We start from the raw sequence: 55,397 nt of genomic DNA, 5'->3' as shown, positions 1-55,397 counted from the left end.
AGTCGTGCGCGGTCTCCACGATCAGCAGCCGGTACGCCGGCGGAACGCCCCGGTCGGTGCGCAGCTCGGCGGCGCCGTAGGAGGCGGCGGCGACGGCCGGGGTGCCGGCGGAGGAGCCGCCCGCCCCGGGGCCGCCCCCGCCGTGCCGGTCCGGGCCCGCGCCGGTGGGGCCGGCGACGCCGTACGCCAGTGCCGCGACGGCGGCGGTGGCGGCCGCGGCGGCGAGGACCCGGTGTCCTTTGCCGCGGCGCGCGCGGAGGAACGCGGCGGGCCGCCACCACAACCGCCGGCCGTCCACCGGGGCGGCCGTGACCTGCGCGACCCGGCGCAGCAGCGCCTCGGTGCCGATCCGGCCGGTGTGCGTCCGGGTCAGACAGGCGCGGACGATCTCCCGCCACTCCTCGGGCAGTTCCGGTGACAGCCGCAGCTCGTCGGTGCCGCGGGCGTAGGCGACGGCGGCGTCGCGGCGGGCGGCCGGGGTGCCGCCGGGCAGCGGGAGGGAACCGGCGAGCACCAGGTGGGCGAGGATGCCGAAGGCCCAGACGTCGGCGGACGGGCGGGTCTGCCGGCCCCGCTCGCCGATCTCGGACCAGAGCAGCTCCGGCGGGGTGTAGTCCGGGGTGGAGAAGGCGGGCGTGTAGGCGTGGGTGCCCTCCAGCTCCGCGGCCATGTTGAAGTCGGCGAGGCGCGCCGAACCGTCCGCCATCAGCAGTACGTTGCCCGGTTTCAGGTCGCCGTGGACCCAGCCGGCGCGGTGCAGCTGGGCCAGGCCCTCGCAGACCTGGGCGAGGAGGACGGGACCGGACGCCGGCCGCGGGTCGGCGGCGAGCAGGCCGGACAGGGAGCCCGCGGCCCGTTCCAGTACGAGGACGGTGGCGCCGTCGAGGCGGGGCTCGCCGGGGTCGTCCACGGTGAGGGTCTCGTACATGCGCACCAGCCGGGGCCTGCGCAGCCGGCGCAGCAACCGCACTTCACGCTCGGCCAGTTCGCGCAGGTGGGCGAGGTACCGGGGCGTCCCCGTGCCGGTCGGCAGGAACTTGAGGGCGACGGAGGCCGGCGCGTCCGCCCCGTCCGTGGCGCCCGCGGGGGACGCGCCGCCCGCGTCGCCGGCCCGGCGGGCGGCGTAGACGCTGCCGAAGGCGCCGGTCGCGATCGGTTCGCGTACCTCCCAGTCGCCCACCCGGTACCCGCGCGGCACCGGCACGGCGTACGGCTCGTTCACCGCAGCGCCCGCCGGGACGGCTCCGCGAGGACCAGCAGGTCGTCCTCGCGGACCAGGTCGAAGCGGAGCGCCAGCGACACCAGCGACTCCTTCTTGCCGTTCAGCCGGGGGCCGGGATCGGCCGTCTCCGGGCCGGGCTTGAGGCGGAGCTTGACGGCGAGGTAGTCGATGTTCCACTGCACCGACGTACGGGACGCGGCCGGCCAGGCGGGGCGCAGCCGCTCGACGACCTGGTCGACGGTGGGCAGCGGGGCGTGCGGCGCGCCCCGCAGCCGGGGCTCGCACAGGGCGGCCAGGACCGCGAAGTAGCGCTTGGTGCGGTCCAGGGAGAAGGCCGGTGCGGTCGGCTCGCCGTCGCGGCGGCCCGCAGCGCCGTCCCCGTCCGCACCCTCGTCTCCGTCCCCGGTGCGGAGGTAGTCGTGGCGCGGCGCCCACACCTCGACCGGCAGCAGCTCGCCCGCCGCGGGCAGCACGATCCGCGAGAACTCGAACGGCACCGGCGCGTCCAGCCGGCCCGGCGCCACCTTGATGTGCTCGCCCGCCCCTTCCGGGTTCTCCACCACGTACGTCTGCCGGCGGGAGAGGTTGCTCAGGGTCCAGAAGGCTCCGTGGGCGGTGATCTCACCGGCCCGGCGGGACACCCCCTCGTGCGGGACGGTCAGCCCGCCCGCGGGGACCGAGCGCCCGAAGGCGAGCCGCTCACCGGGGGCGAGCCGGAGCTGGGGGCGGTGGTCCGGTCCGTCCTCCGTGGTCGGCGGAGGTACCACGATGATGCTGTACAAGGTGCGTCTCCCCGTGCCTGACGGCTGCACCGGCAAGCCTAGGGGGACGCGTCGGGGCCGCGCTCCCCTCGAAAGGGTGAGACACGGCCCCGGGACGTGAATGGCCGGAAGTGCTCAGTACCGCGGGCGGTTGAACCAGTGGCCGCCGTTCTTGTTGGCGCAGAACACGATGATCAGGATGCCGAGGACCACGCTGACCAGCGCGAAGACATTGGCGCCGACGAGGCTGACCAGGCTGAACAGCAGGACCACCGAGGCGTAGACGATCGCGGAGACGCGGACGCCGCCGCGGCCGGTGGCGAACTTCACGCCGGTGAGGATCGCCCAGGCCGCGAAGGCCAGGACGATCACCCCGAGGACGATCATGACGCCCGCGCCGACGCTGGCGGCGGTGTCCGCGTCCTCGGCGGAGAAGGCCGGGTCGGAGGAGACGGCGTCCTCGAACTGGTCGGCGAACCAGGCGCTGGCCACCATCATCAGGATGCCGCCGAGCACCTGGAAGCCGCCGAGTACGAACAGCATGATCCGCGCGGCCTTGACCGTGCCGGGCATCTCGGCGGGCGGGGCGGGGTAGCCGCCGTAACCGCCCTGGACCGGCGGGGCCGCCGGGTAGCCGTAGGCGGGCTGGCCGGGCTGCTGCTGGTACTGCGGGTAGCCGTAGTCACCCTGGCCGGACTGCTGCTGCGGGTATCCCTGACCGGGCTGCTGCCCGCTGTCCTTGGGGGAGCCGTAGGGGTTGTTCGCATCGCCGAAACTCATGGCGGTTCTTCCTCCGTCTGTCGCGTGCGGGGACGACGCGCGGCATGGTGCGGAGGAAGGTCTGGTGAGCGGTTCGTCCCCCCGGTACTGCCCCGCGGCACTGTGCCCGTCAATCGTTCGTGACCGGGCTCTCGCTTGTCCAGCCTTGTCCGGGCGTATTCGCCAGGTGTTGTGCAAGTGCAACATCCTTGATCAATACGGGACACGGCGGGACCCGTCCGGTGCGGTGCGGGCGGCGGTGGCGGGGTGGCCGGATTGGAACAGGAGGCCGGTCATCCGCGAGGATGGGGGTATGACCGCCCAGATTCTCGATGGCAAGGCCACCGCAGCCGCGATCAAGTCCGAACTGACCGCCCGCGTGGCGGCCCTGAAGGAGAAGGGCGTCACGCCCGGCCTCGGCACGATCCTCGTCGGGGAAGACCCCGGCAGCCAGAAGTACGTCGCCGGCAAGCACCGCGACTGCGCGCAGGTCGGCATCGCCTCCATCCAGCGCGAGCTGCCCGCCACGGCGACGCAGGAGGAGATCGAGGCGGTCGTCCGCGAGCTGAACGAGGACCCGGCCTGCACCGGCTACATCGTCCAGCTGCCGCTGCCCCGGGGCATCGACGAGAACCGGATCCTGGAGCTGATGGACCCGGAGAAGGACGCGGACGGCCTGCACCCGATGAACCTCGGCCGCCTCGTCCTCAACGAGCCGGCGCCGCTGCCCTGCACCCCCAACGGCATCCTCACCCTGCTCCGCCGCCACGGCGTGGAGATCAAGGGCGCCGAGGTGGTGGTCGTCGGACGGGGGGTCACCATCGGCCGGCCGATGCCGCTGCTGCTCACCCGGCGCAGCGAGAACGCGACCGTGACCCAGTGCCACACCGGCACCCGCGACCTCTCCGCCCACCTCAAGCGCGCCGACATCATCGTCGCCGCGGCGGGCTCCCCGCACCTGGTCCGGGGCGAGGACGTCAAGCCGGGCGCGGCCGTCCTCGACGTCGGCGTCTCGCGCAACGCCGAGGGCAAGATCGTCGGCGATGTCCACCCGGACGTCGCCGAGGTCGCCGCCTGGATCTCCCCGAACCCCGGCGGCGTCGGACCGATGACCCGGGCCCAGCTGCTCGTCAACGTGGTCGAGGCGGCGGAGCGCAGTGCCGGCCGATGAGAAGGCCGCGGACACGGCCGAGGAACGGGACACGCGGGACGTGCGGGACGAGCAGGACGGGCGCGAGGTGACGCGGGGCGCGGGCGTCGACGCCGAAACCCGGGCCGGTGCCGAGGACCGGGGCGGTGCCGACGACCCCGACGGCATCACCGTCCGGGACGCCGTCAGTGCCCCCGACGCCCAGGGCCGGCCGCGCCGGGTCACCCGCCGGTTCCCGCTGTTCACCCGGGACACCGCGCGCCCCGAGGGCGGTGGACGGGCGGCTCCCCGGGACGCCCCGGCGCCCGCCCGGCAGTGGCCGGTGCTCACCGTCGTCGGCCTGGTCGGGCTCGGCCTGCTGCTGACCGCGCTGGACGCGTTCCGCGCCGGGACGCTGCTCATCGGCCTCGCGCTGCTGGGCGGCGCGGTGCTGCGCTGGTTCCTGCCGGACGTCGGCATGCTCGCCGTACGGTCCCGCTTCACGGACATCGCCACCTACGCCGTGCTCGGGACAGCCATCGCGCTGCTGGCGATGATGGCCCAGCCCAAGCCCTGGCTGGAGATCCCGTTCCTGAAGGACACGCTGCACTTCACCGTGAGCAACGAGTAGCTGCGGGCGCCCTGTCAGGGGCGAGACCGGGGCCTCCCTGAGACGGACCACGGGGGTCCCGGTGGGAGACTGGACCGCGAGCCAGGGGCGTGCGACGGTGCATGTTCGCTGCCGCTCTGCTTCTGTGCGCCCTCGCCCCGGGAAACCGAGCCCTTGCCGGGCGCATCCCTGTGGGTATCCAGAACGGGACTCGGCGGAGCGCACCCGCACGGGGGACGACCAGCACGACATCCGGGGGAAGAGGGGAAGCAATGCCTCGTTGGAAGGCCTTGCCCGACGAACTGGACCCGCAGATCAAGGAGTTCGCCGGCCAGCTGCGCAGGCTCGTCGACCGCAGTGAACTGAGCATCGCGGCGCTGGCCGACGCCACGGGTTACAGCAAGTCGTCCTGGGAGAAGTACCTCAACGGCCGGCTGCTCGCCCCCAAGGGCGCCATCGTGGCACTCGCCGAGGTCACGCGGACCAACCCGGTGCATCTGACCACCCTGTGGGAGCTGGCCGAGCGCGCGTGGAGCCGCTCGGAGATGCGGCACGACATGACCATGGAGGCCATCCGCATCTCCCAGGCGCGAGCGGCACTGGGCGACCTGACAGCACCGCAGTCCGAGGTCAGGAGCGGCAAGGGCCTCCGGGCGGAGAACCGGACCGAGAGCCGGGGCGAGCACCGGGCCGACAAGCGGGGCGAACACCGGGCGGAGAAGCGGGGCGAGAAGAGCGGTGCGGCCGGCCGGGGGGCCGGGGGCGCCGTCCTCCGGCCCGGTGTCGCCGGTCCGGCCGGAGTGGCACCGACGGTGCCGCCGGTGCCGGCCCAGCCGACGCCCGCGGACAGCCAGGACCGGGCCGGCGGCCGCAGCGGCGACGGCTCCGGCGGGGGCAACTCATGGAACATCGCCGGCTACCGGGGCCCGGCGCCGGCCGGTCCGCGGGCGGCCGGAGCCGCGTCGTACGGCGCCCATGTGCCCGGACCCGGCGGACCGGGCGGTCCCGGCGGACCCGCGCGCCCCGCGCGGGACGCCACCGTCGCGCTGGGCGTCGCCGGGGAGCCGGGGACCGCCCCGGTCGCCCGGCCGCGGGGCGGACCGCCGCCGGACGGCCGCGCGCCGGGCCGGAGGGCCGGGAGCGGCGGCCGGCGGCTGACCACGTTCGTCGTGAGCGCGGTCGGCGTCCTGGTCGTGGCCGCCGGGGCGTTCTTCCTGCTCGACGGCGGCGACGACGAGAAGGCCGCGGGCACCCGGCCGTCCCCGTCGCCCACCGCGACCACCGGCCCGGCCCTCCCGGCCGGGGTGAAGTGCGGCGGCGACCAGTGCGCCGGGAAGGACGCCGAGGCCATGGGCTGCGGCGGGGACCTGGTCACCACCGAGCGGACGGCGACCGTCGGCACCGCCCTCGTCGAGGTCCGGTACAGCAAGATCTGCGGTACCGCCTGGGGCCGCGTCACCCAGGCCGGAGAGGGCGACGAGGTCACGATCAGCGCGGGCGGGGACGAGCAGACCGGGTCGGTCACGGTGGCCGGCGACACGATCGCGTACACGCCGATGGTGGCCGTCGGGGCCCCGGCCGACGCCAAGGCGTGCGTGCTGCTGGCCTCCGGCGAACAGGGCTGCACCGAGTGACCGGGCAGCCGACGGCACGGGCGGCAAGGGCCGCGTGGGACGGGCGCGGAACCGCCCCCGCGAGGCCCCTGGAAGCGGGCGTGCCGCGGGCGCCGGAAAAAGTGCCGCCGCAAGAGGCATGACCGCCGCGAACCCGGGCACGCGAACAGTACCCCCACGGGAGTCCGGCAACGGGTGTCCCTCACGGCGGTCGCCTCCGTCCCCCCTCTCCCGGACGGGCGGCCGCCTTTTCCGTGCGCGGACGCTCCCCGCCCGCCGCCCCGCCCCGGGACCCGCCCCCCCCGTGCGACAGCGCCCACCACGCGCCCGTGCCGCGGCGTTCGGCCAGGTCGGCGCCTTGTGGGACGGGCCACACGGACCCGGAGGTCCGGGATGCCGGATGCGCGATAGCCTGACCGCTGGGTCGATCTCTTGACGCCGAGAGATCGATCAAACGTAGCGGGGCAGGGACGCCGCCCCACCGCCAGCTGTCATACGGAGAACGCCATGACCCGCACTCCCGTGAACGTCACCGTCACCGGCGCGGCCGGCCAGATCGGTTACGCCCTCCTCTTCCGCATCGCCTCCGGCCAGCTGCTCGGCGCGGACGTGCCGGTCAAGCTGCGCCTGCTGGAGATCAGCCCGGCGCTGAAGGCCGCCGAGGGCACGGCGATGGAGCTGGACGACTGCGCGTTCCCGCTGCTCCAGGGCATCGACATCACCGACGACCCGAACGTCGCCTTCGACGGCGCCAACGTCGCCCTCCTCGTCGGCGCCCGCCCGCGCACCAAGGGCATGGAGCGCGGTGACCTCCTGGAGGCCAACGGCGGCATCTTCAAGCCGCAGGGCAAGGCCATCAACGACCACGCGGCGGACGACATCAAGGTCCTCGTCGTCGGCAACCCGGCCAACACCAACGCGCTCATCGCGCAGGCCGCCGCGCCCGACGTACCGGCCGAGCGGTTCACCGCGATGACCCGCCTGGACCACAACCGCGCGCTGACCCAGCTCGCGAAGAAGACGGGCTCGTCGGTCTCCGACATCAAGCGGCTCACCATCTGGGGCAACCACTCCGCCACCCAGTACCCGGACATCTTCCACGCCACCATCGCCGGCAAGAACGCCGCCGAGGTCGTGAACGACGAGCAGTGGCTGGCCGACGACTTCATCCCGACCGTCGCCAAGCGCGGCGCCGCGATCATCGAGGCCCGGGGCGCGTCCTCCGCCGCCTCCGCCGCCAACGCGGCCATCGACCACGTCCACACCTGGGTCAACGGCACCGCCGAGGGCGACTGGGTCTCCATGGGCATCCCGTCGGACGGCTCCTACGGCGTCCCCGAGGGCCTCATCTCCTCCTTCCCGGTGACCACCAAGGACGGCGTGTACGAGATCGTCCAGGGCCTGGAGATCAACGAGTTCTCCCGCACCCGCATCGACGCCTCCGTCCAGGAGCTGGCGGACGAGCGCGAGGCGGTCCGCGGTCTCGGCCTCATCTGAGCCACCCCCGCACACCCCTTACGGGACCCCTGACGGGCCTCCCCCCGGTCACTTCCGGAGGGAGGCCCGTCGGCGTCGACGCCGAGGTGCCGTACGACCCGGACGCCGGGTCCCCGTACGACCCCGGACGGGGAGTCAGCCGTGCTGCCCCGGCCGGTAGTGCCCCGGCGTCATCCGACAGGTCACGCCGAACCTGTTCCAGGCGTTGATCACCGTGATCGCGGCGATGAGCTGGGCCAGCTCCGCCTCGTCGGGGAAGTGCTTCGCGGCCCGCTCGTACACCTCGTCCGGCACGAATCCGTCCGTGAGCACGGTGACCGCCTCGGTCAGCTCCATCGCCGCCAGCTCCTTCTCCGTGTAGAAGTGCCTCGACTCCTCCCAGGCGCTGAGCTGCACGATCCGCTCCACGCTCTCGCCCGCCGCGAGCGCGTCCTTGGAGTGCATGTCGAGGCAGAGGGCGCAGTGGTTGAGCTGCGAGGCACGGATCTTCACCAGCTCGTACAGCTTGGCGTCCAGGCCCTTCCGGGCGGCGGCGTCGAGCCGGATCATCGCCTTGTACACGTCCGGGGCGTGCTCGGCCCACTGGAGGCGGGGCGGCTGCTCGGCGGCGTACGGCTCGGTGGTCTCGTTCTGTGTCATGCCTCGACCCTAGGGACGAAGCAGCCCACGGGTATGGTCCACTTCCGTGACGGAAACACGGGCCAATCCTGGCCTCGACCTGCACCTGGAACCGGCCGGTCCGGGTCTGCGCCGCGGCCTGACCGAGGCACTGCGCGCGGCCGTCCGCACCGGCCGCCTCGCCCCCGGCACCCGCCTGCCGTCCTCCCGCGTCCTCGCCGCCGACCTCGGCATCGCCCGCAACACCGTCGCCGACGCCTACGCCGACCTCGTCGCCGAGGGCTGGCTGACCGCCCGGCAGGGTTCCGGTACCCGCGTCGCCGACCGCCCCGTCACCACCCCGCCCGCCGCCCCCGCGCCCCCGGCCCGCACCCCGGCCCGCCCCGCCTACGACCTGCGCCCCGGCACCCCCGACCTCGCCTCCTTCCCGCGTACCGAGTGGCTGCGGGCCGCCCGCCGCGCCCTGCACGCCGCCCCCGACGAGGCCCTCGGCTACGGCGACCCGCGCGGCCACGCCGCTCTGCGCGCCGCGCTCGCCGGTTACGTCTCCCGGGCCCGGGGCGTGCACGCCGACCCGGGCCGCGTCCTCGTCTGCAACGGCTTCGTGCACGCGCTGGACCTGCTCGGCACGGTGCTGCGGGCGCGCGGCGTCCACACGGTCGCCGTGGAGTCCTACGGCCTGCACATCCACCGCGACCTGCTGGCCGCCGCCGGCCTGCGCACGGTCCCGCTGCCCCTCGACGACCAGGGCACCGACCCCCGCGCCGTCCCCGAGGGCGCCGGGGCCGTCCTGCTCACCCCCGCCCACCAGTTCCCCCTGGGCATGCCCCTGCGCCCCGACCGGCGCGCGGCCGTCGTGGAGTGGGCGCGCCGCACCGGCGGTCTGGTCCTGGAGGACGACTACGACGGCGAGTTCCGCTACGACCGCCAGCCGGTCGGCGCCCTCCAGGCCCTCGGCCCCGACCACGTGATCCACCTCGGCACCGCCAGCAAGGCCCTCGCCCCCGGCCTCCGCCTGGCCTGGGCCGTGCTCCCGCCGCCGCTGGTCGAGGAGGCGCTGGCGGCCAAGAACCACCTCGCCACCTGCTCAGTGCTGGAACAGCTCACCCTCGCCGAGTTCCTCACCTCCGGCGCCTACGACCGGCACGTCCGCGCCGCCCGGCTGCGCTACCGCCGCCGCCGCGACACCCTGGTCGCCGCCCTCGCCGCCCGCGCCCCGGGCGTCCACGCCACCGGCATCGCCGCCGGACTGCACGCCGTACTGCTGCTGCCGCCCGGCACCGAGCAGTCCGTCGTCCAGGCCGCGACCTGGCAGCACCTCGCCCTCCACGGCCTCTCCCTGTTCCGCCACCCCGACGCGGTCACCGACCCCGTCGACGCCGTCGTGGTCGGCTACGGCACCCCACCGGACCACGCGTGGACCGGGGCACTGGATGCCCTGTGCAGGGTCCTGCCGTAGCATCCACCTCCGAACGGCGGCCGGACATCCGATCGACCGGCCAACTGCCGTTCCGCACACGGACGAACAGGGGGAGACGGACATGGCGGAGAAGCGGCGACGGCTGCGGTCGAGCACGGTGGTGCTCGGCGGCATGGGAGTGCTCGCGGCGGCCCTGACCTCGTGCGGCTCGGAACCCGACCGGCGCTGCGTCAACCGCGACGACTACACCACCGCCGACGGCTACAGGATCGTCGCCGACCGCAACTGCAAGTCGTCCACCGGCACGGCGCGCGCCGACTGGTACTACGACTCGGACGCCAAGCGGGGCCGGGCCGACTACGGCACCTTCGACTACGACGACGCCGTCGACCGCGGCGGCTTCGGCTGCTCCTCCGGCAGCGGCGGCGGCTGACCGGCCGTGGAACGCCGCACCACGACCCCCCGCCCCGGCTGGCAGCGGACCGTCGAGGACCAGGGCCTCGTCTACCCCCTCACCCGCCATCCCGACGGCTCCCTGCGCCCCTACTGGGACGAGAGCGCCTACTACGTCTTCTCCCTGCCGGAGATCGAGGCGCTGGAGGAGACCGTCGAGGAACTCCACCGCATGTGCCTGGCCGCCGCCGGACACATCGTCACCGCCGGCCGCTTCGCCGACCTCGGCATCACCGACCCGCGCGTGGTCCGCGCCGTCACGGAGGCCTGGCACCGCCGCGCCGAACTCCCCTCCGTCTACGCCCGCTTCGACCTGCGCTACGACGGCACCGGACCGGCGAAACTCCTGGAGTACAACGCGGACACCCCGACCTCCCTCGTGGAGGCGGCCTCCCCGCAGTGGTTCTGGATGGAGGAGCGCTTCCCCGGCGCCGACCAGTGGAACTCCCTGCACGAGCGGCTGATCGACGCCTGGAAGAAGCAGGCCGCGCTGCTCCCGCCCGGCAGCCCCCTGTACTTCGCGCACTCCACCGCCGACGAACTCGGCGAGGACCTCATGACCGTCGCCTACCTCAAGGAGACCGCCGAGCAGGCCGGCCTGGAGACCGCGTCGATCGCCATGGAGGACATCGGCTGGGACCGCATCTCCGGCCGCTTCGTCGACACCCGGCTGCGCTTCATCCGCAGCTGCTTCAAGCTCTACCCCTGGGAGTGGCTCACCACCGACCGCTTCGCCGACCACGTCCTGGCCACCCTGGACAACGGCGGCGGCACCGGCACCACCCTGTGGATCGAGCCCGCCTGGAAGATGCTGCTCAGCAACAAGGCGCTGCTGGCGGTCCTCTGGGAGCTGTACCCGGACCACCCGAACCTGCTCCCCGCCCACCTCGACGGCCCCCGCGACCTGGCCACCACCACCGGCTGGGTCGCCAAGCCCCTCCTCGGCCGCGAGGGCGCGGGCGTCACGGTCCACGAGCCCGGCGACGACCCCGCCCCCCGCGACGAACCCTGCTGCTACCAGCAGCTCGCCCCCCTCCCCGCCTTCGACGGCAACCACGTCGTCCTCGGCGCCTGGGTGGTCGAGGACGAGTCGGCGGGCCTCGGCATCCGCGAGTCCGCGGGCCTCGTGACGGACGGGTACGCCCGCTTCCTGCCCCACGTGATCCTGTGACGGACCGCCCCTTCCCGGCCCCGGGGGAGGGCGCGGGCGGGCCCGCATGATGGACGCCGTCCGTCCCCGCCCCGGCACCTTGGGTACCCTGGCTGCGGGCCGTGACTGGCGCGCTGGGATGGGACCGACCATCGGGAAGCGGCCCGTACGGGAACATGTGCCGTGCGCCTGGGCCGAACCGTGTACGCCGAACGCCCACGTCCGGAGGTAGCCCATGTCCGCCGAGCAGCCCCTGTCCACCGCGTCCACCGCCTACCGCGCCGCCCTCGACGTGATCCGCGCCGTCGAGCCGCGCGTCGCCGACGCCATCGGCCAGGAGGTCGCCGACCAGCGCGAGATGCTCAAGCTGATCGCGTCCGAGAACTACGCCTCCCCGGCGACGCTGCTGGCGATGGGCAACTGGTTCAGCGACAAGTACGCCGAGGGCACCGTCGGCCGCCGCTTCTACGCCGGCTGCCGCAACGTCGACACGGTGGAGTCCCTCGCCGCCGAGCACGCCAGGGAACTCTTCGGCGCCCGGCACGCCTACGTCCAGCCGCACTCCGGCATCGACGCCAACCTCGTCGCCTTCTGGGCCGTCCTCGGCGCCCGCGTCGAGGTCCCCTTCCTGGAGAAGACCGGCGTCCGCCAGATCAACGACCTCAGCGACGCCGACTGGGCCGAGCTGCGCCAGGCGTTCGGCAACCAGCGCATGCTCGGCATGTCCCTGGACGCCGGCGGCCACCTCACCCACGGCTTCCGCCCGAACATCTCCGGCAAGATGTTCGACCAGCGCTCCTACGGCACCGACCCCGCCACCGGCCTCATCGACTACGAGGCCCTGCGCGCCTCCGCCCGCGAGTTCAAGCCGCTGATCATCGTCGCCGGGTACTCCGCCTACCCGCGCCTGGTGAACTTCCGGGTCATGCGCGAGATCGCCGACGAGGTCGGCGCGACGCTCATGGTCGACATGGCGCACTTCGCGGGCCTGGTCGCGGGCAAGGTGCTCACCGGCGACTTCGACCCGGTCCCGCACGCCCAGATCGTCACCACCACCACCCACAAGTCGCTGCGCGGCCCGCGCGGCGGCATGGTCCTGTGCGACGACTCCCTCAAGGACCAGGTCGACCGCGGCTGCCCGATGGTCCTCGGCGGCCCGCTCCCGCACGTCATGGCCGCCAAGGCCGTCGCCCTCGCCGAGGCCCGGCAGCCCGCCTTCCAGGACTACGCCCAGCGCATCGTGGACAACGCCCGCACGCTCGCCGAGGGCCTGATGAAGCGCGGCGCCACCCTGGTCACCGGCGGCACCGACAACCACCTCAACCTGATCGACGTGGCGTCCTCCTACGGCCTCACCGGCCGCCAGGCCGAGGCCGCCCTCCTCGACTCCGGCATCGTCACCAACCGCAACGCCATCCCCGCCGACCCCAACGGTGCCTGGTACACCTCCGGTATCCGCGTCGGCACCCCGGCGCTGACCACCCGGGGCCTGGGCACCGCCGAGATGGACGAGGTGGCCGGCCTCATCGACCGCGTCCTGACGGCCGCCGAGCCCGGCACCACCAAGTCCGGCGCCCCCTCCAAGGCGTCCCACGTCCTGGACGCGAAGACCGCCGACGAGATCTCCCGCCGGGCGACGGACCTGGTGGCCGGCTTCCCGCTGTACCCGGAGATCGACCTCGGCTGATCCCCTACGGGAGGTGTGCCACGCCCGCGGGGCGGCGTTCCCCACGGCCGACGCGGAGCCGTCCGCCGGGTCCGGGCCGAAGGCGAACCGCCCGTAGGCGGGACGCATCACGACCGGGCCGGCGGCGTCCGGCACCACGCCGTCCCCGCAGCCGGGGGCCGCTGGAGCCGACGTCGCCGAACCAGGCCGGACCCGCGCCGAGGCGACGGTCACCGTGGAGGTGAAGCCCTCCGGGGACGTGAGCACGCCGCCGGACGAGGTGCCGGCCGTCGCGCCGGCCGGCACACGGTCCTCCGGCCACGTGATGTCGACCACACCCGCGAGCCCGGTGGCGCCGAGGGCCGGCCCGCCGTCGCGCAGTGCGACGCCGGCGTCGCCGTGGCAGGGCCCGAGGCGGACCGTGCGCCGGCGAGGCCGGGCCGCCACTGGGCGCCGGGCTCGGCTCCCACGGCGACCGGACGCACGGCGCGCCCCCGGGCCGCCGCGCTGTGCGCCCCCCGTGCCCCCCCACGCGACTGTCGTGCACCTGACCCCGACCCATGAGAAACACCTGAGACAATGAGAGGCATGGCCTCTGATCGTCCCCGCGTGCTCTCCGGGATCCAGCCCACCGCAGGTTCGTTCCACCTCGGCAACTACCTCGGTGCCGTCCGCCAGTGGGTGGCGCTGCAGGAGACCCATGACGCGTTCTACATGGTCGTCGACCTGCACGCGATCACGGTCCCGCAGGACCCGAAGGAGCTGCGCGCCAACACCCGGCTGGCCGCCGCGCAGCTCCTCGCCGCCGGACTCGACCCGGACCGCTGCACCCTGTTCGTCCAGAGCCACGTCCCCGAGCACGCCCAGCTCGCCTGGGTCATGAACTGCCTCACCGGCTTCGGCGAGGCCTCCCGCATGACCCAGTTCAAGGACAAGTCCGCCAGACAGGGTGCCGACCGCGCCTCCGTCGGCCTGTTCACCTACCCGGTCCTCCAGGTCGCCGACATCCTCCTGTACCAGGCGCACGAGGTCCCGGTCGGCGAGGACCAGCGCCAGCACATCGAGCTGACCCGCGACCTCGCCGAGCGCTTCAACGGCCGCTACGGCGACACCTTCACCGTCCCGAAGCCGTACATCCTCAAGGAGACGGCGAAGATCTACGACCTCCAGGACCCCACGGTCAAGATGAGCAAGTCGGCCTCCACGCCGAAGGGCCTGGTCAACCTGCTGGACGAGCCGAGGACCACCGCCAAGAAGGTCAAGAGCGCGGTCACCGACACCGACACGGTCATCGTCTACGACGCGGAGAACAAGCCCGGCGTCAGCAACCTCCTCACCATCTACGCGACCCTCACCGGGACCGGGATCGGCGAACTGGAGGAGAAGTACGCGGGCAAGGGCTACGGTGCGCTGAAGACGGACCTCGCCGAGATCATGGTCGACTTCGTGACGCCGTTCCGGGAGCGCACCCAGCAGTACCTGGACGACCCCGAGACGCTCGACTCGGTCCTGGCCAAGGGCGCGGAGAAGGCCCGCGCCGTCGCCGCCGAGACCCTCGCGCAGGCGTACGACCGCGTGGGCTTCCTGCCCGCCAAGCACTGAGCGGAGCACGGACCGTGCCCCGGGCGCCGCACATCACCACCGTTGCGCCTGCCCGGAGCCCGGCCGTGGCCGTACAGTCGATTGACAGGCGGCCGCAGCGGCGGCCGCTTCCGCCGACGGAACGACAGGAGACGACGTGGGGACCGTAACGATCGGCGTGTCGATCGCGGTCCCGGAGCCTCACGGCAGCCGGCTTCAGCAGCTGCGCGCGGGCTTCGGCGACGCCGCGGCGCACGGAATCCCCACGCATGTCACCCTGCTGCCGCCGACCGAGGTCGACGCCGCGGCGCTGCCCGCGATCGAGGCCCACCTCGCGGAGGTCGCCGCCGCCGGGCGCTCCTTCCCGATGCGGCTCTCCGGCACCGGCACCTTCCGCCCGCTCTCCCCGGTGGTCTACGTCCAGGTGGTGGAGGGCGCCGAGGCCTGCACCTGGCTCCAGAAGCAGGTCCGGGACGCCTCCGGCCCGGTCGCCCGCGACCTCCAGTTCCCGTACCACCCGCACGTCACGGTGGCGCACGGCATCGAGGAGGCGGCGATGGACCGCGCCTTCACCGAGCTGTCCGGCTACGAGGCCGACTGGCCCTGCACCGGCTTCGCCCTGTACGAGCAGGGGCCGGACGGCGTCTGGCGCAAGCTCCGCGAGTTCCCCTTCGGCTCCACGGTGGTCCCGCCCCAGGCCGGCCCCGCGGAGCGGGGCTCGCTGCCCACCGGCTAGCGCCTGTCGTTCGGATCACGCCGCGGACGCGGGGCCTGGCACGCGCACTGGCCGCGTTGTCGTCACTCGCCGACGCTCCGCGTCGACTCCCTCCTCCGCCTCGCATCCGCACGCACCAGGCCCCGCTCACCGGCGCGAGGAAGGCACAGCCGATCCCCCGCGACCTGATCCGAACGACAGGCCCTGGATCGCGGCCACCGCCCGGCGCTCAGCCCGGCAGCCGCCGGAACACCGGGCGGGGCAGGTGGCGCACCGCCGCCATCACGGCCCGCAGCGCGCCCGGCACCCACACCGTCTCCGAGCGGCGGCGCAGCCCCAGTTCGATGGCGGACGCCACGGCCTCGGGGGTGGTGGCCAGCGGCGCCTCCGCCAGGCCGGCGGTCATCCTGGACCGTACGAACCCGGGGCGCACGACCATGACGTGCACGCCGGTGCCGTACAGCGCGTCGCCGAGGCCCTGCGCGAAGGCGTCCAGACCGGCCTTGCTGGAGCCGTAGATGAAGTTGGCGCGGCGGGCCCGTTCCCCGGCGACCGAGGAGAGCACGACCAGCGAGCCGTGCCCCTGGTTCTGCAGCGCGGCGGCGCTGACCAGGCCGGCCGAGACCGCCCCGGTGTAATTGGTCTGCGCGACCCGCACGGCGCTCACCGGGTCCTGCTCGTCGTGGGCCTGGTCGCCGAGGATGCCGAAGGCGAGCAGCACCAGGTCGATGTCGCCCTCCGCGAAGACCTTGCCCAGGGCGGCCTCGTGGGACTCGGGGGCGAGGGCGTCGAAGGCGACGGTGCGGACGTCCGCGCCGAGCGCCCGCAGCCCTTCGGCGGCCTCGTCGAGCGCGGGGGAGGGGCGGCCGGCCAGCCAGACGGTACGGGTGCGGCGGGCGATCAGGCGCCGCGCGGTGGCCAGGGCGATCTCGGACGTACCGCCGAGGACGAGGAGGGACTGGGGGAGGCCGAAGGCGTCCTTCACGGGGGTTCTCCTAGAGGTCGAGCCGGCGGGACAGGTCGGACACGAACACCCCGTCCGGGTCCAGCTCCGCGCGCAGGGCGCGGAAGTCGGCGAGCCGCGGGTACATCGCGGCGAGCAGCTCGGGCCGCAGCCGGGAGTCCTTGGCGAGGTAGACCCGGCCGCCGGCCCCCGCGACCTCCTCGTCCAGCTCGTCCAGGAAGGCGCCGAGCCCCGGCAGGTTCGCCGGGATGTCCAGGGCGAGGGTCCAGCCGGGCACCGGGAAGGACAGCCAGCCCGGGTCGGCGTCCCCGAACCGTTTGAGGACGGCCAGGAAGGACGGGCAGCGGCGGGCGGAGATCCGGCCGACGATGCCGCGCAGGGCCTCCTCCTGGCCGTGGCCGACGGCGAACTGGTACTGGACGAAGCCGCCGGGGCCGTAGATCCGGTTCCAGTGCGGGACGCCGTCCAGGGGGTGGAAGAAGGACGGGATGCGCTGGAGCTGCCCGGTGCGGGAGCGGGGGGCCTTGCGGAACCACAACTCGTTGAAGAGGCCGACCGTCGTCCGGGTCAGCAGGCCCTCGGGGACGGAGGCGGGGGCGGCCGGGAGACGGGTGGTGCGGAAGGCCAGCGGGTCACGCCGGGCGCGGGCGCGGCGCGGCAGCGCGTCCAGGGGCGCGTGGTCGCCGCGGGTGAGCACCGCGCGCCCGGTCGCCGCGCCGCGCGCCAGCAGGTCGATCCAGGCGACGGAGTAGCGGTAGCGGTGGTCGGTGGCGGTCAGCCGGGCCAGCAGGTCGTCGAGGTCGGCGGCGCGCTCGGTGTCCACCGACATCAGCGACGTCTCGACCGGCTGGAGCCGCACCGTCGCCGTGAGGATCACCCCGGTCAGGCCCATCCCGCCCGCGGTCGCCTCGAACAGCGGCGTGCCCGGCGTGACGGTCCGCACCCGGCCGTCGGCGGTGAGCAGCTCCAGGGAGAGCACGTGCCGGGTGAAGGAGCCGGAGACGTGGTGGTTCTTGCCGTGGATGTCGGCACCGATCGCCCCGCCGACCGTGACGTACCGCGTCCCGGGCGTCACCGGCACGAACCAGCCCAGCGGCAGCAGCACCTCCATCAGCCGGTGCAGCGAGACGCCCGCGTCGCACAGCACGGTGCCGCCCTCGACGTCGATGGCGTGCACCCGGTCCAGGCCGGTCATGTCGAGCACGGCCCCGCCCGCGTTCTGCGCCGCGTCCCCGTAGGCCCGGCCGAGGCCCCGCGCGATGGAGCCCCGGGCCCCGCAGGCGCGGACGGCGACCGCCGCCTCCTCGTACGTGCGGGGGCGGACCAGCCGGGCGGTGGTGGGGGCGGTGCGGCCCCACCCGGTGACGGAGCCCCACTCGATGACGGGAGCGGTGTCGGTGTCGGCAGACATGGCGGCGACCGTATCGCCCCTTTAATCCAAGTCACTCAATAAATCTCCGCTTTGTCCCCGAAATGGGTGATTAATGGGATGTCGCTCAATAGTCCCGGAGTTTTGCCGGACTTCGGCCGCCGTCGCCGTGAACAGTGAGTCCGCATGGACGACCACCACTACGGCATGGACCACCGGATCGTCTCGGCGCTCAGAGCCCGCGGCGGTGACCCGCGCGTGGCCGGCGCCGCCCGCGCCCTGTCCTGGGCGGGGGAGCACGGGGCGCTGTGGCTGGCGGCGGGCCTCGCCGGGGCCGCCGTGGACGGCGCCCGGCGCGGCGCCTGGCTGCGCGGCACCGCGCTCACCGCGGGCGCCCACCTCACCAGCATGGGCGTGAAACGGATCGTGCGCCGCCCCCGCCCGGCGCACGTCGAACCGCTCGTACGCACCGCCGGGCGGCACTCCTTCCCCAGCTCGCACGCCGCCTCCGCGGTGGCCGCCGCCGTCTCCCTCGGCACCCTCGGCAGCCGCGCGGCCTGGCCGGTGGCCGCCGCGGTGTGCGTCTCCCGGCTGGTCGCCGGCGTCCACTACCCCTCGGACGTGGCCGCCGGCGCGGCCCTGGGCGCCCTGACCGCCCGGCTCGGCGCCGGCTGGATGCGAGGGGGCGCCGCCCGTGGCTGACACCGCCGTCCTGCGGCAGCACGCCCCCCAGCGTCCCGCGCCCCGGCCGCCCCGCGCCGGCGGCCTGCTGGCCGGCCTGGTCCGCACCGCCCGCCCCAAGCAGTGGGTCAAGAACGTCCTCGTCGTCGCCGCCCCGGCCGCCGCCGGCGAGCTGTTCACCGCCCCCGCCCTGACCCGGCTCCCGCTGGTCTTCGCCCTGTTCACGGCCTGCGCCGCCGCCGTCTACCTGGTCAACGACGCCCGCGACGCCGAAGCCGACCGCGCCCACCCCGTCAAACGCCGCCGCCCGGTCGCGGCGGGCCAGGTCCCCGTCCCCGTCGCCTACGCCGCCGGCGCCGCCCTCGGCGTCCTCGCGCCCGCCGCAGCGCTCTGGCTCCGCGCCCCGGCGGTCGCCGCCCTGCTCACCGCCTACCTCGCCATGCAACTGGCGTACTGCCTCACCCTCAAGCACGTCCTCGTCGTCGATCTCGCCGTCGTCACCACCGGCTTCCTGATGCGCGCGGTGATCGGGGGCCTCGCGCTCGGCATCCCGCTCTCCCGCTGGTTCCTCATCACCACCGGCTTCGGGGCGCTGTTCATGGTCGCTGCCAAGCGCTACTCCGAGGCGGTGCAGATGGCCGGGACGGCGGGCGCCACCCGTGCGCTGCTCACCGAGTACACCCCCGGCTACCTCCGCTTCGTCTGGCAGCTCGCGGCCGGTGTCGCCGTCCTCGGCTACTGCCTGTGGGCGCTGGAGGAGGGCGGCCTCCCGCACACCGGTCTGCTGCCCTGGCGCCAGCTCTCCGTGGTCGCCTTCGTCCTCGCCGTCCTGCGCTACGCCGTCTTCGCCGACCGGGGCACGGCCGGCGAACCGGAGGACGTCGTCCTGCGCGACCGCGCGCTCGCCCTGATCGGCCTGGTCTGGGCGGCGATGTACGCGGCGGCGGTGGCCGATTGGTGACCCTGGCCGGCGGCCGGCGCGAACTGCTCGGCTTCGCCTCCGTCGGCCTGCTCGCCTACGCCGCCGACCTCGGCCTGTTCACCCTGCTGCGCGGCCCGGCCGGGCTCGGCCCGCTCACCGCCAAGGCGCTCTCCTTCACCGCCGGCTGCACGGTCGCCTACGCCGGCAACGCGCTGGGCACCTACCGCCACACCCGCGTCCGCGGCCTGCGCCCCTACGCCCTGTTCTGCGCGGTGAACCTCGCCGGGGCCGCCGTACAGCTCCTCTGTCTCGCCGTCAGCCACTACGGTCTTGGTCTCACCTCGCAGCGCGCGGACACGGTGTCCGGCGCCGGGGTCGGCATGGCGCTGGCCACGATCTTGCGTTTCTGGGGCACAAGGACACTTGTTTTCCCAACTGGGGGCAGGGTCGGATCATGGACTGGCTGAAGAAGCTTCCCGTAGTGGGCCCGTGGCTGGCCAGGCTGATGGCCACGCACGCCTGGCGGTCGTACGAGCGGCTGGACCGGGTGAAGTGGGCGCGGCTCGCCGCCGCCATGACCTTCACCAGTTTCGTCGCGCTGTTCCCGCTGCTCGCGCTGGCCGGTGCCGTCACCGCCGCCACGCTCAGCGAGCGGCAGCAGAAGCAGGTCCAGGACAAGATCGCCGAGCAGATCCCCGGCATCGCCGACCAGCTGGACATCGACGGCCTGGTGGAGAACGCCGGCACCGTCGGGGTCATCGCCGCGGCCCTGCTGCTCTTCACCGGCATGAACTGGATCGAGCAGGTCCGGGGCTGTCTGCGGGCCGTGTGGGAACTGCCCGACGAGGACGAGAACCCGGTCCTGCACCGGATCAAGGACGGCGGCGTCCTGATCGGCTTCGGCGGGGCGCTGCTCGTCACCCTCGCCCTCTCGACCGTCGCCTCCGCGCTGGTCGGCTGGATCATCCGCCGCCTCGGCATGGACGGGGGCGGCGTCGGCGGGGTGCTGCTGCACATCGCCGCGATCGCCGTCGCCGTACTCGCCGACTTCCTGGTCCTGCTCTACGTCCTGACCCTGCTGCCCGGCGCCGAGCCGGAGCGTCGCCGGCTGATGGTGGCGGCGCTGCTCGGCGCGGTCGGTTTCGAACTGCTCAAGCTGCTGCTCAGCGGCTATATGCAGGGCGTGGCCGCGAAGAGCATGTACGGCGCGTTCGGGGTGCCGGTCGCCCTGCTGCTGTGGATCAACTTCACCTCGAAGCTGGTCCTGTTCTGCGCGTCCTGGACGGCGACCGGCAGCAAGGAGACCGAACTCGGCGGCGGTGCTACGGGCGGGTCCGGCGGCGTACCAGATCCGGTAGCGGCCACCGGCGGTTGACCAGGAACGCGGCGCCCGCGAGCAGCACCAGCGCCCCGGCCGCGATCCCCAGCGCCGTCCCCGCGCCCCCGGAGCCGCCCGCGGCGGCGGCCACCGGGCTGCTCCGCGGTGCCGCGCTCCCGCTGCCGCCCGCCTCGCCCTCACCGACCGCGGGGGCGGCGGTGGGCGCGGCGCCCTTCGGCGCCACCAGCTCGCCGACCGGCTCGACCTTGCCGGCCGCCTCGAAACCCCAGTCGAAAAGCGCGGCGGTCTCCTTGTAGACCTCGTTGTGCCCGTTCTTCTCCGGGTTCATCACCGTCACCAGCAGCACCCGCCCGGCGCGCTCGGCGACCCCGGTGAAGGTGGCGCCCGCGTTGGTGGTGTTGCCGTTCTTGACGCCCGCGATGCCCTGGTACTGCTCCATGTCGTAGTCGCCGGTGAGCAGCCGGTTGGTGTTCTGGATCTCGAAGTCCTCGCGGACCGTCCTGCCCTTCTTGTTCTTGGTCGTCCGCCCCGGGAACTTCGCGCTGACCGTCGAGCAGTACTCGCGGAAGTCCTCCTTCTGGAGCCCGGAGCGCGCGAACAGGGTCAGGTCGTAGGCGGAGGAGACCTGGCCGGGGGCGTCGTACCCGTCGGGGCTGACCACGTGCGTGTCGAGGGCCTGCAGTTCCTCGGCGTGGTCGTTCATGTCCGCGACCGTCTTCGCCACGCCGCCGTTCATCGCGGAGAGCACGTGCACGGCGTCGTTGCCCGAGCGCAGGAAGACGCCGAGCCACAGGTCGTGGACGGTGTACGTCTCCTTCTCCTTGATCCCGACCAGGCTGGAGCCGGAGCCGATGTCCGCCAGCTCGGCCGGGTCGACCGTGTGCTTCGCGGTCTTCGGGAACCGCGGCAGCAGGGTGTCGGCGAACAGCATCTTCAGGGTGCTGGCGGGCGCCAGCTCCCAGTGCGCGTTGTGCGCGGCCAGCACCTCGCCGGACTCGGCGTCGGAGACGATCCACGAGCGGGCGGTGATGTCCTTGGGCAGCACCGGCACCCCGCTCGCCAGGTTGACCTGCGTCCCCGCCTGCCCGAGCCGGGCGCCGCCGACGGTCGACATCGACGCCGGGGGCGTGGCGGAGGGGCTCGCTGAGGCGTCCGGGCGGGGGGCCGCGTACGCGGCGGGCGCGGCCAGCGCCAGGGACACGGCGGCGGTCAGGACGGCGGGCGCGGCCGACAGGGAGCGCCGGGCGGTCTTCTTGGGTGCGGGCACGGTCGAGAACGTACCGCCCGCGGGCCGGGCCGTCACACCCGCCTCCCCACCCCGGACACGGAACCGGCGGGCCCCCGGCGATACTGGAACCATGAAGCTCAGCCGTCCCGTCTCCTGGTTCCTGCTCGCCTTCGGGGTGTGGTCCTGGATCATCTGGATCACTTTCGTCAAAAACCTCGCCAAGGACAGCAGCGGGCTCGCGTTCGAGGACGGCGACCCCACGGCGTACTTCTGGGTCCACCTGCTGCTCGCGGTGGTCTCCTTCCTCTTGGGGACGGCCGTCGGGGTCATCGGGTTGCGTGGACTGCGCGCACTGCGCCGCACGTCATAGCCGTCGCCTCGGCGACGAAGAGGGGGGTACGACGGCATGGTGATCGTCTTCGCGCTGGTCGCGCTGGCGGTACTGGGCGTCCTGGTGACGGCCAACTGGTACGTGTGGCGGCGCCTGTTCCGCGACACCGCCCGCGGCGCGGGCGTGCGCCGGGCGGGCGCGGCGCTGGTCGCGGGCGGCTGGGCGCTGGCCGTCGGCGCGCTGGTCGCCGAGCGCACGGGCGCGCCGTTCTGGCTGCAACGGGTGCTGGGCTGGCCCGGGTTCCTGTGGATGGCCCTCTCCGTCTACCTGCTGCTGGCGCTGCTGGCGGGAGAGGCGGTGCGGCCGCTGCTGCGGTGGTACCTGGAGCGCCGGGCACCCGCCGCCCCGGAACCGGCCGCCGCCCCGATACCGGCGGGCACGGCACCGGCGGGCACGGCACCGGCGGGCACGGCACCGGCCGCGGGCCCCGGGGAACCCGCGCCGGCGCCCGCGCCCGCCACGCCCCTCGCCGTGCCCTCCCGGCGCCTGTTCGTCTCCCGGGTGGTCGGGGGGGCCGCCGCCGCGGCGGCCGTCGGCACGGTCGGGTTCGGCACGTACGGCGTGCTGAACGGGCCGGCCGTGAAGCGGGTCACCGTGCCGCTGGCCAAGCTGCCGCGCGCGGCGCACGGCTTCCGGATCGCCGTGGTCAGCGACATCCACCTCGGTCCGGTCCTCGGCCGGGGCTTCGCCCAGAAGGTCGTCGACACCGTCAACGGCACCCAGCCCGACCTGATCGCCGTCGTCGGCGACCTGGTCGACGGCAGCGTCAAGGACCTCGGCCCGGCCGCCGCGCCGCTGGCCGGGCTCAGTGCCCGGCACGGCACGTACTTCGTCACCGGCAACCACGAGTACTTCTCCGGCGCCGAGCAGTGGGTGGAGGAGGTACGGCGCCTGGGCCTGCTGCCGCTGGAGAACGCCCGCACCGAGCTGCCCCACTTCGACCTCGCCGGGGTCAACGACATCAGCGGCGAGGACGAGGGCCAGGGCCCCGACTACGCCCGCGCCCTCGGCGACCGCGACCGGTCCCGCGCCTGCGTGCTCCTCGCCCACCAGCCGGTGATGATCCACGACGCCGTCGAGCACGGCGTCGACCTCCAGCTCTCCGGCCACACCCACGGCGGTCAGCTCTGGCCCGGCCCGCTCCTCGCCGCCGCCGCGAACCCCACCGTGGCCGGCCTGGAGCGCTACGGCGACACCCAGCTCTACGTCAGCCGGGGCGCCGGCGCCTGGGGGCCGCCCACGCGCGTGGGCGCGCCGTCGGACGTCACCGTGATCGAACTGGCGTCCCGGCAGGCGTGAGCGGTCACCTCACCGCGCCGTGCGCCCCGGGTCCGGCAGGAACCGGGTCATCCCCGGCAGGAAGTCCGTGAACAGCTCGTGCACCTCGCGCACCAGCGGACGCAGCACCCGGAACCGGGCGAGGACGACACCCCGCGCGGTGAGCCGGGCCCCGCGCTCGGCGAGCCGGTAGCTGCGCTCCCGGCCGTCGGTCCGGTCGAAGACCCAGTACAGGACCAGTCCCAGCTGGGCGAGCCACATCAGCTCCGGCAGGACGTCCCGCAGCTCCTCGGGCACCTTGGTCCGCGTCCCGGCCAGCACCGCCCGGTGGACGCCGACGGCCTCCGTGCGCGCGGGCTCCGACTCCGCGGAGAACGGGCTGAGCGGGCTGTCCGGGTCGGCGGCGTTCTTGAAGAACTGCACCGCGAACTCGTGGTACGGCGCCGCGATGTCCAGCCACACCTTCAGCACGCCCGCCATGCGCGCCTCCAGGTCGGTCTCCCGCGCCAGCAGCTCACGGACCGCCACCTGGTGCTCGGCGGCGATCCGGTCGTAGAAGCCCTGGATCAGGTACTCCTTGCCGGCGAAGTAGTAGTAGGCGTTGCCGACCGAGACCCCGGCCTCCTGGGCGATGGCCCGCATGGTGGTCCTGTCGTACCCCCGTTCCCGGAACAGCCGCATCGCCGTCTCCAGGATCAGGGCGCGGGTCTGCTCGGATTTTCTGGGGGGCGCTCCGTCACCGGAGCCGTCGTTCTTCGCGGGCACAGCAGCAGAGCCTAACCGCCGGCCCGCTCACGGACGGCGGCCGAGCTGCGGGCGCTTGGTGTAGTCGGTCAGACCGACGACGTTGCCCCAGGGGTCGGCGAACTCCACCGTCCACCCGGTGGCGCTGGAGAAGGGACCGTCGTACGCCTCGATCCCGGCCTCCGTCAGCGTCCGCGCCGCGACCCGTGCGTCCGGCACCTCCAGCCACACCCGGGACGACGGCCACGGCGGCGGGCGGTGCCCGAACCCGTCCTCGTGGCGCAGCAGCAGCCCCGGCGTCTCCCCACCGACCCGCAGCAGCGCGATCCCCCCGTCGTCGAAGCGGAACCCCACGGTGAACCCGGCCCGCTCGTAGAACCCCACGGCCTCGTCGAGGTCACCGACCGGCAGCAGGACGTTGTCGAAGCCGAGCAGCTCGTACGACTTGTGATCTGACATGCCGTCAGAGTAAAGGGATGATCGGCCGGAACCGGTGATTGTCAGTGCCGCCTCGTACGGTCGGAGGCATGGGAATCGTGACGTTCGTCGACGAGACGACTGCGGGGGAGCGGCGCCCGGCCCGGGGGCTGGAGATCGCCGAGGAGCGGCTCACCGCGCGGGAGCTGATCCGGCGCCGGGTGTTCCAGGAGGTCGCCGAGTACGACGCGCGGACGCCGCAGGTGTTCCAGGGCCTGGTCCAGCCCACCGACAGCGAGCGGGTGCTGAACGGGTACGCGCTGCGCACGCCCCGGCGCCTGGACCCCGAGGCCCAGACCGGGCTGGCGCTGCGGGCCTTCGCGGGCAACGGCTTCCTGATGCTGGTGGGGGACCGTCAGATCACCGGCCCGGACGAGGAGATCGCCCTTCCGCTCGGCACCGAGGTCACCTTCCTCAAGCTCGTCGCCCTGGTGGGTGGCTGATGGGCACCGCGCGTTCACTGCGGGACCGGCTGCGGGACCGGTTCGCCGCCGGGGAACCCGAGCGGGCCGCCGAGGAGCTGCTGAAGGGCCTGGACGGCGGGCACGCGCACCGGGACCGGGGTGGCTGGGGCCAGGTCCTCGACCTGCTGCGCGGACTGCCCGCCGAGAGCCGCGGCGCCCTGCTCCGGACCGTGGCGGACCGCTTCCCGGCCCGGTACGGGGAGGACGGGGCGGACGTGGAGGAGCGTCTGCGCATCCTCTCCCTGTGCGCCGTGGCGGGCGAGGGCCTTCCGGACGACCCGCTGGCCGCCGGGCGCACCGCCGCCCTGGCCGACCTCGGCCGGCTCCACCGGACATGGGACACGCCCCTGCTGGACGCCGTGGTCGCCGCGGAGCCGGCCGCGGGCCGCTCCCTCACACCGGCCACCGTGGCCGCGATCCGCCGCACCGGCCAGGACCGGTACGCGCCGGCCGAACTCGCCGCCCTGGCCCGCACCCTCACCGACCCGGTGCTCAACGCGGGCGAGGACTGGGCCGACCAGGCCCTGCGCGACGCCACCGACCCGGAGCTGCGGGCCCTGCTCGCCCACTGCCGCACCGCCACCGCGGGCAAGCCCCCGGCCGCCTGGGACGAGCGGGCCCGGAGCCTCGTCGACGCCGCCGGCCCGGACCGGGTCCGTACGGCGGTCCTGTCCTGGCTCTCCCGCGTCGGCCGCCCCCGCACCCTCCCGCTGACCCCGCGCCCCTACGAGGCCCACGTCAACGACGTCTACGACCCGTGCAACGCGGACGCCCTGCGCGGCCTGGCCTGGCTGCTCTCCCTGCTGCCGCCGCACCCCGGTACCGCGCGCGCCCTCGGCGCCCTGGTGGAGACGTCCCTGCGGAAGGTGGCCGGCGTCGGCCCGCGCAGCTCCAAGGTCGCCAACGCCGGGGTCGTCGCCCTCGCCCGCACCGACGGCGAGGCGGCCCTCGCGGAACTCGCCCGTCTCGCCGCGCGGGTCACCTACAAGGCCACCGCGAAGATCCTCGACACCGCCCTGCGCGCCCGTGCCGACGCCCTCGGTCTCAGCCGCGAGGAGGTCGAGGAACTGGCCGTTCCCGCCTACGGACTGACCGGCGTCGGCCATGCCGAGCACCGGTTCGGCGAGGCCACCGCGACCGTCGCGGTCCACGGCACCCGGGCCGGCCTGAGCTGGCGCGGCGCGGCGGGCAGGCCGGTGCGGAGTGTCCCGGCGGCCGTCCGCCGCGACCACGCCGATGCGCTGAAGGACCTCAAGGCCTCGGTCAAGGACATCGACAGGATGCTCTCCGCCCAGAGCGAGCGCCTGGACCGCCAGTTCCTGGCCCGCCGCGTCTGGCCCTACGCCGCCTGGCGCGAGCGGTACCTCGACCATCCCCTGGTCGGCACCCTGGCCCGCCGGCTGCTGTGGACGGTCGACGGCACCGCGGCCGGATACGCCGACGGGGCCCTGCGCACCCTCACCGGCACCCCGGTCACGGACGGCACCGAGGTCGCCCTCTGGCACCCGGTGGGCGCCGACCCCGCCGAGACCGTCGCGTGGCGCGACTGGCTGGAGCGGCACGGCGTCACCCAGCCCTTCAAGCAGGCCCACCGCGAGGTCTACCTGCTGACCGACGCCGAGCGCGCCACGGGCACGTACTCCAACCGGTTCGCGGCGCACGTCCTGCGCCAGCACCAGTTCCACTCCCTCGCCGCCGTCCGGGGCTGGCGGAACAAGCTGCGCCTCTGCGTCGACGACGAGGCCCCGCCGGCCACCCGCGACCTGCCGGCCTGGGGCCTGCGCGCCGAGTTCTGGGTCCAGGGCGACGGCGGGGAGTACCTGGAGGACACCACCGAGTCGGGCAGCTTCCTGCGGCTCCGCACCGACCAGGTCCGCTTCTACCCGATCGACGCCCCGGAGAACTCGGCGCACTGCTCGGGCGGCGCGTACCGGATGTGGCTGCGGGACGGCCGGGACCCGGTGGACCCGCTGCCCCTCGACGCGGTCCCGCCCCTGGTCCTCTCCGAGGTCCTGCGCGACGTCGACCTGTTCGTCGGCGTGGCCAGCGTCGGCAACGACCCGACCTGGCAGGACGGCGGCCCCGGCGGCCGTTTCCGGGAGTACTGGACGTCGTACGGCTTCGGTGAGCTGAACCAGAGCGCGCGGACGCGGCGCGAGCTGCTGGAGCGTCTGATACCCAGGCTGGCGATCGCCGGCCGCTGCCGTCTGGAGGGCCGCTTCCTGCACGTCAAGGGCGAGCGTCACACCTACCGGATCCATCTCGGCTCGGGGAACATCCTCAGGTCCCCGGACGACCGGTACCTGTGCATCGTCCCGAGATCCGGCGCGGGCCCGGCGGGCACCGGCTACCTCCCCTTCGAGGGCGACCGGACGCTCGCGGTGATCCTCAGCAAGGCCCTGATGCTCGCGGACGACACGAGCATCACGGACCCGACCGTCCTCAGTCAGCTCTGACCGGAGCCCTCCTGCGGCCGGCCGGCCCCCAGGACCTCCTCGACGTCCAGGACGACCCCGGCCCCGGGCGACGCGGGAAGCACGACGGACTCGCCGGGGGAGTGGACGCGGTGCGCGGCGTACTCGGCGCCGTCGGGGTCGGTGAGGACGTGGAGCCGGTCGTGCTCACGGTCGACGATCACATAGAGCGGAACCTTGGCCTGTGCGTAGGCAGGACCTTGGTTCGCAGGTCGGTGCGGTAGTTGCTGGAGGTGACCTCCAGGACCAGGCGGAAGCAGATGGGATCGTAGGAGTTGCTCTCGATGAGGTGGTCATCGGCGTCGGTGTCCATCACGGCGAGGTCCGGGATCGCGTAGTCCTCGGTGCCGTAGGCCGGAAGGCGCCTCCAGGCCGGTACGGCAGCCGTTCACCCGGTACGTGCGGCACATGCCGACGGCCCCGTCTCCCGGCGGGAGACGGGGCCGTGAGGGCGTACGGCCGACGGACGTCAGAAGCGGCGCGTGATCAGCGCTCGCTTCACCTCCGCGATGGCCTTGGTGACCTCGATGCCGCGCGGGCAGGCGTCCGTGCAGTTGAAGGTCGTGCGGCAGCGCCAGACGCCGTCGCGGTCGTTGAGGATCTCCAGCCGCTGCTCGCCGGCCTCGTCGCGCGAGTCGAAGATGAAGCGGTGGGCGTTGACGATCGCGGCGGGGCCGAAGTACTGGCCGTCGTTCCAGAAGACCGGGCAGGACGACGTGCACGCGGCGCACAGGATGCACTTGGTGGTGTCGTCGAAGCGCTCGCGGTCCTCGGCGGACTGGAGGCGCTCGCGGGTCGGCTCGTTGGTGTCCTTCGTGATCAGGAAGGGCATCACGTCCCGGTACGCCTGGAAGAACGGCTCCATGTCGACGACCAGGTCCTTCAGGACCGTCAGGCCCTTGATGGGCTCGACCGTGATCGGCTTCTCGGGGCTGATGTCCTTGATCAGCGTCTTGCAGGCGAGGCGGTTCTTGCCGTTGATCCGCATCGCGTCGGACCCGCAGATGCCGTGGGCGCAGGAGCGGCGGAAGGTGAGGGTGCCGTCCAGTTCCCACTTGATCTTGTGGAGGGCGTCCAGGACGCGCTCCTTGGGGTCCATCTCCAGCTGGAAGTCCTGCCAGCTCGCCTCGGCCGAGACCTCCGGGTTGAACCGGCGGACGCGGACCGTGACGGTGATGTAGGGGGAGTCGGCGAAACCGGGCTCGGGCGATCCGGCCGCGTCCGCCTTGTCCAGAACAGGGGTAGCCATCAGTACTTACGCTCCATCGGCTGGTAGCGGGTCTGGACGACCGGCTTGTAGTCGAGACGGATGGACTCGGTGCCGTCGTCGCCGACCTCGCGGTACGCCATGGTGTGGCGCATGAAGTTGACGTCGTCGCGGTTGGGGTAGTCCTCGCGGTAGTGACCGCCGCGGGACTCCTTGCGGGCCAGCGCGGAGACGGCCATGACCTCGGCCAGGTCGAGCAGGTTGCCCAGTTCGACGGCCTCCAGGAGGTCGGTGTTGAACCGCTTGCCCTTGTCCTGGATCGAGACGTTCCTGTACCGCGCGCGCAGCTCCGCGATCTTCTCGACCGCCGTCTTGATGGTCTGCTCCGTGCGGAACACCATCACGTTGGCGTCCATCGTCTCCTGCAGTTCGCGGCGCAGCTCCGAGACCCGCTCGTTGCCGGTGGAGGTGCGCAGCCGCTCGATCTGCTCGACGACCATGGACTCCGGGGAGTCCGGCAGCTCGACGAAGTCGGCCGAGTGGGCGTACTGGGCCGCCGCGATGCCGGCCCGCTTGCCGAAGACGTTGATGTCCAGGAGCGAGTTGGTGCCGAGGCGGTTGGCGCCGTGCACGGAGACGCAGGCGACCTCGCCGGCCGCGTACAGGCCCGGCACGACGGTGGTGTTGTCCGCCAGCACCTCGCCCTGGACGTTGGTCGGGATGCCGCCCATCGCGTAGTGCGCGGTGGGCTGGATCGGGATCGGGTCCGTGTACGGCTCGATGCCGAGGTACGTCCGCGCGAACTCGGTGATGTCGGGCAGCTTGGCGTCGAGCTGCTCCGGCGGGAGGTGGGTGAGGTCCAGGTAGACGTGGTCGCCCTCGGGGCCGCAGCCGCGGCCCTCGCGGATCTCCGTGTAGATGGAGCGGGAGACGACGTCGCGGGAGGCCAGGTCCTTCATGACGGGCGCGTACTTCTCCATGAAGCGCTCGCCGTCCTTGTTGCGCAGGATGCCGCCCTCGCCGCGGGCGCCCTCGGTGAGCAGGATGCCCATGCGCCAGATGCCGGTCGGGTGGAACTGGAAGAACTCCATGTCCTCCAGCGGCAGCCCGCGCCGGTAACAGGCCGCCTGGCCGTCACCGGTGAGGGTGTGCGCGTTGGACGTCACCTTGAAGAACTTGCCGGTGCCGCCGGACGCGTAGATCACGGACTTGGCGTGGAAGACGTGGATCTCGCCGGTGGCCAGCTCGTAGGCGACCACGCCGGCGGACTTCTTGACGCCGTCGACCTCGGTCATGATCTGGTCCAGGACGTAGAACTCGTTGAAGAACTCCACGCCCTCCTTGACGCAGTTCTGGTACAGCGTCTGGAGGATCATGTGACCGGTGCGGTCCGCGGCGTAGCAGGACCGGCGGACCGGGGCCTCGCCGTGGTTGCGGGAGTGGCCGCCGAAGCGGCGCTGGTCGATGGTGCCGTTCGGGGTCCGGTTGAACGGCAGGCCCATCTTCTCCAGGTCGAGGACGGAGTCGATGGCCTCCTTCGCCAGGATCTCGGCGGCGTCCTGGTCGACCAGGTAGTCACCGCCCTTGACCGTGTCGAAGGTGTGCCACTCCCAGTTGTCCTCCTCCACGTTGGCGAGCGCGGCGGCCATGCCGCCCTGCGCGGCGCCCGTGTGGGAGCGGGTCGGGTAGAGCTTCGTCAGGACGGCCGTGCGGCTGCGCTTGGTCGCCTCGATGGCGGCCCGCATACCGGCGCCACCGGCGCCGACGATGACGGTGTCGTACTTGTGTACCTTCATGGATTCGCAGCCCCGTGCCTAGCGGATGTTCGGGTCGAAGGTGAAGATCACCAGCGTGCCCAGCAGGATGGTGAACACCGTGGCGGTGTAGAGCAGGCCCTTGAGCCACAGCCGCGTGTTCGGGCGCTCCGCGTAGTCGTTGATGACCGTGCGCAGGCCGTTGGCGCCGTGCAGCATCGCCAGCCACAGCATCAGCAGATCCCAGACCTGCCAGAACGGCGACGCCCAGCGGCCCGCCACGAAGGCGAAGCCGATCTTGGAGACGCCGCCGTCGAGGACGAGCTGGATCAGCAGGTGGCCGAGGACCAGGACGACCAGCACCACGCCGGACAGGCGCATGAAGAGCCAGCCGTACATCTCGAAGTTGCCCCGCGTGGACTTCGGGGACTTCTTGGTGCGCTTGCGCGGGGGTTCGATCAGCGGCGCGGGGTTGTCGACCGAGTACACGGACGAGCCCTCCACGGGGCCGACCCCGGTGGCGGTTCCAGCGGTGACTGTGTTGTCAGACATGCTGCGCGTCAGCTCCCGAACAGTTCACGAGCGGCGTGGCCGAGGACGGGGTAGATCGCCCCGAGCATGAGCACGATCCACAGGACGACGACCGACCAGAGCATCTGCTTCTGGTAGCGGGCGCCCTTGATCCAGAAGTCGACGGCGATGACACGCAGACCGTTGAGCGCGTGGAAGAGGATGGCGGCGACGAGGCCGTACTCCAGCAGCGCGACGATAGGCGACTTGTACGTGGCCACGACCTTGTCGTAGGCCTCGGGGGAGACACGCACGAGAGCGGTGTCCAGCACGTGTACGAACAGGAAGAAGAAAATGAGGACGCCGGTGACTCGGTGAGCCACCCAGGACCACATTCCTTCCCGGCCGCGGTACAGCGTTCCAGCCGGCACGGAAGTTTCCTCCGGGAGCGGGGATTGGGGCCGCGCCGGCTTCTCTGTCGGTCGGGCCCGGCCGGGTACGGTCCACCGGCCCCCAGCATCGTAGCCAGCCGCCGCCGCGGTGCTTACAGCGGGCCTACCGGTGTGATCAAAGTTGCACGCAACGGAGTACCGCCGGTGGTCAGCGGAGCGGGGGGCTTGCCCGGTTTGCCGGTTGTGGGGTGTTGGCGGCGCCCGTGCCCCCGGCGGAGCCGCTCATGTCACCGCCCCGCGCCCCTCAGGGCGTGCCTCAGCCGTTGCCCCGCCAGGCGGCGGAGTTCCTCCGCCGTCACGGCCCGCTCCTCCTCCGGATCGTTCGCCAATCGTGACCGGATGCCCTCCAGGGTGCGGTCGAGGGCCTCGGCCGCCGGGATGCCGTCGAGGCAGATGACGAACACGTGTCCGAAGCGGGACTCGTAGGCGGCGTGGGCCGCGCGCAGGGCCGTGCCGGCCGCCGCGTACGTGCCCGCGGGGAGGTCCGGCAGGGACTCCGCCGCCAGGGCCTCGGCCAGGTCGTCCGGGGTCAGGTCGTACGCCGCCTCGTCGGCCGCCGCCAGCAGGGCCGGGGCGTCGGGATACGGGCGGTGGGCGGCGAGACGGCGGGCCCAGCGGGTGCTGTGCAGGCAGGTCAGGAGGGTGCGGGCGGCGTCCTCGGGGCCCGCGGTGTTGAAGAGGTGCAGCGGGGTGGCGGTGGCGCGGGTTTGGGCCGGCACGGGGAGGGCCACCCGGCCGGGGAGATCTGGAAGACGGTGCGCAGGCAGCGTGGGTCCTTGTGCGTCACGTGTGTGTCGGCAGGGGCTTGTGTGAGTTGTGTGGCGCCACGTTAGCGAGTGAGGGCATGACATGGCCGAACGATGCCCGAATTTCACCCGAACGGGAGAGTTTCGGAACGCCTGGTGGACACTCGTCCGGGGTAACGGCCGTAGGTTGGCGTCGTGAGCCAGCACAGGCGCCGGACACCGGCGGGACAGAGGGCCGGGGGGCGGGCTGCGGTCGCCGGCGCGGCGGTCGTGGCGCTCGGCGCGGGCCTCGCGGTCTGGGGCTGCGACGCCGGGTCGCCGGGATCGGCGGACCGCTCCTCCGGGGGCGTGGCCGCCGCGCCGACCAGCCCCTCCCCGAGCCCGAGCCGCTCCTACCCGCTCTCCGAGGAACCGGACACCATACCCGCCGTACGGGAGCACACCCCCGCGCGCGGACCGGGCTGGAAGCCCGCCGACGGGCACCGCGTCGTCATATCCGACGCCGCCCTCGCCGACGAGGGCAGGCTCATCGCGAGCGAGCTGGGAATGACGTACGCGGGTCAGAAGGACGACCGGAAGGCCGGTGACCTCCGGCTGGAGACCACGGGCGGTCAGGGCGGCGAGTCGTACACCCTGACCGTGCGCGACGGGCGGGCCACCGTCGGCGCGCCCGGGGAGAGCGGCGTCTTCTACGGCACCCGGACCCTGAAGCAGGCGGTCACGGCGGGCGGCGCGGCGCCCGAGGGGGTCGTGCGGGACGAGCCCGCCAAGGAGCGGCGCGGACTCATGCTGGACATCGCCCGCAAGCACTACTCGGCCGACTGGATCAAGGACCGGATACGCGAGATCGGGGACCTGAAGTACAACGAGCTGGGGCTCCACTTCTCCGACGACCAGGGATTCCGCATCGAGAGCCTCTCGCACCCCGAGATCGTCTCCGCGGACCACCTCACCAAGGCGCAGGTCAAGGAGATCGTCGCGCTGGCGGCCGAGCGGCACATCACCGTCGTCCCCGAGATCGACTCGCCCGGCCACCTCGGTGCCGTCATCGCCGCCCACCCCGACCTCCAGCTCCGCAACGCGCAGGGCACGGCCACCAAGGGCGCGATCGACATCTCCGAGCCGGGCGCCGCGAAGATCGTCGACGACCTGATCGACGAGTACTCCGACGTCTTCCCCGGCAACCAGTGGCACCTGGGCGGCGACGAGTACCAGGCGCTGACCGTCTCCGACCCGGAGACCTCCTACCCGCAGCTCGCCGCCGCCGCCCGCGAGAAGTACGGCGCCGGCGCCACCGTCGAGGACCTCACCGCGGGATGGCTCAACGACCGCGCCGCCACCGTCCAGAAGAACGACCGCACCCCGCGGGCCTGGAACGACGGCTTCTTCAAGGACAGCGACCCCGCGGCGGCCGAGAGCATCAAGGTCGCCTACTGGACCGGCAAGGAGATCGGCGCCCGGCAGCCGGCCGAGTACCTCGCCGAGGGCCGCGACGTCATCAACTACAACGACGAGTTCCTCTACTACGTGCTCGGCCAGCCGCAGACCTTCGTCTACCCGACCGGCGAGCGGATCTACGAGCAGTGGACCCCGCGCGTCATCCGCGGCACCTCGCCCGTCGACGCGAAGTACGACGACCAGATCCTCGGCGGCAGCTTCGCCGTCTGGGGCGACTACCCCGGTGCCCAGACGCAGGACCAGGTCGCGGACGGCATCCGGCTGCCGCTCGCGGCGACCGCGCAGAAACTCTGGGACCCCGGCGACCCGGAGCCGACCTGGACCCAGTTCCGGGCGCTCGCCGACCGGCTGGACTGACCCCGCGCACGCCCGCGCGTGAACGCGCCGCCCCGCGCCGGCCCGGTCCCGGGCCGGCGCGGGAATCGCCCGGTACCCGCTGCGGGGCGTCCCCGGCTGTGGTGCTCCGTGGCCGGGTCGAGCCGCGCGGGGGACACCGGCGGGCACCGTGGAGCGACAGGGCGGCGCGGGGGGAGCCGGCATGGGCTGCCGGGGTATCTCGTCGTGGGCCGCGCGGAGCGGCCGTTCGCCGACTCGGGGCGCTGCCCGGCGCCGAGGACGGCCGGGCTCTGCGGACCTCCGCACCGGGCGGGCGGCGGCTCTGGGAGCACCCGGGCGAGACCGGCGCGGGCAGCGTGAACGACCTGGCCGGGCGGACCGGCGCCCCCGCCCTCTTCGGGTACGTCATGGGCGGCGCCCGCGCGATGGCCGGGGCGGCGGCGCCGGCGAGCGGGGCGTGGACGACCTGCCTGGGGCGGGAGGCGATGGCCGGGTACCTCGGCGTGGCGGACGGCGGCCCCACCCTGGAGGACTGCCTCCTGGAGCCGTCCGACGCCGGGGCGCGGACCGTCGCCCGGGCCGCCGAGGCCGGGCACGCGGCGCGCGCGGCGGGTGCCGCAGGGATCCTGACGGCCGGCCCGGCGCGGGGTGCGGCCGGCCTGCGGCTGCCGGACCGGCTGGGCGTGGTGCCCCTGTGACCGACGCGGTGAAGGTGTGGTGGTCCTGCGCCGATCCCGGGCAGCCGCCCCGGCCCGCGTGACGAAACCCCGCCGTACGACGCTGCTGCCGGTGTGACGACGAGGACCACGTGGACCCATACGACGACCACCCCGCGGACGCCGGGCGGGACCGGCGCCGCCCGGCCCCCGGCCGCGACGCGCCCCGCCCGGTGGGCCGCGGACGCGGTGTCGGCCCTGCGCGAGGGCGCGCGGCTGCGGCTCGACTACTCGGCGCAGAGCCTGTGGCGCGTCGACCGGATGATCGAGGGCATCCGCCAGGAGGAGGCGCCGTACGCGGCGGTCGAGACCGTGCTGCGCGGCTTCGGCGCCTATGCCGGTGAGGTGATCGCCCGGCTGACGGGCGGCGAGTGGTGGGCGTCCGGCGGCGACCACTGGCTCCGTACTCCGGACGGCCGGCTCTGGGACCCGATCGACGAGGCCCGCCGCTGTTTCGCCGGCCACGGCTCGCTGCGGCTGCTGTGCCGGGAGGCGGCGGGGCAGGACTGACGCGGGCGCGGGCCGGGCCCCGGACGGACCGGGCCCGGATGTCCCTACGGGAAGACTTCCCGGTGGAGCGGGCAGATCCGGCCCCGGCCCGGTGGTCGGGCCGCGGGGCGGAGATGGAATGGCCGGACCCGTGGTGGGTGCGGCGGGCGGGTGGCGGCGGCCACGGAGCCGCCGGTGCCGAAGAGCACGGTAGAGCCGTCCGCCCGCGGTACACCACCCACCCCCTTCCTCCGACTTCTCGGGAGCAACAGGTGCCCTCGCGCTTCAACGGACGCTGCCGCGGCGCAGCCGTCGTCCTCGGTCTCACGGTGTCGCTTCCCCTCTGCGCCGGGACCCCCGCGCGCGCGGAGGACGCGAAGGACTGCGGCCGGGTCGGCGTCGAGTACACGGCGGACCGCGGACAGCACTGGCTGACGAGTGGCCGCATCACCCAGGACACCCCGGTGACCAGGATCGACGTACGCCTGAAGGAGGAGCCCGCGCAGGGCTGCCGGTACGCGGTCTCCCTGGCCTCCTACAGCACCGAGGGACCCACCTGGGAAACCTCCGGAACCCAGACGTTCCTGGGCTCCGACACGGTCGTCCTCACCAAGGACCTGGCGCAGAGCGCGCTGGACGTGTCCGCGTTCGCGCCGGAGTGCTTCGGCCAGATCGACCTGTACAGCGGTGACCGCACGTACGACGGCGAGGACGCACCGCTGCCGCACTATCCGGTGGGGCAGATGGACGACAGCCTGATCGCCTACTGGAACGGGGGCACCGAGTGCGCGACCCCGCCCCCCGCCGACAGCCCGGCACCGACCCCCGGCGCGTCGACGCCCCCCGGCGCGACACCGGGGACCACGCCCCCCGCTCCCTCGCCGAGCGGGACCCCGGACACGCCCGCCCCCGCCACCAGCGCTCCGCCGGCGCCCAGTCCGTCCAGCACCACACCCCAGGCCGCGGTCGTCCCCGGACCGTCCACGCACTCGACGGTCCCGGGGACCCTGGCGAGCACGGGCAGCGACAGCGGTACGACCACCGCGCTGACCCTCACGGCCGCCGCTCTGGTGGGCCTCGGCGGGGGCGCGTACCTGCTCGCCCGCCGTCGCCGGCACGGGTGAGCCTCACCCGGGTGTTTCTGGCTGTTCCTGACCGCTGTTGGTCACGCGTTGGTCACGTGACGCCGCCTGTTGCTCTCTTGTCCCTGCAGGTCGATGGGTGCCCGGATGGTGAGGTCGGGCACCAATCGACGTCTCACCGGGCGGGCGTCTCGTCCCCGGCCCGGCTTTGCGTGTAGCCCTCGGGGTCGCGCATGCAACGGGCGGCCGACTTCAGCACGAGTGTCTTCACCAGGCGGGGCGCTGTCTCCTCGGGCCAGTCGCGGCCGTACGTGGTCGCAAGGTCTGAGGCGTCGTCGAGCGCCGATGTGGCGATCCGAGCCTCGTCCTCGTCCAGGACGGAGCGGTGGACCCCGCGCTTGAGTTTCTTCTGGGTCGGTTCGGCGAACCATCGCTCGACCAGGTTCAGCCAGGACGCGCTGGTGGGCGTGAAGTGCGGGTGGAACCCGGGAATGGGCCGGCAGCCACTTCTTGATGTCGGGTGTCTTGTGGGTCGCGTAGTTGTCGAGGATCAGGTGGACCTGGAGGCCGGCCGGAACCTCCTTGTCGAGTTCGGCGAGGAACTTCTTGAACTCGGCGGCCCGGTGGCGGCGGTGGAGCGAGCCGATGACCTTGCCGGTGGCCGCTTCCAGGGCTGCGAACAGGGTGGTGGTGCCGGCGCGGACGTAGTCGTGGCTGCGGCGTTCGGGGACGCCGGGCATCATCGGCAGGACCGGCTGGGACCGGTCCAGGGCCTGGATCTGCGACTTCTCGTCCACACAGAGCACCAGTGCCTTCTCCGGCGGGTCGAGGCAGAGGCCGACGACGTCGCGGACCTTGTCGATGTACAGCGGGTCGGTGGACAGCTTGAACGTCTGCGACCGGTGCGGAGCAAGGGCGAAGGCCCGCCGGATCCGCGAGATCGCTGACTGTGACCGAGTCCACCGTCCGGCGCTGGCGGGACGAGGCGATCGGACCGCGCGCCGCACAGGCCCCGCGCGTGCGAGAAGACCGCCCGGCAGGGTGGGGAGGCCGTCCTGATCGACGGCGCCCTCATCCCCACCGGGAGCGATGTCCGCCGCAGAAGTGGTTCGTAAGGGAAGGGCCCCTGCCGCCGGAGCGTGGGGTGGTCCGGCGCGGAGCCGCCGCGAGTACGGCAGGACCTGCACGCGGCGATGAGTACGGGCCCTGCCCGCTGTCGGCCTGCCGGTGCCGGGCGGCGGCCACGCCTGGCACCGGAGCGTGCGCCGGCCGGTGTGCGCTCAGTAGGGGATGGGCCGGTTCTTCTCGACCCAGAGCTGGTGGGCTTCGCTCTCGGGCGGGGGCGGGGCGATGCCGTCGAGCATCCAGAGGTCACGGGGGGTTTCGTCGATGTGGAACTCGCAGTACAGGCCGCGCTCGGTGGTGTGAGGGGCGAGGATGCGCGTCAGGATCTGGCGCGTCCTGACCCGGATGCCGGGGTCCTTGGTGTGGACGGCGATGTGGTCGGCTTTGATCCTTACGGATGTCGCTGTGGGCTCGCCTCCGATGAGGAAGGAGTCTGCGTCGATCTCCTGGAAGACGGTGACGACGTAGAAGGCCGGCAGGTTTCCGTAACGGGTGTAGAAGCCGGTGATGTCGGCGGAGAACCGCTTCTTCTGCTGGGGGGTGTAGGCGCCGGGCGGGTGGTAGATGGTCCAGAGCGGCATGAGTTCCTCCGGATGAGGGCGTCGGAGTGCGGGCTGCCGGGGCTCAGCGGCGCGGAGCGGGCAGGGCGAGGCCCTCGACCGGGCCGGCGAGCGCCGCCTTGAACGTGCGGGTGACCTCGTCGACGAGGACCTCGCTCTCGCCGCGCTCGACGCCGTCCAGGACGATGCGTGCCACGTCGGTGGGCGCGATCTTCTGGGTGGGGATGGCCGCGACCATCTCGGTGTCGGCGAATCCCAGGTGGACGCCGACGACCTGGGTGTGCTGTGCGGCGAGTTCGATGCGCAGGGAGTTCGTCAGCGACCACAGGGCCGCCTTGGAGGCTCCGTAGGCGCCGCTTCCCGCCGCCCAGGAGAGCAACGAGTGGATGTTGACCAGGGCCCCGCCGCCGTTGTCGGCCAGGATGGGGGCGAACGCCTGGGCGACGCGCAGCGGGCCGTAGACGTTGGTGTCGAAGGTGGCGAAGACCTGCGCGAGGTCGCCGGTGAGCAGGGGAGCCGGGTGGAGCACGCCTGCGTTGTTGATGACGATGTCGACGTCGCGCGCCTTCTCGGCCAAGTCGGTCACGGAGTAGCCGTGTGTGACGTCGAGGAAGACTGCTTCGACGCGGGGGTCGTCGCTGGGGCGCGGGTCGCGGGCGGTGGCGTACACCTTCGTGGCGCCCCGGGCCAGGAGTCGTTCTACGAATGCCTTGCCGATGCCTCGTTGGCCACCTGTGACCAGGGCGATGGAACCTTCGACTGCCGTCATGCGCGTTCCTCGGTGTGAGTTGCGTCCGGGCACGTGTTGTCGCGCCGCAGGGCGGTTCGCGACGACGCGTGCAGTAGCTAGCCACACGATAGATGATTGGCATCATCTAAAATAGGGTGGTGCTGCCGTAGGCTGATCACCGCGGGGCCGGTGGGTCGGGGACATGGGAGAAAGAGGGCGCGGGCATGCCTCGTATGTCGCGAGAGGTGACGGAGCAGCACCGGCGGCAAGTGGTCGAGAACGCGTCACGGCTGATCCGCGAGAAGGGGCCCGAGCGCGTCAGCGTGCCGGAGGTGATGGCTTCCGCAGGGCTGACCCACGGGGGGTTCTACCGGCACTTCGCCTCGAAGGACGACCTCCTCGCCCAGGCGCTCGCGGTGGCGTTCACCGAGCGCCGTGCCGCCATGGACCGGATCGCGGACGAACCGGCTCCGCCCGGCGCCGTGTCGGCCCGCGACGCCTTCCTTGCCAGGTACCTCTCGGAGTCGCATCGGGACCACCCTGCCGACGGCTGCCCGGCCGCCGCCGTGGCCGCCGACGCGGCCCGCGCCGAGCCCGGCTCTCCCTTGCGCACGTCGTTCACCGCGGGCGTACGCGATCTCGCGGAGGGACTCCACGGGCTGAACGGTTCCGAACGCGACGCCGGCGTGGTCGACCGCCCGCTCGCCGAACTCGCCCTCCTCGTGGGCGCCGTCCTGCTCGCCCGCGCCAGCGACGACGCCGCCCTGTCCCGCGACATTCTGGACGAAGCCCGCGGCCTCCTGCGCGACCGGGCCACCCAGGAGCCCGCAGGCCCGGAAGCGGACTCCGCCGGCTGACGCCGCGGCCGGCGGAGACGCTGCGCCCGTGCGGGCTACCGGCTCGGCTCGTCGGCCGCCGGCCGGGAGGTGACGAGCCGTGCCTCGGTCTCCTCGATGCCCACATCGTGTCCCGCCGCGCACCGCACGGCGGGGAGGAGTGCCTCGCCGCATCCGGCGTGCGCGAGCTCGACTCCGCCCCGCCCGCCGTCTGTCGCACTTCCCCAGTTCATCAAGGCGACGAAAAGCGGGAACAGGGAGCGGCCTCGCTCGGTCAGCACGTATTCGTGCCGGGTTCGCGCGCCCGGCACCCGGTAGGGCCGCCGTTCCATCAGGCCGTCGGCCACCAGTTGCCGCAGCCGCTTGGAGGCGACCGTCTCCGCGAGGCCGGTGCGCCGGACCAGGTCGTCGAAGCGGCGCCCGCCGTAGAACGCCTCTCTGACCAGCATCATCGCCGAGCGGGTGCCGACCACTTCCAGGGACCGTTCCATGGCGCACCAGCCGGCCGCCGTGAAGGCGTCACGGTCGGCGAAATCGCCCGTGCGCGTGAACACCGTGTCTTTGTCGTGCAGGTCAGCGCGTTCCATGCATCCATCGTAACCTGGCTAGCTTTTTTGCAAGTCAGGCTGCTACCTTCCTGGCTATGCAAAGCAGCAGCCAGCCGTCGGGTGTGAGTATCGCGCCCCCTCCCGCTTCCTCCACGGCCGCGATGCCCGTTCACCCCTGGCGCGGGGTGATCACGGTGTGCCTCGGCGTGATGATGGCGTTCGTCAACGTCTCCTCCACCATCGGCGCCCTCGGCGTCATCCAGCAGGATCTGCATCCGTCCGCAAGCACGCTGGTCTGGGTGACCAGTGCCTACTCCCTGGTCGTCGCCACCCTCGTGATGTTCGCCGGAACCCTCGCCGACCTGGTCGGACGCCGTGCGGTCTTCCTCGGCGGAGCAGTCGTGTTCACCGCGGGCAGCCTGCTGGCCTACGCCGCCGACAGCACGGGACTACTGATCACCGCACAGGCGGTCATGGGCGTCGGCGGGGCAGCGGTCCTCCCCGCCAGCCTGTCGATCGTCAGCCACTCCTTCAGCGACCCTCACCAGCGGACCAGGGCAATCGGCGCATGGGCCGGCTGCTCCGGCCTCGGCCTGGCCGTCGGGCCGCTCGGCGCCGGACTGCTGCTCGGCAGCTTCACCTGGCACGCCGTATACCTGATCGACGTCGTGATCGGCGCGGTCACCGTGATCCTGACACCCTTCATGGTGCCCGAGACGAAGCACCCGACCCGGCGCCTGGACCTCGCCGGCGTTCTGCTGGGAACCGTCGTGATCGCGTCCGCGACCTACGCCATCATCGAGGGCGGCTCCTCCGGCTACACCTCGGGCCGCATCGTCACCGTGTACGGCGTCTTCGCCGTCTCCCTCGTCCTGTTCCTCACCGTCGAGGCCCGCCACCACGACCCGATGCTGGACCTGCGCCTCTTCCGCAACGCCTCCTACACCGCGGTGATGGGCGTCGCCGCGGCATCCATGTTCGGCTTCGTCGGCACGTCCCTGCTCGCCGTCCTGTACATGGAACGCGTCCAGCAACTCTCCGCACTGGCCACCGGGGTCCGGCTGCTGGCCATGTTCGCCACTTACATCGTCGTCAGCGCACTCGCCGGACGCCTCGTCCAGAAGGTCGGCTTCACCCTCATGCTGACCGCGGGCCTCGTCATCCTGGGAGGCGGCGCACTCGCCCTCCTGGCCATCGGCCCCTTCACCGGCTACAGCGCCCTCTGGCCCGGCCTCCTCGTCGCAGGCATCGGCTCGGCACTGCTCACCGCCCCCTCGACGGCCGCAGCTGTCAACAGCGTTCCGCGACTGCAGGCCGGCATGGCCAGCGCGACCGTCAACATGTTCCGCCAGATCGGCTCCGTCCTCGGCCCCAGTGTCCTGGGAACCCTCGTCACCACCAGATTCCCCCGCTACCTCGAAGACCAGCTGATCACCTCGGGTGTGCCGGCCCCCGACGCCTCCGAGATCACCGCCGGTGCCGTCCACGGCGACACCGCGGCCGCACTGCCGGCCGGACTCGCCCACACCGTCACGGAGGCCGCGGCACGCGCCTTCACCGACGCCGTCCACCTCGGACTGCTCATCGGTGGCATCACCCTGCTCGTCATCGCGATCCCCACAGCGATCTTCGTACGGCACCGCAACACCTCCACCCCGTCAGCCACTGCGGTGGAACTCGCAGTGTCGTAGGGGCTGTCGAGTGTCGGGCGCCTGCGGCACGACCGGGACGTGCGGTATCCACAAGGTGGCGGGCTGACTGCCGCCCGACAGCACTCCGCGAGGAGTCAGGGTCCGGGCGGCCGAGCGGTTCACCCGGCGCGAGGCGAGTGACCGCCAAGGGACCCGCGCGTCGGCGTCCGGTCGGTGCGGGCGGTGGCGGCGGACCTGGGAGGAAGGCGGCCCGCGGCCCCTGCGCTCGCAAGGCCCGGCGTCGCTGCCGGGACTCGGCGAGGAGCAGTTCGCCCAACTGGAGGCGGAACCCGCCAAGGGGCCGGCCCCGCACGGCTGGGAGGACCAGCGCTGGACCCTGACGCGGATCAGGACGGTGACCGGCCGGTGCTTCCACCCACCCGCACGAGCCGAGGGCGTTCGGAAGCTGCCGGCACGCAACGGCTGGTCCTGCCAGGTCCCGGCCCGCCGCGCCGTCGAGCGGGACGATGACGCCGTCACAGGCGTGGTCGAAGAGGTGTGGCCACGCGCGGAAGGCTCGCGGCGGCCGGGGAGCATGGCTGGTCTCCGAGGACGAAGCCGGTTTCTCCATGACGCCGCCGCGTGCCAGGTCACCGATGCGGGGCGGCTGCCACCACCGGCGGACACACGTTCCTGACGGTCGATGATCCGAAGTCAACCAGGTGAGGGCGAGTCGTCCTGCTCCGGTCCCGGCCGGGCGAAGGTGACCGGGACCGAAACATGAACGGTGGCTTCGGTCTGGTTTGTGGACCGTTCGGCTACGGGGCGTTCAGCGGCCGATGCCATCCAGCTCGGTCAAGTCCTCGTGCGACAGGGAGAGTCCCGCGCCGGCGATGTTCTCGCGCAGGTGCGCTGTCGATGACGTGCCGGGGATGAGCAGGATGTTCGGTGATCGCCGCAGCAGCCAGGCAAGCGCGACGGACATCCGTGTCGCCTTCCGGCGAGCGGCGACCGCCGAGAGAGCCGCGGACTGGAGCGGGGTGAAACCCCCGAGGGGGAAGAAGGGCACGTACGCGATGCCTTCGGTGGCGAGCCGGTCGATGAGCTTGTCGTCGTGGCGGTGGGCGAGGTTGTACATGTTCTGCACGCACACGATCGGCGCGATGCTTTGCGCCTCGGTGACCTGCTCCTCGGTGGCGTTGCTGACCCCGAGGTGGCGGATCAGGCCCTGCTGCTGGAGTTCCACGAGCGTGGCGAACGCGTCGGCGAGCGAGCCGGGCTGGGGACCTTCGGCGTTGCCGAGCCGTAGGTTGACCAGGTCGAGCACGTCGAGCCGGAGGGACCTGAGGTTGTCGTGGACCTGGCGGCGCAGATCTTCGGGTCGCCGGGCCGTGGGCCAGCCACCCTGTTCGTCGCGGGTCGCGCCCACCTTGGACACGATGTGCAGCGACTCGGGATAGGGGTGCAGTGCCTCGCGGATCAACTCGTTGGTGACCCGCGGCCCGTAGGCGTCGCTGGTGTCGATGTGGGTGATACCGAGGTCGACCGCTTCACGCAGAACGGCCAGGGCACCCTCGCGGTCGGTGGGCGGCCCCATGACCCACGGGCCGGCCAGTTGCATGGCGCCGTAGCCGAACCGCGTGACGGTCAGGTCACCCAGGGTCCAGGTGCCGCCGGGAAGAGAGAAGGAGGGTGTGCTCATCCTGTTGCCTTTCGTCGTGCGAACTCGGGGGGTGGCGCCTGCTGCCTCCCTGCATCAGCATTGGAGAGAAACTTCCTGCCGGGAAGTAGGCACTCTGGAGTGCGTAACCCACCCATCGGTGAGAGGTGCGATCAGTGACGACGACGAAGGCGGCCCAGAAGAGGGCTCAGGCCAAGGCGGAGTACAACGCGTTCCTGGCAGGGTGCCCCAGCCGGCAACTGCTCGACCGAATCTCGGACAAGTGGGTCGTCCTGATCCTGTGCGCGCTGGGCGGCGACAACAATCCCGGCCGGCCCGGTGCGGCACACGCCGACGCTCCGAAGGCGATGCGTTACTCCGAGATCTCTCGTCTGCTGGCCGGGGTCAGCCAGAAGATGCTGACCCAGACGCTACGGTCGCTGGAGCACGACGGGCTGCTCACCCGTACCGTGACGCCAACCGTCCCTGTCACCGTCTCCTACGAGCTGACCGACCTCGGCCTCTCGCTTCATCACATGACGCGCGGGCTCAGACACTGGGCGCAGACACACATGGCCGAGGTCCTCGCGAACCGCGAGAACTACGACTCTCGCACCTCCTGACGACTCACATCCAGCCGTCCGACAGCTCCATGTTCCCGGCGCCACCCCCTCGACTGCGAAGAGCCGCTCAAAGCGCAGGGGGAGCGCCAGCGGGTGCGGAAGGACCGGCTCGGCTCCCTCCGGGTGGACCAGGGTCTTGTTCTCGCGCGGGACAACGGCGGCCAGCAGAGCGGTGGTGAGCGCGGCGGTGTCGGCGCGCTCGACACAGGCTGCGCAAGGACGGGATCACTCCGGGGGCCACGGGATGCCGGACAGGTCGGCGCGCGACGGGAACCGTCAGAGAGAGATTGTGTTCGCCCGACCGGTTCCGCATCCACGACCAAAGGCACAGCGAGGGCACCGATGATCTGGATGCGCCGGCTCGGAGGGCATCGCGTGAAGTGCCGGGAGCGTTGGTCACGCTGTTGGTCACGGCGATGGGGAACGCCCCGCATCACCGCAGGTCACGGGGGGAGGAACCGCGGAGACGACCGGGGCCGCCACCCCCCACAGGAGAGGCCCCGGCCGTCGCGCGGTACGGGCCGCGCGGCGACCCGTACCTTCTACTGCGCCGGGCCGGCGATTCATGTCACACCGCCGTGCGGCGCGGAACGGCATGGCCGGTGCGTCACGGGTTAGTTGCGTCTTGTACGGCCGGGTCCTCCGACCATGGACGGGACCGGTTTCACGACGTAACGTGCCTTTCGCGCCGGAGTGCGGAGGGCCGTGCCCCCGTCCCGAGCTGCGGTAGACCACCGCAACCACCCACGGAGAGTCAGGCGCAAAGAGAGGCGCGCGCGGTGCTGGGGGACGACGCGGAGCTGACCGCCGCCGTGACGGCGGCACAGGACGGGGACGAGACCGCGTTCCGGACCGTCTACCGTGCCGTGCACCCGCGGCTGCTCGGCTACGTCCGCACCCTCGTCGGCGACCCCGACGCCGAGGACGTGGCCTCCGAGGCGTGGCTGCAGATCGCCCGGGACCTGCACCGGTTCGAGGGCGACGCCGACCGGTTCCGCGGCTGGGCCGCCCGGATCGCCCGCAACCGCGCCCTCGACCACATCCGGATGCGCGGGCGCCGCCCCCTGATCGGCGGTGACGAGACGGAACTGGCCGGCCGGCCCGCCTCCTCCGACACCGCGGGCGAGGCCATCGAGGCGCTCACCACCGACACCACCCTCGCCCTGATCGCCGGCCTGCCGCAGGAGCAGGCCGAGGCGGTCGTCCTGCGGGTGGTGGTGGGCCTGGACGCCAAGACGGCCGCCGAGACGCTCGGCAAGCGGCCGGGGGCGGTCCGTACCGCCGCGCACCGCGGCCTGAAGCGGCTGGCCGAACTCCTCGGCGACGACCCGGACTCCGCCGCCGGCCCGCGCGCGCTGCCCGTCCCGCGAGAACCGCACGGCCGTGCGGTGACGTCCGCGACTGTGACGCAAAGCGGCGCGCGGACGCAGAGGGACATGTGATGGCCGACAAGCAGGGCGGGTGGCTGGACCGCGAAACGGCGGAGCGGATGCTGCGCGGAGAGCCACTGGACACGGTCGATCCGGTGGCCCGCGCTCGGGCCGAACGGCTCACCGACGCCCTCGGCACGCTCGCCGGCCCGGACCCGCGACCCGGCGGGGAACTCCCCGGCGAGGCGGCGGCGCTGGCCGCGTTCCGCGCCGCCCGCGCGGAGCGGACGCCGGGGACGGACCCGGCCCGGCACCGGGACACCGGCCCGCACACCACGGGCGCCGCCGCCGGCACCCCGCTGATACGGATCGGTGGCCGGGACAACGCTGCCCGGCGCGTCCGCCGGCCGCGCCCGCTGCGCCTGGGCCTGGCCGCCGTGCTGGCCGCCGGCATGGTCGGCGGGGTCGCGGTGGCGGCCGGGAGCGGGGCCCTCGCCCCGTTCGGCGCCGGCGACCCGGAGCCCACCGCCTCCGTCGCGGCCACCCCGGACCGCCCGGCGGTATCGCCCTCACCGCGTGACGTCCCGCAGGGCGGCGGCGCCGACCGTTCCGCCACCGCCCCGGCCGGCGGGGGCGACACCCCGGCGTCCACCGGCCCCGGCGCGGAGCCGGACCAGGACACCGGCTCCGGCGCCGGTGACCCGGGGGACGGCGCGGCCGGCGGCGGGTGGCGCGCGCTCACCGCGTCCTGCCGTGACCTGACCACCGGCAAGCAACTCGACGGCACCCGCAGGCGGGCCCTGTCCCGGGCGGCCGGGGGCTCCTCGCGGGTCCGGGCGTACTGCGCGGGCGTCCTCGACGACGACGTCCAGCGGAACGGGCGGGACGGGCGGGACGGGAACGACGGCGGGAAGAGCGGCGGGGCCGGCAAGGGCGGCAAGGGCACGGACGGTCACGACGCGGGCAAGGGCCGCGGCGCCGGCGAGGACGACGACGAGGGCCGGGACGGCACGGCGAAGGGCGGTGCCGGGCCGAACCGCAACGCGAACCTCCTGAGGGACGACGGCGGAACCGGGGGCCGGGGCGACGGCGGCGCCGGCGGCGACCACGGAGACCGCGACGGTCACGGGAGCCACGAGGGCCGGGGGGATCGCGGGGACCACCGGGATCGAGGCCGGGACCGGGATCGAGGCGGAGACCGGGGTCGGGGCAACGACGGGCGGGCCGGAGCGGGCCCCTCCGCGCACGGCTCGCCCGCGGTGACGGGCTCCCCAGCCAGCCCCGGACGGGCCTCCGGCCCGGATTCCGCGCCGGTCGGGGCGGACCCCGCGACGCGGGTGTGACACTTTCGGACGCCCCGGCGCAGTAGGTATTGAGCCGACTGGTCATCGGCTTCGCACGGAGCCGGGGTTCCCCCCGTACCTACGGCTCGTGCACCTGGCGCGGGCGGGACACGTTCCCCCGGTCCCGTCCGCGCCCCCTTCGCGTCCCGCGCCGCCTCACCGGTACACGACGACCTTGTCGCCGGTGCGGACCTGCGCGTACAGGTCCTTGATCCCGGCCTCGTCCCGGACGTTGACACATCCGTGCGAGGCGCCGGCGTACCCGCGGGCCGCGAAGTCCGCCGAGTAGTGGACGGCCTGACCGCCGCTGAAGAACATGGCGTACGGCATGGACGAGTCGTACAGCGTGGACCAGTGGTTCCGGGACTTCCAGTAGACCTCGAAGACGCCCTCCCGGGTCGGGGTGCCGCGCGAGCCGAAGCGGACCGACAGCGTCGACACGGTCCGGCCGTCGATCATCCAGCGCAGCGTCCGGCTCTCCTTGCTGACGCACAGCACCCGGCCGGTCAGGCAGCGCGGATCGGGCGCGGCGGCGGGCTGGCCGCCCATCAGGTACAGCTCCCAGTGGCCCGGTTCCCGGGTCATGGCGCGCAGCCGCTCCCAGGTGACGGTGTCGGTCCGGCCGGTGACGGGCAGCCCGCGCTTGCGCTGGAAGCCGCGGACCGCCTTCTCCGTCAGGTCGTCGTAGGTGCCGGTCGGCCCGTCGTACAGCCAGGCAATCTGGCGCAGCCGGGCCTGGACCTCGCGGACGTCCCGGCCGGTGGCGCCGGGTCCCCAGAGCACGGGGGCGGGCACCACCGGGAGCGGCGGGTCGCTGCTCCGCCGCGCGGGGGCCGTGGGAGCTGCGGGGGCTCTGGGAGCCGTGGGGGTCACGGGAGCGGCGGGTGCCGTGGTCGCCGGGCCGCCGCTGCCCGGCAGCCCGATGTGCACCGGCGAGCGGCCCTTCCCGTCGCCGTCGACCGGCTGCACCGTGCAGCCGCCGACACCCCCGACGGCCAGCGCCAGCAGCGCGGCGAACCCCGTCCCCGTACGCGCCCTACGCATCGACGTCACCCCGGATGTCTCCCCGCCCGGAGCGGTTCCGATACCCGGGCGGGCGAACGGGGACGGGAGTCGCCGTGCCCCGGCTACGCTCGGTGCGGAGTGAGCCCCGACAAGGAGGACACCATGGCCGTACTGCAGCAGCAGATGGCCCGGGGCGAGGCCGCCGGCCGGCTCGCCCGCGCACTGCCTGGCACCGCGTGGGGATTCTCCACGGGGGACTCACTGTGACGCCGCCGCCGGACGGCTCGCACGGGCTGTCGCTGACCAGGCTCTGCCGGGCGCTGGATCGCGCGGGGGTATCGCGGGAAGCGAGGTCGAACGGATGCACGGCGCGGACCTGTGGCTGCTCGCGTCGGCGTCGGACTTCGCCCTTCCCGACCTGTCCACCGTGGACGAGGATTTCCGCGACGCCCACGTCACCGAGCACTGCTACGCCCCGCACGCCTTCCGCATGGCCGTCGAGATCACCTCGTCGAACTGGGCCGACGACCTCGACACCAAGGTCGAGTGCTACGCCCAGGCCGGTATCCCGGCCTACCTGATCGCGGACCGCGAGCACGACGAGGTGCTGCTCCGCACGGCACCGGCCGACGGGAAGTGTCCCCGCCCCCAGCGCTTCCAGCGTGGCCAGGACGTGACCCCGCCGGAGCCGGTCGGCGCCCGCGCCGAGTTGTCCGTGGACACCCTTCTCGACGGCTGAAACGGCGCCGCGCGTTGTCGTACCCCCGTGCGACACTCCTCCCATGTTCGGCGTCATCGATCTGCCCGCCTACCTGGCGGGCCTCGTCCTCATCATCCTGCTCCCCGGGCCCAACTCCCTCTACGTACTCTCCGTCGCCGCCCGCCGCGGGGTGCGCGCCGGGTACCGGGCCGCCACCGGGGTCTGGTGCGGGGACGCCGTGCTGATGACCCTCTCCGCCGCCGGGGTCGCCTCCCTGCTCCAGGGCAACGCCGTACTGTTCGCGGTAGTGAAGTACGCCGGTGCCGGGTATCTGACCTGGCTCGCCGTCGGGATGCTGCGGGCGGCCTGGGCGATGTGGCGGACGCGGCGCGAGCGGACCGCGGCGCAGGCGCCGGACGCGCCCGCCGGTGACGAGCGGCCGTTCCGCCGGGCCCTGGTCGTCAGCCTGATCAATCCGAAGGCGATCCTGTTCTTCATCGCCTTCTTCGTGCAGTTCGTCGACCCGGGGTATGCCTACCCCGCCCTCTCGTTCGTCGTCCTCGGTGCCTTCGCCCAGCTGTTCAGCTTCCTGTACCTGAGCGCCCTGATATTCGGCGGCACCAGGCTCGCCGCCGCCTTCCGCCGCCGCAGGCGCCTGTCGGCGACGGCCACATCGGCGGCCGGTGCGCTGTTCCTGGGCTTCGCGGTGAAGCTGTCGCTGGCCAGCGCCTGACCGGCACGACACGTCAACTCGGCACTGGGCTCCCGTCCATGGCGGAAGCGACCGTGGCGGCACTGGTCAGGCGCGGGCGGGACGTCGCGGCCCGCTGGGGCGCGCTCGGCGTCGTGACCCGGGACGCGGTGGGCACCGTACGGCTCGCGTCCGTGGTGTTCACGCCGGTGACGGCGTCGATCGGCGCCCGGTTCGGGGACCTGCCGCAGCGGCCGTACGACCTGCCCGGCGTGCTGCTCACCGCGGCGCTGTGGCTGCCGCCGGCGGTGCGGCGGCGGTGGCCCGGGGCCTGCCTGGCGCTGGTGGTGCCGGCGTTCGGGGCGCGCGAACTGATCGCTTCCCGCCGGTGTTGGCGAGCGTCGGGCTGTACGCCGCCCTGTACGCCGCGGGCGCCCGTGGCGGCCGGCTCCGCCCGCTTCGTGACGGCGCCCGCGATCGGCGCACCGGCCGTGAACACCGCCGTCGCCGCCGGCGTGACCAGTCACCGGCCGGCCTCGGGAACCGAGCGGTCCGCACGGCCCGGCGTCGCCGCGACCCGTCGTCAGCCCAGCCCCACGCGACCCAGGTACGCGACCGGCACGGCTGCCCCCGAAGCCCCGCTCCAGCCGACGTAACCGTCCGGCCGGACCAGGAACAGGCCGGTCCCGTACGTCCGGTGGGCGGGCCCGCGCACCACCCGTACCGCCCCCGGCAGCGCCCCGGGCAACTCGGCGTCCAGTGCGAGGAGCGTCCAGTGCGGCCCCCGGAAGGCGTCGAAGAGCCGCACGCCCGCCACCGTCCCGTCGGGCGCGCGGTCACCGGCCAGGACCGGGCCGTCGGGGGACGTACGGGTCTCCTGGGCGAGCGACGACTCCCGGTAGTTCAGCCCCAGTTGCGAGGTCGCCTCCCCGCGCCGCACCTCGCCCCGGTGCACCCCGCTGGTCAGGCCGAGCATGTCGGCGGCGACCGGGCGGCGCTCCTCCTCGTAGGTGTCCAGGAGGGACGCGTCCGCGCCCTCGCGCAACACTGCGCCCAGCTTCCAGCCCAGGTTGTAGGCGTCCTGGACACTGGTGTTCAGGCCCTGTCCGCCGGCCGGCGAGTGGACGTGGGCGGCGTCCCCGGCGAGGAAGACCCGGCCGTCCCGGAAGCGGTCGGCGAGGGCCTCACGGGGCCGGAAGTCCGAGGCCCAGCGGACCTCGGTGACGTCCTCGGCGGTGAGGTGGGAGCGGTCGGCGACGGCCTTGCGGACGCCGTCGGGGGAGAGGTCCACCTCGGTGCCCGCCGGGAAGTCGGCGTAGACCTGGAAGTCCTCGGTCCCGGCGAGCGGGCAGGCGGCCAGCACGACACTGTCCTTGGTGACCGGCCCCTGGCCCGTCGCGAAGAAGTGCCAGTTGTCCCGGTCCAGGCCGGTGATCCGGACGTCCGCCACCAGCATCGGCTTGGGATCGACGGTCCGGCCGGCCATCGCCACGCCGAGCGCGCGGCGCACGGCCGAGCGGCCGCCGTCGGCGGCGACCGCGTACCGGGCGCCCAGCTCGGTTCCGTCGGCGCACCGGACGCGGACCCCGTCCGCGTCCTGGGCGATGCCGGTGACCTCCCGGCCGAACTCGACCCGGCCGCCCAGCTCCGTCAGCCGCGCGTACAGGATCTCCTGGGTGCGCCACTGCGGCACCATCCACGACGAGGCGTACGGCGCGGACTCGTCCGCCTCCATCGGGTCGGCCATGTGGTACTCACCGAGCCGCTCGCCGTCCCGCCAGATCATCCCGACCGGGTACTCGCCGCCCGCCGCCTGGATCGCGTCGATGACGCCGAGGTCGTCGAAGACCTCCCGGGTGCGGGGCTGGAGGCCCTTGCCGCGGGAGCCGGGGAACAGCCCGTCCGCCTTCTCCACCACCAGCGCGTCGACGCCGCGCCGGGCCAGGTCGATACCGAGGGCGAGTCCGGTGGGGCCGGCGCCCACGATCAGCACGTCCATAACATCGGTTTTCACGCATCTCTCCTTAACGTCGTTAAGTGGCGTCGACGGCGAGCATGCCCTTAACGTCGTTAAGGTGTCAAGCTGTCAGGCGTGGAAAGTGGAACGACCGGACGACAGCGCACGCCCCTCGACCGCCGCCGGGTCGCGGACACGGCGCTGCGCCTGCTCAACGAGGTCGGCCTGGACGGCCTGACCCTGCGCACCATCGCCCGGGAGCTGGACGTCAAGGCGCCCGCGCTGTACTGGCACTTCAAGGACAAGCAGGCGCTGCTCGACGAGATGGCGACGGAGATGTACCGCCGGATGATCGCCGGGACCCCCCTGGACCCGGCCGACACCTGGCGCGAGCGCCTGCTGAAGGTGAACCGGGGGCTGCGCGCGGCGCTGCTCGGCTACCGCGACGGCGCCAGGGTCTTCAGCGGTTCCCGTTTCACCGGCATCGAGCACGCCGAGCAGCTGGAGGAGACCCTGCGGCTGCTCACCACCGCCGGCTTCGACCTCGCCCAGGCCGTGCGGGCGACGACCACGACGTCTCTGTTCACCCTCGGCTTCGTCACCGAGGAGCAGGGCGTCGAGCCACTGCCCGGCGAGCGCCGCGAGGGCTACGACGTGGCCGAACGCGCCCGCGCGATGGCCGGCTTCCCGCTGAGCGCGGCGGCCGGCCCGGAGATGTTCGGTGACTTCGAGCAGCGGTTCGAGGAGGGGCTGGCACTGCTGCTGGACGGCATCGCCGCCCGGTACGGGATCGGCTGAGCCCCCGGGCGGTCAGCGACGCGACAGCGCCGCCCGCAACCGCGGCGTCAGCGGCTTCTCGACGCACCGGTTCAGCACCCAGGCCAGCAGCAGCATCGAGACGACGGTCAGGACGAAGGTCGCGGCCGACGGCACGCCCAGCGTGCGGTGCAGGGCGCGGATCACCACCCAGCCCAGGTGCTCGTGGACCAGGTAGAAGGGGTACGTCAGCGCCCCGGCCACGGTCAGCCAGCGCCAGTTCGCCCGGCGCAGCCAGCCCAGCGCGATCGCCGCCACCGCCGCGAAGCCGAAGGCGACCACCGCGACGATGCCGAGGGTGGTGCGGTGGGCGAAGGCGTTCGGGTCGTCGGCGTTGTACAGCTCGCCCACCATGTAGTGCTGCCCGATCAGGAAGCAGACGGCCGTCAGCGCCCAGGCGTGGGCGTCCCGCCGGTCCCGGTGGATCAGGTACAGGCCGATCCCGCCGATGAAGAACGGCGCGTACTGCGGCATCAGCACCACGTCGAGCAGCGGCTCCCGCGCGGCCCGCGCCAGCACCGAGGCCAGCAGCCAGCCCCCGCTGAACAGCAGCACCCGGCGGCGGTTCGCGCCGGGCAGCACCACGCACACCGCGAACAGCGCGTAGAACCGCACCTCCACCCAGAGCGTCCAGCACACGCCCAGCACCCGGTCGGCGCCCAGCGGCTGCTGCATCAGCGTCAGGTTCACCAGCGCGTCGCTCGGGGAGACGGTCTCGTAGGCGACCTGGGGCAGCGCGAAGACGGCCGTCACCAGGACCACCGCCACCCAGTACGCGGGCATCAGCCGGGAGACCCGGGAGGCGAAGTACGCCGTCAGGGTCCGCCCCCAGCCGCTCATGCAGATCACGAACCCGCTGATCACGAAGAAGACCTCGACCCCGAGGCAGCCGTACGCGAAGAGGGTGTGCAGGGTCGGGAACTGGTGCTGCGGGGAACCGCCCCAGGCGTCGGTGACCAGGCCGCCGCGCCCGCCGTAGTGGTACGCCGCCACCATCAGCGCGGCCACCAGCCGCAGTCCGTCCAGGGCCCGCAGCCGGGGCTCCGGACGGGACGCCGGAGCCGGCCGCGGCGCGTGCGCCGGGCCGGCCGCGCCGGACCCCTCGGTCGCCTCGGCCACCGGTCGGACGGTCGCGCTGGTCACGGAGTTCTCCTCGCCGGAAGCTCGCCGGATGGGGGGCAGCGGTGAGTTCGCTGTCGATGTCCCCAGCACGGTAACCAGCACGCCAGTCCGAATCACAGGCATGTCCGTTCGACGGCGCAACGATTCGCCCTGTAGACCCGGCCCGTTCACCCGTGCGTCGTTTTGGCTTTCTAAATTCGCCCGACATCCCCCCACGTCCCGGTCTCCTCGGCGCGTGAGGCTGCGGATGGGAAGACCGCTGTGGCGAAAGAAAACGGGAGTGGCATGACGAGGGTCCAGAACAGACGTGCGCGCGGGGGTGAGCTGGACGTCTGCATGCGCGCCTGCGCCGTGCACAGCGGCAAGCTCGTGGGCAGCCTCGACCGGCGCCGCGTGGAGCTCGCCGAGGAGCTGCGCAAGCTGCTCGTCGTGTGGGGGACGCACCGCATCGACGGCCCCGCCGCGGCCCCGTCCGGCGCCACCGCCCTGCTCAAGCGGGCCGTCAAGGGCACGGCCGCGCCCGCCGCCGACACCATCACGGGGGAACTGCTCGACGCGCTGCTGGCCGTCGCCAACAAGGCCCTGCAGTGCGGCTACGACGACGAGATGAACCTCGCGCTCGTCATCAGCGACACCGTCCTCGCCCAGCGGAAGAACTCCCGGGCCGGCTGGCGCCTGCGCGCCCGGCTGCTGGAGGCGCTCGGCGAGGAGGCGGAGGCCGTCGAGGCGTACGAGAAGTACGTCTCCCTGACCGACTCCGACGGCTTCGGCGTCCGCTCCCGCATCGCGGGCCTGCGCACGGCGGCGGAGAAGGAGCGCGAACTGCTCGGCCTGCTGGCCCGGCAGCGCCCGGCGGCCCGGGACCACGCCCGCGGCCCCGCCACCGACGTATGGGCCGAAGGGCTGGCGCTGCACGCCGCCGGCGACTGGGCGGCGGCCGAGCCGCGGCTGGTGGGAGCGCTCCTGGCCCTGGCCGAGGAGGAGGCCCCCGTCGCCGACCGGCAGGAGCTGCTCAGCCAGTACCTGGACCTGCGCACCGCCGTCGACACGGACCTGCCGGCCCTCACCGAGGTCCTCGCGCTCTACGCCGAGCAGCGCCGCAACCGGATGCGCGGCCCCGTCGCCGACCCCACCGTCGGCGGCGTGCAGTGGATCACCCTCGGCGAGTTCCGCAACCTGGTGGCCGGCAAGTCCATCTGCCTGATCGCCAACTCGGGGCGGGTCGGCGCCAGTTCGATGGGTGCGGAGATCGACGACTACGACCTGGTCGTGCGCTTCAACTCGTACCGGATCGACCCGAAGCACACCGGCAGCCGTACCGACATCCACGCCACCATCCACAAGCACGGCTTCAACTGGGACCAGAAGGTCACCACCCGGCTGGTCTTCGGCGGCATCTCCGGCGACTGGAAGTGGTCCCTGCGCAACCGCCTCGTCCCCGGCGCCCAGACCTACCTCGGCGACGAATCGCTGCGCTGGCCCGTCCGGAACATCGGCCGCCTCGGCACCGACGTCTGGTCGGGCATCCCGACCACCGGCTTCAACATGCTGTTCCTGCTGGACTTCCTGGACGTCAGCCCGAAGCTCGACCTGATCGGCTTCGACTTCTACGAGAGCGGCGCCTACCGCGTGCCCGAGGCGATGAAGCTGGCCATCACGTCCGTGCACGAATACACCAGCGAGAAGGAATGGGTCATGCAGCGGGCCCAGAGCGTGACCGACATGAGGATATCCCTGCGATGACGACGACCTCCCTGACACCGGCCGCCGCACCCCAGGCCCCGGTGACCGCGGCCCATGACCTCACCGGCAAGCGCCGCATCGCCTTCGCGTCCTACGTCGACGAGAACTACCTCCCCGGCTTCCTCGTCCTGCTGCGCAGCCTCGCCCTGTCCAACCCCAGCGTCTGCGAGGACTTCGTCGTCCTCCACGACGACCTGCGCCCCGGCTCCATCGCCAAGATCCGCGCCCTGCACCCGCGGATCGTGCTGCGCCGGGTGAACGCCGAGCACTACGACTCGTACAAGAAGGGCGACCAGGACAACTACCTCGTCCGCAAGGCGTACTTCATCCTGGATGTGTTCCGCATCCGCGAGTACGACACCGTCATCACCCTCGACACCGACATGGTCGTCCTCGGTGACCTCGGCGAACTGCTCAAGCTCCGCGAGGGCCTGGCGGCCGTCCCGCAGTTCTTCTACGGGCAGCACAAGCTCAACTCCGGTCTGCTGGTCATCCAGCGCGAGTACCTCTCCGACGCGTTCTGCGCGAAGCTCGACGCCACCGGACGCAGCGGCGACTACGAGCTGGACAAACACGACCAGGGCATCCTCAACGCCGTCCTGGACGGCGACTTCGTCCGTCTCGACGCCCGCTACAACTTCGTCAAGCGGCGGCTCTCCGGT

54 protein-coding genes, 3 pseudogenes and 1 riboswitch (2 of these 58 running past the window's edge) are annotated in these 55,397 nt (G+C 73.1%); of the genes and pseudogenes, 34 read left to right on the top strand and 23 right to left on the bottom strand.

The features are described 5' to 3' along the window. From Sdagh_RS15590 to Sdagh_RS15580, 3 genes are all read right to left on the bottom strand, one after another. Positions 1 to 1,222: the 5' portion of a serine/threonine protein kinase gene (locus Sdagh_RS15590; protein ID WP_190076728.1), read on the bottom strand. 407 nt of this gene lie to the left of the window's left edge; only the first 1,222 of its 1,629 coding nucleotides appear in the window; its start codon is at positions 1,220 to 1,222; the stop codon falls past the left edge of the window. After that, positions 1,219 to 2,004, bottom strand: coding sequence for an FHA domain-containing protein (locus Sdagh_RS15585; protein WP_189417702.1), 786 nt, complete (start codon positions 2,002 to 2,004; stop codon positions 1,219 to 1,221). Before Sdagh_RS15585 ends, Sdagh_RS15590 begins: the two co-directional genes overlap by 4 nt. 114 nt (positions 2,005 to 2,118) lie before the next feature. Continuing rightward, positions 2,119 to 2,763 (bottom strand): hypothetical protein, encoded by a 645-nt coding sequence (locus Sdagh_RS15580; RefSeq protein WP_189417699.1) that lies wholly within the window; start codon positions 2,761 to 2,763, stop codon positions 2,119 to 2,121. Between the two features lie 292 nt (positions 2,764 to 3,055). Between Sdagh_RS15580 and Sdagh_RS15575 the strand changes: the two genes are divergently transcribed. The 4 genes from Sdagh_RS15575 to Sdagh_RS15560 all read left to right on the top strand — a co-directional run bounded on the left by Sdagh_RS15575 (position 3,056) and on the right by Sdagh_RS15560 (position 7,591). Beyond that, a complete protein-coding gene (locus tag Sdagh_RS15575) occupies positions 3,056 to 3,913 on the top strand; it encodes a bifunctional methylenetetrahydrofolate dehydrogenase/methenyltetrahydrofolate cyclohydrolase (RefSeq protein ID WP_189417697.1) in 858 nt (285 codons plus the stop codon). Between the two features lie 145 nt (positions 3,914 to 4,058). Continuing rightward, entirely contained in the window at positions 4,059 to 4,502 is a 444-nt protein-coding gene (locus tag Sdagh_RS15570) for a DUF3017 domain-containing protein (RefSeq protein WP_226535363.1), read from the top strand. Positions 4,503 to 4,753: 251 nt separating this feature from the next. Next, complete coding sequence (locus Sdagh_RS15565) at positions 4,754 to 6,115, top strand: helix-turn-helix domain-containing protein (protein WP_189417694.1); 1,362 nt, start codon at positions 4,754 to 4,756, stop codon at positions 6,113 to 6,115. Positions 6,116 to 6,601: 486 nt separating this feature from the next. Then, the gene (locus tag Sdagh_RS15560; protein WP_189417692.1) at positions 6,602 to 7,591 is read left to right on the top strand and encodes a malate dehydrogenase; all 990 of its coding nucleotides are present in this window, start codon (positions 6,602 to 6,604) and stop codon (positions 7,589 to 7,591) included. A gap of 135 nt (positions 7,592 to 7,726) precedes the next feature. Here the strand turns inward: Sdagh_RS15560 and Sdagh_RS15555 are convergent, their stop codons facing one another. After that, positions 7,727 to 8,230, bottom strand: a complete 504-nt coding sequence (locus tag Sdagh_RS15555) for a carboxymuconolactone decarboxylase family protein (protein ID WP_189417690.1) — start codon at positions 8,228 to 8,230, stop codon at positions 7,727 to 7,729. 46 nt (positions 8,231 to 8,276) lie between these two features. Here Sdagh_RS15555 and pdxR point away from each other — a divergent pair, with 46 nt between their 5' ends. The 6 genes from pdxR (at position 8,277) to Sdagh_RS15525 (ending at position 15,215) form a co-directional block, all read left to right on the top strand. After that, positions 8,277 to 9,668: a MocR-like pyridoxine biosynthesis transcription factor PdxR gene (gene pdxR / locus Sdagh_RS15550; RefSeq protein WP_190076729.1), complete on the top strand. Its 1,392-nt coding sequence runs from the start codon at positions 8,277 to 8,279 to the stop codon at positions 9,666 to 9,668. Between the two features lie 82 nt (positions 9,669 to 9,750). Continuing rightward, on the top strand, positions 9,751 to 10,062 hold the full coding sequence (locus tag Sdagh_RS15545) for a hypothetical protein (protein WP_189417685.1): 312 nt from the start codon (positions 9,751 to 9,753) through the stop codon (positions 10,060 to 10,062). A gap of 6 nt (positions 10,063 to 10,068) precedes the next feature. Continuing rightward, positions 10,069 to 11,253, top strand: coding sequence for a glutathionylspermidine synthase family protein (locus Sdagh_RS15540; RefSeq protein ID WP_189417682.1), 1,185 nt, complete (start codon positions 10,069 to 10,071; stop codon positions 11,251 to 11,253). 91 nt (positions 11,254 to 11,344) lie between these two features. Continuing rightward, positions 11,345 to 11,434, top strand: a riboswitch (ZMP/ZTP riboswitch). 33 nt (positions 11,435 to 11,467) lie between these two features. Next, positions 11,468 to 12,919 (top strand): glycine hydroxymethyltransferase, encoded by a 1,452-nt coding sequence (locus Sdagh_RS15535; protein ID WP_190076730.1) that lies wholly within the window; start codon positions 11,468 to 11,470, stop codon positions 12,917 to 12,919. A 567-nt stretch (positions 12,920 to 13,486) separates the two neighbouring features. Next, positions 13,487 to 14,500 (top strand): tryptophan--tRNA ligase, encoded by a 1,014-nt coding sequence (gene trpS, locus Sdagh_RS15530; RefSeq protein ID WP_190008433.1) that lies wholly within the window; start codon positions 13,487 to 13,489, stop codon positions 14,498 to 14,500. 136 nt (positions 14,501 to 14,636) lie between these two features. Further along, complete coding sequence (locus tag Sdagh_RS15525; protein ID WP_189417675.1) at positions 14,637 to 15,215, top strand: 2'-5' RNA ligase family protein; 579 nt, start codon at positions 14,637 to 14,639, stop codon at positions 15,213 to 15,215. 208 nt (positions 15,216 to 15,423) lie between these two features. On the opposite strand, the gene dprE2 is transcribed toward Sdagh_RS15525, so the two are convergent. Continuing rightward, entirely contained in the window at positions 15,424 to 16,179 is a 756-nt protein-coding gene (dprE2, locus tag Sdagh_RS15520; protein ID WP_189417672.1) for a decaprenylphospho-beta-D-erythro-pentofuranosid-2-ulose 2-reductase, read from the bottom strand. Between the two features lie 10 nt (positions 16,180 to 16,189). Further along, entirely contained in the window at positions 16,190 to 17,569 is a 1,380-nt protein-coding gene (dprE1, locus tag Sdagh_RS15515) for a decaprenylphosphoryl-beta-D-ribose oxidase (protein ID WP_190076731.1), read from the bottom strand. A 144-nt stretch (positions 17,570 to 17,713) separates the two neighbouring features. On the opposite strand from dprE1, the gene Sdagh_RS15510 reads away from it, so the two are divergent. Genes Sdagh_RS15510 through Sdagh_RS15495 form a run of 4 tightly spaced genes read left to right on the top strand, consistent with a single transcriptional unit; the run spans position 17,714 to position 20,505 of the window. Further along, complete coding sequence (locus Sdagh_RS15510; protein WP_226535163.1) at positions 17,714 to 18,229, top strand: phosphatase PAP2 family protein; 516 nt, start codon at positions 17,714 to 17,716, stop codon at positions 18,227 to 18,229. Beyond that, positions 18,222 to 19,169, top strand: coding sequence for a decaprenyl-phosphate phosphoribosyltransferase (locus tag Sdagh_RS15505; protein ID WP_190076732.1), 948 nt, complete (start codon positions 18,222 to 18,224; stop codon positions 19,167 to 19,169). Before Sdagh_RS15510 ends, Sdagh_RS15505 begins: the two co-directional genes overlap by 8 nt. A gap of 2 nt (positions 19,170 to 19,171) precedes the next feature. Next, a complete protein-coding gene (locus tag Sdagh_RS15500; RefSeq protein ID WP_189418036.1) occupies positions 19,172 to 19,597 on the top strand; it encodes a GtrA family protein in 426 nt (141 codons plus the stop codon). Further along, positions 19,585 to 20,505, top strand: a complete 921-nt coding sequence (locus Sdagh_RS15495; protein ID WP_190008439.1) for a YihY/virulence factor BrkB family protein — start codon at positions 19,585 to 19,587, stop codon at positions 20,503 to 20,505. Before Sdagh_RS15500 ends, Sdagh_RS15495 begins: the two co-directional genes overlap by 13 nt. Here Sdagh_RS15495 and Sdagh_RS15490 read toward each other — a convergent pair. Continuing rightward, positions 20,453 to 21,736 carry a D-alanyl-D-alanine carboxypeptidase family protein gene (locus Sdagh_RS15490; protein WP_226535161.1) on the bottom strand — a complete coding sequence of 428 codons (1,284 nt, stop codon included), beginning with the start codon at positions 21,734 to 21,736 and terminating at the stop codon, positions 20,453 to 20,455. The two genes, Sdagh_RS15495 and Sdagh_RS15490, sit on opposite strands and share 53 nt — an antisense overlap. On the opposite strand from Sdagh_RS15490, the gene Sdagh_RS15485 reads away from it, so the two are divergent. Then, on the top strand, positions 21,723 to 22,067 hold the full coding sequence (locus Sdagh_RS15485; RefSeq protein WP_504967632.1) for an SCO4848 family membrane protein: 345 nt from the start codon (positions 21,723 to 21,725) through the stop codon (positions 22,065 to 22,067). The genes Sdagh_RS15490 and Sdagh_RS15485 overlap by 14 nt on opposite strands. A 36-nt stretch (positions 22,068 to 22,103) precedes the next feature. Then, positions 22,104 to 23,387, top strand: coding sequence for a metallophosphoesterase (locus Sdagh_RS15480; protein ID WP_190076733.1), 1,284 nt, complete (start codon positions 22,104 to 22,106; stop codon positions 23,385 to 23,387). Between the two features lie 9 nt (positions 23,388 to 23,396). Here Sdagh_RS15480 and Sdagh_RS15475 read toward each other — a convergent pair whose 3' ends face one another. Together Sdagh_RS15475 and Sdagh_RS15470 are read right to left on the bottom strand one after the other, a co-directional pair. Continuing rightward, positions 23,397 to 24,131 carry a TetR/AcrR family transcriptional regulator gene (locus tag Sdagh_RS15475; protein WP_189417651.1) on the bottom strand — a complete coding sequence of 245 codons (735 nt, stop codon included), beginning with the start codon at positions 24,129 to 24,131 and terminating at the stop codon, positions 23,397 to 23,399. Positions 24,132 to 24,158: 27 nt separating this feature from the next. Beyond that, the gene (locus tag Sdagh_RS15470) at positions 24,159 to 24,569 is read right to left on the bottom strand and encodes a VOC family protein (RefSeq protein WP_189417648.1); all 411 of its coding nucleotides are present in this window, start codon (positions 24,567 to 24,569) and stop codon (positions 24,159 to 24,161) included. A gap of 68 nt (positions 24,570 to 24,637) precedes the next feature. Here Sdagh_RS15470 and Sdagh_RS15465 point away from each other — a divergent pair, with 68 nt between their 5' ends. Then, positions 24,638 to 25,030, top strand: coding sequence for a hypothetical protein (locus tag Sdagh_RS15465; RefSeq protein ID WP_190076734.1), 393 nt, complete (start codon positions 24,638 to 24,640; stop codon positions 25,028 to 25,030). Continuing rightward, positions 25,030 to 27,507, top strand: a complete 2,478-nt coding sequence (locus Sdagh_RS15460; RefSeq protein WP_190076735.1) for a DUF4132 domain-containing protein — start codon at positions 25,030 to 25,032, stop codon at positions 27,505 to 27,507. Before Sdagh_RS15465 ends, Sdagh_RS15460 begins: the two co-directional genes overlap by 1 nt. Here the strand turns inward: Sdagh_RS15460 and Sdagh_RS15455 are convergent. The 6 genes and pseudogenes from Sdagh_RS15455 to Sdagh_RS15430 form a co-directional block, all read right to left on the bottom strand. Next, positions 27,498 to 27,874, bottom strand: a pseudogene (locus Sdagh_RS15455) (Uma2 family endonuclease); the annotation flags it as partial. The gene Sdagh_RS15460 and the pseudogene Sdagh_RS15455 overlap by 10 nt on opposite strands. Before the next feature lie 120 nt (positions 27,875 to 27,994). Continuing rightward, positions 27,995 to 28,774, bottom strand: a complete 780-nt coding sequence (locus tag Sdagh_RS15450) for a succinate dehydrogenase iron-sulfur subunit (protein ID WP_189417641.1) — start codon at positions 28,772 to 28,774, stop codon at positions 27,995 to 27,997. Continuing rightward, the gene (sdhA, locus tag Sdagh_RS15445; RefSeq protein WP_189417639.1) at positions 28,774 to 30,528 is read right to left on the bottom strand and encodes a succinate dehydrogenase flavoprotein subunit; all 1,755 of its coding nucleotides are present in this window, start codon (positions 30,526 to 30,528) and stop codon (positions 28,774 to 28,776) included. The genes Sdagh_RS15450 and sdhA overlap by 1 nt, the downstream gene beginning before the upstream one ends. Before the next feature lie 18 nt (positions 30,529 to 30,546). Beyond that, entirely contained in the window at positions 30,547 to 31,038 is a 492-nt protein-coding gene (locus Sdagh_RS15440) for a succinate dehydrogenase hydrophobic membrane anchor subunit (RefSeq protein WP_189417637.1), read from the bottom strand. An 8-nt stretch (positions 31,039 to 31,046) separates the two neighbouring features. Next, positions 31,047 to 31,427, bottom strand: a complete 381-nt coding sequence (sdhC, locus tag Sdagh_RS15435; protein WP_189417635.1) for a succinate dehydrogenase, cytochrome b556 subunit — start codon at positions 31,425 to 31,427, stop codon at positions 31,047 to 31,049. 248 nt (positions 31,428 to 31,675) lie between these two features. Then, positions 31,676 to 32,167, bottom strand: coding sequence for a 2-oxo-4-hydroxy-4-carboxy-5-ureidoimidazoline decarboxylase (locus tag Sdagh_RS15430; RefSeq protein ID WP_226535159.1), 492 nt, complete (start codon positions 32,165 to 32,167; stop codon positions 31,676 to 31,678). Positions 32,168 to 32,389: 222 nt separating this feature from the next. Here Sdagh_RS15430 and Sdagh_RS15425 point away from each other — a divergent pair, with 222 nt between their 5' ends. From Sdagh_RS15425 to Sdagh_RS15410, 4 genes are all read left to right on the top strand, one after another. Beyond that, positions 32,390 to 34,009 carry a beta-N-acetylhexosaminidase gene (locus Sdagh_RS15425; RefSeq protein ID WP_190076736.1) on the top strand — a complete coding sequence of 540 codons (1,620 nt, stop codon included), beginning with the start codon at positions 32,390 to 32,392 and terminating at the stop codon, positions 34,007 to 34,009. Between the two features lie 335 nt (positions 34,010 to 34,344). Next, positions 34,345 to 34,686 (top strand): hypothetical protein, encoded by a 342-nt coding sequence (locus tag Sdagh_RS15420; protein WP_372478446.1) that lies wholly within the window; start codon positions 34,345 to 34,347, stop codon positions 34,684 to 34,686. A gap of 93 nt (positions 34,687 to 34,779) precedes the next feature. Then, positions 34,780 to 35,214: a hypothetical protein gene (locus Sdagh_RS15415; RefSeq protein ID WP_226535156.1), complete on the top strand. Its 435-nt coding sequence runs from the start codon at positions 34,780 to 34,782 to the stop codon at positions 35,212 to 35,214. Between the two features lie 308 nt (positions 35,215 to 35,522). After that, positions 35,523 to 36,317: an LPXTG cell wall anchor domain-containing protein gene (locus Sdagh_RS15410; RefSeq protein ID WP_190076737.1), complete on the top strand. Its 795-nt coding sequence runs from the start codon at positions 35,523 to 35,525 to the stop codon at positions 36,315 to 36,317. Between the two features lie 133 nt (positions 36,318 to 36,450). On the opposite strand, the pseudogene Sdagh_RS15405 reads toward Sdagh_RS15410, so the two are convergent. The 3 genes and pseudogenes from Sdagh_RS15405 to Sdagh_RS15395 form a co-directional block, all read right to left on the bottom strand. Continuing rightward, positions 36,451 to 37,228: pseudogene (locus tag Sdagh_RS15405) on the bottom strand (IS630 family transposase); the annotation flags it as partial. Positions 37,229 to 37,555: 327 nt separating this feature from the next. Continuing rightward, entirely contained in the window at positions 37,556 to 37,981 is a 426-nt protein-coding gene (locus tag Sdagh_RS15400) for a tautomerase family protein (RefSeq protein WP_189417624.1), read from the bottom strand. Between the two features lie 43 nt (positions 37,982 to 38,024). Next, a complete protein-coding gene (locus tag Sdagh_RS15395; protein WP_189417622.1) occupies positions 38,025 to 38,729 on the bottom strand; it encodes an SDR family oxidoreductase in 705 nt (234 codons plus the stop codon). Positions 38,730 to 38,935: 206 nt separating this feature from the next. On the opposite strand from Sdagh_RS15395, the gene Sdagh_RS15390 reads away from it, so the two are divergent. After that, complete coding sequence (locus tag Sdagh_RS15390) at positions 38,936 to 39,547, top strand: TetR/AcrR family transcriptional regulator (RefSeq protein WP_226535154.1); 612 nt, start codon at positions 38,936 to 38,938, stop codon at positions 39,545 to 39,547. A 35-nt stretch (positions 39,548 to 39,582) separates the two neighbouring features. Here the strand turns inward: Sdagh_RS15390 and Sdagh_RS15385 are convergent, their stop codons facing one another. Beyond that, a complete protein-coding gene (locus tag Sdagh_RS15385; protein WP_190076739.1) occupies positions 39,583 to 40,113 on the bottom strand; it encodes a winged helix-turn-helix transcriptional regulator in 531 nt (176 codons plus the stop codon). Positions 40,114 to 40,235: 122 nt separating this feature from the next. Here Sdagh_RS15385 and Sdagh_RS15380 point away from each other — a divergent pair, with 122 nt between their 5' ends. Beyond that, positions 40,236 to 41,765 carry an MFS transporter gene (locus tag Sdagh_RS15380; RefSeq protein WP_226535145.1) on the top strand — a complete coding sequence of 510 codons (1,530 nt, stop codon included), beginning with the start codon at positions 40,236 to 40,238 and terminating at the stop codon, positions 41,763 to 41,765. Between the two features lie 39 nt (positions 41,766 to 41,804). Beyond that, positions 41,805 to 42,358: pseudogene (locus tag Sdagh_RS37175) on the top strand (winged helix-turn-helix domain-containing protein); the annotation flags it as partial. Between the two features lie 176 nt (positions 42,359 to 42,534). On the opposite strand, the gene Sdagh_RS15370 reads toward Sdagh_RS37175, so the two are convergent. Then, complete coding sequence (locus Sdagh_RS15370; RefSeq protein ID WP_189417612.1) at positions 42,535 to 43,407, bottom strand: aldo/keto reductase family oxidoreductase; 873 nt, start codon at positions 43,405 to 43,407, stop codon at positions 42,535 to 42,537. A gap of 134 nt (positions 43,408 to 43,541) precedes the next feature. Here Sdagh_RS15370 and Sdagh_RS15365 point away from each other — a divergent pair, with 134 nt between their 5' ends. The 3 genes from Sdagh_RS15365 (at position 43,542) to Sdagh_RS36485 (ending at position 46,701) form a co-directional block, all read left to right on the top strand. Beyond that, positions 43,542 to 43,988 carry a winged helix-turn-helix transcriptional regulator gene (locus Sdagh_RS15365; RefSeq protein ID WP_189417610.1) on the top strand — a complete coding sequence of 149 codons (447 nt, stop codon included), beginning with the start codon at positions 43,542 to 43,544 and terminating at the stop codon, positions 43,986 to 43,988. 779 nt (positions 43,989 to 44,767) lie between these two features. Then, positions 44,768 to 45,430, top strand: coding sequence for an RNA polymerase sigma factor (locus Sdagh_RS15360; protein ID WP_189417607.1), 663 nt, complete (start codon positions 44,768 to 44,770; stop codon positions 45,428 to 45,430). After that, positions 45,430 to 46,701 carry a hypothetical protein gene (locus tag Sdagh_RS36485; RefSeq protein ID WP_189417605.1) on the top strand — a complete coding sequence of 424 codons (1,272 nt, stop codon included), beginning with the start codon at positions 45,430 to 45,432 and terminating at the stop codon, positions 46,699 to 46,701. The genes Sdagh_RS15360 and Sdagh_RS36485 overlap by 1 nt, the downstream gene beginning before the upstream one ends. A gap of 156 nt (positions 46,702 to 46,857) precedes the next feature. On the opposite strand, the gene Sdagh_RS15350 is transcribed toward Sdagh_RS36485, so the two are convergent. Continuing rightward, positions 46,858 to 47,745: a L,D-transpeptidase family protein gene (locus tag Sdagh_RS15350; RefSeq protein ID WP_189417602.1), complete on the bottom strand. Its 888-nt coding sequence runs from the start codon at positions 47,743 to 47,745 to the stop codon at positions 46,858 to 46,860. Positions 47,746 to 48,067: 322 nt separating this feature from the next. Here Sdagh_RS15350 and Sdagh_RS15345 point away from each other — a divergent pair, with 322 nt between their 5' ends. From Sdagh_RS15345 to Sdagh_RS15335, 3 genes are read left to right on the top strand one after another with little or no spacing between them, the layout of a single operon-like run. Beyond that, positions 48,068 to 48,445, top strand: coding sequence for a Uma2 family endonuclease (locus Sdagh_RS15345; protein WP_226535143.1), 378 nt, complete (start codon positions 48,068 to 48,070; stop codon positions 48,443 to 48,445). 43 nt (positions 48,446 to 48,488) lie between these two features. Further along, complete coding sequence (leuE, locus tag Sdagh_RS15340) at positions 48,489 to 49,139, top strand: leucine efflux protein LeuE (RefSeq protein ID WP_189417600.1); 651 nt, start codon at positions 48,489 to 48,491, stop codon at positions 49,137 to 49,139. Between the two features lie 38 nt (positions 49,140 to 49,177). After that, positions 49,178 to 49,753: a hypothetical protein gene (locus Sdagh_RS15335; protein WP_190076741.1), complete on the top strand. Its 576-nt coding sequence runs from the start codon at positions 49,178 to 49,180 to the stop codon at positions 49,751 to 49,753. On the opposite strand, the gene Sdagh_RS15330 is transcribed toward Sdagh_RS15335, so the two are convergent. Further along, positions 49,681 to 51,096, bottom strand: coding sequence for an FAD-dependent monooxygenase (locus Sdagh_RS15330; protein WP_190076768.1), 1,416 nt, complete (start codon positions 51,094 to 51,096; stop codon positions 49,681 to 49,683). The genes Sdagh_RS15335 and Sdagh_RS15330 overlap by 73 nt on opposite strands. 93 nt (positions 51,097 to 51,189) lie before the next feature. Here Sdagh_RS15330 and Sdagh_RS15325 point away from each other — a divergent pair, with 93 nt between their 5' ends. Beyond that, positions 51,190 to 51,852, top strand: a complete 663-nt coding sequence (locus tag Sdagh_RS15325) for a TetR/AcrR family transcriptional regulator (RefSeq protein WP_189417596.1) — start codon at positions 51,190 to 51,192, stop codon at positions 51,850 to 51,852. Positions 51,853 to 51,864: 12 nt separating this feature from the next. Here Sdagh_RS15325 and Sdagh_RS15320 read toward each other — a convergent pair whose 3' ends face one another. After that, the gene (locus Sdagh_RS15320) at positions 51,865 to 53,013 is read right to left on the bottom strand and encodes an acyltransferase family protein (protein WP_226535141.1); all 1,149 of its coding nucleotides are present in this window, start codon (positions 53,011 to 53,013) and stop codon (positions 51,865 to 51,867) included. A gap of 264 nt (positions 53,014 to 53,277) precedes the next feature. Between Sdagh_RS15320 and Sdagh_RS15315 the strand changes: the two genes are divergently transcribed. Together Sdagh_RS15315 and Sdagh_RS15310 are read left to right on the top strand one after the other, a co-directional pair. Continuing rightward, entirely contained in the window at positions 53,278 to 54,735 is a 1,458-nt protein-coding gene (locus tag Sdagh_RS15315) for a glycosyltransferase family 29 protein (RefSeq protein ID WP_189417591.1), read from the top strand. Then, positions 54,732 to 55,397: the start of a glycosyltransferase gene (locus tag Sdagh_RS15310; RefSeq protein ID WP_190008467.1), read on the top strand. Its footprint extends 1,668 nt past the window's final position; only the first 666 of its 2,334 coding nucleotides appear in the window; its start codon is at positions 54,732 to 54,734; its stop codon lies off the right edge, out of view. Before Sdagh_RS15315 ends, Sdagh_RS15310 begins: the two co-directional genes overlap by 4 nt.

The sequence above is a fragment of the Streptomyces daghestanicus genome (genome assembly GCF_020521275.1).
Classification (GTDB): Bacteria; Actinomycetota; Actinomycetes; order Streptomycetales; family Streptomycetaceae; genus Streptomyces; species Streptomyces griseoviridis.
This window is presented reverse-complemented; position numbering and strand designations above follow the sequence as displayed.

Excerpts from the sequence above, each read along its gene's own strand:
- Sdagh_RS15580 (WP_189417699.1), bottom strand. The coding sequence starts at position 2,763 with ATGAGTTTCGGCGATGCGAACAACCCCTACGGCTCCCCCAAGGACAGC.
- Sdagh_RS15575 (WP_189417697.1), top strand. The coding sequence starts at position 3,056 with ATGACCGCCCAGATTCTCGATGGCAAGGCCACCGCAGCCGCGATCAAG.
- Sdagh_RS15565 (WP_189417694.1), top strand. The coding sequence starts at position 4,754 with ATGCCTCGTTGGAAGGCCTTGCCCGACGAACTGGACCCGCAGATCAAG.
- Sdagh_RS15560 (WP_189417692.1), top strand. The coding sequence starts at position 6,602 with ATGACCCGCACTCCCGTGAACGTCACCGTCACCGGCGCGGCCGGCCAG.
- Sdagh_RS15555 (WP_189417690.1), bottom strand. The coding sequence starts at position 8,230 with ATGACACAGAACGAGACCACCGAGCCGTACGCCGCCGAGCAGCCGCCC.
- Sdagh_RS15545 (WP_189417685.1), top strand. The coding sequence starts at position 9,751 with ATGGCGGAGAAGCGGCGACGGCTGCGGTCGAGCACGGTGGTGCTCGGC.
- Sdagh_RS15535 (WP_190076730.1), top strand. The coding sequence starts at position 11,468 with ATGTCCGCCGAGCAGCCCCTGTCCACCGCGTCCACCGCCTACCGCGCC.
- trpS (WP_190008433.1), top strand. The coding sequence starts at position 13,487 with ATGGCCTCTGATCGTCCCCGCGTGCTCTCCGGGATCCAGCCCACCGCA.
- dprE1 (WP_190076731.1), bottom strand. The coding sequence starts at position 17,569 with ATGTCTGCCGACACCGACACCGCTCCCGTCATCGAGTGGGGCTCCGTC.
- Sdagh_RS15510 (WP_226535163.1), top strand. The coding sequence starts at position 17,714 with ATGGACGACCACCACTACGGCATGGACCACCGGATCGTCTCGGCGCTC.
- Sdagh_RS15495 (WP_190008439.1), top strand. The coding sequence starts at position 19,585 with ATGGACTGGCTGAAGAAGCTTCCCGTAGTGGGCCCGTGGCTGGCCAGG.
- Sdagh_RS15480 (WP_190076733.1), top strand. The coding sequence starts at position 22,104 with ATGGTGATCGTCTTCGCGCTGGTCGCGCTGGCGGTACTGGGCGTCCTG.
- Sdagh_RS15470 (WP_189417648.1), bottom strand. The coding sequence starts at position 24,569 with ATGTCAGATCACAAGTCGTACGAGCTGCTCGGCTTCGACAACGTCCTG.
- Sdagh_RS15465 (WP_190076734.1), top strand. The coding sequence starts at position 24,638 with ATGGGAATCGTGACGTTCGTCGACGAGACGACTGCGGGGGAGCGGCGC.
- Sdagh_RS15460 (WP_190076735.1), top strand. The coding sequence starts at position 25,030 with ATGGGCACCGCGCGTTCACTGCGGGACCGGCTGCGGGACCGGTTCGCC.
- Sdagh_RS15450 (WP_189417641.1), bottom strand. The coding sequence starts at position 28,774 with ATGGCTACCCCTGTTCTGGACAAGGCGGACGCGGCCGGATCGCCCGAG.
- sdhA (WP_189417639.1), bottom strand. The coding sequence starts at position 30,528 with ATGAAGGTACACAAGTACGACACCGTCATCGTCGGCGCCGGTGGCGCC.
- Sdagh_RS15440 (WP_189417637.1), bottom strand. The coding sequence starts at position 31,038 with ATGTCTGACAACACAGTCACCGCTGGAACCGCCACCGGGGTCGGCCCC.
- Sdagh_RS15400 (WP_189417624.1), bottom strand. The coding sequence starts at position 37,981 with ATGCCGCTCTGGACCATCTACCACCCGCCCGGCGCCTACACCCCCCAG.
- Sdagh_RS15395 (WP_189417622.1), bottom strand. The coding sequence starts at position 38,729 with ATGACGGCAGTCGAAGGTTCCATCGCCCTGGTCACAGGTGGCCAACGA.
- Sdagh_RS15385 (WP_190076739.1), bottom strand. The coding sequence starts at position 40,113 with ATGGAACGCGCTGACCTGCACGACAAAGACACGGTGTTCACGCGCACG.
- Sdagh_RS15380 (WP_226535145.1), top strand. The coding sequence starts at position 40,236 with ATGCCCGTTCACCCCTGGCGCGGGGTGATCACGGTGTGCCTCGGCGTG.
- Sdagh_RS15370 (WP_189417612.1), bottom strand. The coding sequence starts at position 43,407 with ATGAGCACACCCTCCTTCTCTCTTCCCGGCGGCACCTGGACCCTGGGT.
- Sdagh_RS36485 (WP_189417605.1), top strand. The coding sequence starts at position 45,430 with ATGGCCGACAAGCAGGGCGGGTGGCTGGACCGCGAAACGGCGGAGCGG.
- Sdagh_RS15350 (WP_189417602.1), bottom strand. The coding sequence starts at position 47,745 with ATGCGTAGGGCGCGTACGGGGACGGGGTTCGCCGCGCTGCTGGCGCTG.
- Sdagh_RS15345 (WP_226535143.1), top strand. The coding sequence starts at position 48,068 with ATGCACGGCGCGGACCTGTGGCTGCTCGCGTCGGCGTCGGACTTCGCC.
- leuE (WP_189417600.1), top strand. The coding sequence starts at position 48,489 with ATGTTCGGCGTCATCGATCTGCCCGCCTACCTGGCGGGCCTCGTCCTC.
- Sdagh_RS15335 (WP_190076741.1), top strand. The coding sequence starts at position 49,178 with ATGGCGGAAGCGACCGTGGCGGCACTGGTCAGGCGCGGGCGGGACGTC.
- Sdagh_RS15330 (WP_190076768.1), bottom strand. The coding sequence starts at position 51,096 with ATGGACGTGCTGATCGTGGGCGCCGGCCCCACCGGACTCGCCCTCGGT.
- Sdagh_RS15315 (WP_189417591.1), top strand. The coding sequence starts at position 53,278 with ATGACGAGGGTCCAGAACAGACGTGCGCGCGGGGGTGAGCTGGACGTC.